General features: G+C 55.9%; 51 protein-coding genes and 3 tRNA genes (1 of these 54 cut by a window edge). 18 read left to right on the top strand and 36 right to left on the bottom strand.

What is annotated here, in order from left to right; translation table 11 throughout:
* Nucleotides 1–109 (top strand): IS3 family transposase (locus C3451_RS06890; RefSeq protein WP_131023897.1); only part of this gene is annotated, 109 nt, incomplete at its 5' end.
* 202 nt (nt 110–311) lie between these two features.
* Here the strand turns inward: C3451_RS06890 and C3451_RS06880 are convergent.
* The 4 genes from C3451_RS06880 to C3451_RS06865 all read right to left on the bottom strand — a co-directional run bounded on the left by C3451_RS06880 (nt 312) and on the right by C3451_RS06865 (nt 4,706).
* The gene (locus C3451_RS06880; protein WP_045621209.1) at nt 312–1,934 is read right to left on the bottom strand and encodes a class I SAM-dependent DNA methyltransferase; all 1,623 of its coding nucleotides are present in this window, start codon (nt 1,932–1,934) and stop codon (nt 312–314) included.
* A 49-nt stretch (nt 1,935–1,983) separates the two neighbouring features.
* Nucleotides 1,984–3,165 carry a restriction endonuclease gene (locus tag C3451_RS06875; RefSeq protein ID WP_045621211.1) on the bottom strand — a complete coding sequence of 394 codons (1,182 nt, stop codon included), beginning with the start codon at nt 3,163–3,165 and terminating at the stop codon, nt 1,984–1,986.
* A 101-nt stretch (nt 3,166–3,266) separates the two neighbouring features.
* Nucleotides 3,267–3,914 carry a LysE family translocator gene (locus C3451_RS06870; RefSeq protein WP_045621212.1) on the bottom strand — a complete coding sequence of 216 codons (648 nt, stop codon included), beginning with the start codon at nt 3,912–3,914 and terminating at the stop codon, nt 3,267–3,269.
* Between the two features lie 48 nt (nt 3,915–3,962).
* A complete protein-coding gene (locus C3451_RS06865) occupies nt 3,963–4,706 on the bottom strand; it encodes an AraC family transcriptional regulator (protein ID WP_045621214.1) in 744 nt (247 codons plus the stop codon).
* Between the two features lie 150 nt (nt 4,707–4,856).
* On the opposite strand from C3451_RS06865, the gene C3451_RS06860 reads away from it, so the two are divergent.
* Nucleotides 4,857–6,227, top strand: coding sequence for an NAD-dependent succinate-semialdehyde dehydrogenase (locus C3451_RS06860; protein WP_045621216.1), 1,371 nt, complete (start codon nt 4,857–4,859; stop codon nt 6,225–6,227).
* Between the two features lie 178 nt (nt 6,228–6,405).
* Here C3451_RS06860 and C3451_RS06855 read toward each other — a convergent pair whose 3' ends face one another.
* Nucleotides 6,406–6,951 (bottom strand): YfaZ family outer membrane protein, encoded by a 546-nt coding sequence (locus tag C3451_RS06855; RefSeq protein ID WP_023299248.1) that lies wholly within the window; start codon nt 6,949–6,951, stop codon nt 6,406–6,408.
* 409 nt (nt 6,952–7,360) lie between these two features.
* Between C3451_RS06855 and C3451_RS06850 the strand changes: the two genes are divergently transcribed.
* Nucleotides 7,361–8,719, top strand: coding sequence for an esterase-like activity of phytase family protein (locus C3451_RS06850; protein WP_045621218.1), 1,359 nt, complete (start codon nt 7,361–7,363; stop codon nt 8,717–8,719).
* 60 nt (nt 8,720–8,779) lie between these two features.
* Here C3451_RS06850 and yjiA read toward each other — a convergent pair whose 3' ends face one another.
* From yjiA to hpaG, 14 genes are all read right to left on the bottom strand, one after another.
* Nucleotides 8,780–9,733: a GTPase gene (yjiA, locus tag C3451_RS06845; RefSeq protein ID WP_045621219.1), complete on the bottom strand. Its 954-nt coding sequence runs from the start codon at nt 9,731–9,733 to the stop codon at nt 8,780–8,782.
* Between the two features lie 10 nt (nt 9,734–9,743).
* On the bottom strand, nt 9,744–9,947 hold the full coding sequence (locus C3451_RS06840) for a YbdD/YjiX family protein (protein WP_003856610.1): 204 nt from the start codon (nt 9,945–9,947) through the stop codon (nt 9,744–9,746).
* A gap of 96 nt (nt 9,948–10,043) precedes the next feature.
* Nucleotides 10,044–12,197, bottom strand: coding sequence for a carbon starvation CstA family protein (locus C3451_RS06835; RefSeq protein WP_022646950.1), 2,154 nt, complete (start codon nt 12,195–12,197; stop codon nt 10,044–10,046).
* 219 nt (nt 12,198–12,416) lie between these two features.
* Nucleotides 12,417–12,674 (bottom strand): HTH domain-containing protein, encoded by a 258-nt coding sequence (locus C3451_RS06830; RefSeq protein ID WP_022646951.1) that lies wholly within the window; start codon nt 12,672–12,674, stop codon nt 12,417–12,419.
* Between the two features lie 120 nt (nt 12,675–12,794).
* Nucleotides 12,795–13,304 carry a 4-hydroxyphenylacetate 3-monooxygenase reductase subunit gene (locus C3451_RS06825; protein WP_003856606.1) on the bottom strand — a complete coding sequence of 170 codons (510 nt, stop codon included), beginning with the start codon at nt 13,302–13,304 and terminating at the stop codon, nt 12,795–12,797.
* A gap of 17 nt (nt 13,305–13,321) precedes the next feature.
* On the bottom strand, nt 13,322–14,884 hold the full coding sequence (gene hpaB, locus C3451_RS06820) for a 4-hydroxyphenylacetate 3-monooxygenase, oxygenase component (protein ID WP_045621221.1): 1,563 nt from the start codon (nt 14,882–14,884) through the stop codon (nt 13,322–13,324).
* A 195-nt stretch (nt 14,885–15,079) separates the two neighbouring features.
* A complete protein-coding gene (gene hpaA, locus C3451_RS06815; RefSeq protein ID WP_045621222.1) occupies nt 15,080–15,970 on the bottom strand; it encodes a 4-hydroxyphenylacetate catabolism regulatory protein HpaA in 891 nt (296 codons plus the stop codon).
* Complete coding sequence (gene hpaX, locus C3451_RS06810) at nt 15,942–17,288, bottom strand: 4-hydroxyphenylacetate permease (protein WP_032625355.1); 1,347 nt, start codon at nt 17,286–17,288, stop codon at nt 15,942–15,944. Before hpaX ends, hpaA begins: the two co-directional genes overlap by 29 nt.
* 21 nt (nt 17,289–17,309) lie before the next feature.
* Nucleotides 17,310–18,107, bottom strand: coding sequence for a 4-hydroxy-2-oxoheptanedioate aldolase (hpaI, locus tag C3451_RS06805; RefSeq protein WP_045621223.1), 798 nt, complete (start codon nt 18,105–18,107; stop codon nt 17,310–17,312).
* 10 nt (nt 18,108–18,117) lie between these two features.
* The gene (gene hpaH, locus C3451_RS06800) at nt 18,118–18,921 is read right to left on the bottom strand and encodes a 2-oxo-hept-4-ene-1,7-dioate hydratase (RefSeq protein ID WP_015572593.1); all 804 of its coding nucleotides are present in this window, start codon (nt 18,919–18,921) and stop codon (nt 18,118–18,120) included.
* 106 nt (nt 18,922–19,027) lie between these two features.
* Nucleotides 19,028–19,408: a 5-carboxymethyl-2-hydroxymuconate Delta-isomerase gene (locus C3451_RS06795; protein ID WP_045621225.1), complete on the bottom strand. Its 381-nt coding sequence runs from the start codon at nt 19,406–19,408 to the stop codon at nt 19,028–19,030.
* A 9-nt stretch (nt 19,409–19,417) separates the two neighbouring features.
* Entirely contained in the window at nt 19,418–20,269 is an 852-nt protein-coding gene (gene hpaD, locus C3451_RS06790) for a 3,4-dihydroxyphenylacetate 2,3-dioxygenase (RefSeq protein ID WP_023299259.1), read from the bottom strand.
* 2 nt (nt 20,270–20,271) lie between these two features.
* Nucleotides 20,272–21,738, bottom strand: a complete 1,467-nt coding sequence (hpaE, locus tag C3451_RS06785; protein WP_063139114.1) for a 5-carboxymethyl-2-hydroxymuconate semialdehyde dehydrogenase — start codon at nt 21,736–21,738, stop codon at nt 20,272–20,274.
* Entirely contained in the window at nt 21,735–23,012 is a 1,278-nt protein-coding gene (gene hpaG / locus C3451_RS06780) for a 4-hydroxyphenylacetate degradation bifunctional isomerase/decarboxylase (RefSeq protein WP_045621228.1), read from the bottom strand. Before hpaG ends, hpaE begins: the two co-directional genes overlap by 4 nt.
* Before the next feature lie 268 nt (nt 23,013–23,280).
* Here hpaG and hpaR point away from each other — a divergent pair, with 268 nt between their 5' ends.
* From hpaR to C3451_RS06765, 3 genes are all read left to right on the top strand, one after another.
* Complete coding sequence (hpaR, locus tag C3451_RS06775; RefSeq protein WP_045621229.1) at nt 23,281–23,721, top strand: homoprotocatechuate degradation operon regulator HpaR; 441 nt, start codon at nt 23,281–23,283, stop codon at nt 23,719–23,721.
* 83 nt (nt 23,722–23,804) lie between these two features.
* A complete protein-coding gene (gene tsr / locus C3451_RS06770; protein ID WP_022646961.1) occupies nt 23,805–25,469 on the top strand; it encodes a methyl-accepting chemotaxis protein in 1,665 nt (554 codons plus the stop codon).
* Entirely contained in the window at nt 25,441–25,779 is a 339-nt protein-coding gene (locus tag C3451_RS06765; protein WP_124304262.1) for a hypothetical protein, read from the top strand. Before tsr ends, C3451_RS06765 begins: the two co-directional genes overlap by 29 nt.
* Before the next feature lie 57 nt (nt 25,780–25,836).
* Here the strand turns inward: C3451_RS06765 and C3451_RS06760 are convergent, their stop codons facing one another.
* The 9 genes from C3451_RS06760 to C3451_RS06720 all read right to left on the bottom strand — a co-directional run bounded on the left by C3451_RS06760 (nt 25,837) and on the right by C3451_RS06720 (nt 33,130).
* Nucleotides 25,837–26,346: a GNAT family N-acetyltransferase gene (locus tag C3451_RS06760; RefSeq protein WP_023299262.1), complete on the bottom strand. Its 510-nt coding sequence runs from the start codon at nt 26,344–26,346 to the stop codon at nt 25,837–25,839.
* The gene (gene opgB / locus C3451_RS06755) at nt 26,346–28,637 is read right to left on the bottom strand and encodes a phosphatidylglycerol--membrane-oligosaccharide glycerophosphotransferase (RefSeq protein ID WP_063139112.1); all 2,292 of its coding nucleotides are present in this window, start codon (nt 28,635–28,637) and stop codon (nt 26,346–26,348) included. The genes C3451_RS06760 and opgB overlap by 1 nt, the downstream gene beginning before the upstream one ends.
* 271 nt (nt 28,638–28,908) lie before the next feature.
* On the bottom strand, nt 28,909–29,391 hold the full coding sequence (locus C3451_RS06750) for a DUF2501 domain-containing protein (protein WP_022646964.1): 483 nt from the start codon (nt 29,389–29,391) through the stop codon (nt 28,909–28,911).
* A gap of 84 nt (nt 29,392–29,475) precedes the next feature.
* Nucleotides 29,476–30,213: a DNA replication protein DnaC gene (gene dnaC / locus C3451_RS06745; RefSeq protein ID WP_003856580.1), complete on the bottom strand. Its 738-nt coding sequence runs from the start codon at nt 30,211–30,213 to the stop codon at nt 29,476–29,478.
* On the bottom strand, nt 30,210–30,755 hold the full coding sequence (gene dnaT, locus C3451_RS06740; RefSeq protein WP_023299265.1) for a primosomal protein DnaT: 546 nt from the start codon (nt 30,753–30,755) through the stop codon (nt 30,210–30,212). The genes dnaC and dnaT overlap by 4 nt, the downstream gene beginning before the upstream one ends.
* A 124-nt stretch (nt 30,756–30,879) precedes the next feature.
* Nucleotides 30,880–31,308 (bottom strand): organic hydroperoxide resistance protein, encoded by a 429-nt coding sequence (locus tag C3451_RS06735; RefSeq protein ID WP_003856578.1) that lies wholly within the window; start codon nt 31,306–31,308, stop codon nt 30,880–30,882.
* Between the two features lie 84 nt (nt 31,309–31,392).
* Nucleotides 31,393–31,845 (bottom strand): MarR family transcriptional regulator, encoded by a 453-nt coding sequence (locus C3451_RS06730; protein WP_022646966.1) that lies wholly within the window; start codon nt 31,843–31,845, stop codon nt 31,393–31,395.
* A 44-nt stretch (nt 31,846–31,889) separates the two neighbouring features.
* Nucleotides 31,890–32,363: a threonine/serine exporter gene (locus C3451_RS06725; RefSeq protein WP_032621429.1), complete on the bottom strand. Its 474-nt coding sequence runs from the start codon at nt 32,361–32,363 to the stop codon at nt 31,890–31,892.
* Nucleotides 32,354–33,130 carry a threonine/serine exporter family protein gene (locus tag C3451_RS06720; protein WP_017383842.1) on the bottom strand — a complete coding sequence of 259 codons (777 nt, stop codon included), beginning with the start codon at nt 33,128–33,130 and terminating at the stop codon, nt 32,354–32,356. The genes C3451_RS06725 and C3451_RS06720 overlap by 10 nt, the downstream gene beginning before the upstream one ends.
* A 389-nt stretch (nt 33,131–33,519) precedes the next feature.
* Between C3451_RS06720 and C3451_RS06715 the strand changes: the two genes are divergently transcribed.
* Both C3451_RS06715 and bglJ read left to right on the top strand, forming a co-directional pair.
* Nucleotides 33,520–34,257: a response regulator transcription factor gene (locus C3451_RS06715; protein ID WP_022646969.1), complete on the top strand. Its 738-nt coding sequence runs from the start codon at nt 33,520–33,522 to the stop codon at nt 34,255–34,257.
* Nucleotides 34,254–34,889 (top strand): DNA-binding transcriptional activator BglJ, encoded by a 636-nt coding sequence (gene bglJ / locus C3451_RS06710; RefSeq protein ID WP_032625381.1) that lies wholly within the window; start codon nt 34,254–34,256, stop codon nt 34,887–34,889. The genes C3451_RS06715 and bglJ overlap by 4 nt, the downstream gene beginning before the upstream one ends.
* 37 nt (nt 34,890–34,926) lie before the next feature.
* On the opposite strand, the gene C3451_RS06705 is transcribed toward bglJ, so the two are convergent.
* Nucleotides 34,927–35,385 (bottom strand): YbaK/EbsC family protein, encoded by a 459-nt coding sequence (locus C3451_RS06705; protein ID WP_022646971.1) that lies wholly within the window; start codon nt 35,383–35,385, stop codon nt 34,927–34,929.
* Nucleotides 35,386–35,713: 328 nt separating this feature from the next.
* Between C3451_RS06705 and C3451_RS06700 the strand changes: the two genes are divergently transcribed.
* Nucleotides 35,714–37,060 (top strand): PTS cellobiose transporter subunit IIC, encoded by a 1,347-nt coding sequence (locus C3451_RS06700; protein ID WP_006810218.1) that lies wholly within the window; start codon nt 35,714–35,716, stop codon nt 37,058–37,060.
* A 77-nt stretch (nt 37,061–37,137) separates the two neighbouring features.
* Here C3451_RS06700 and fhuF read toward each other — a convergent pair whose 3' ends face one another.
* Entirely contained in the window at nt 37,138–37,926 is a 789-nt protein-coding gene (fhuF, locus tag C3451_RS06695; protein ID WP_045621233.1) for a siderophore-iron reductase FhuF, read from the bottom strand.
* A gap of 95 nt (nt 37,927–38,021) precedes the next feature.
* Complete coding sequence (locus C3451_RS06690; RefSeq protein ID WP_023305406.1) at nt 38,022–39,086, bottom strand: GGDEF domain-containing protein; 1,065 nt, start codon at nt 39,084–39,086, stop codon at nt 38,022–38,024.
* Nucleotides 39,087–39,302: 216 nt separating this feature from the next.
* Between C3451_RS06690 and C3451_RS06685 the strand changes: the two genes are divergently transcribed.
* Complete coding sequence (locus C3451_RS06685; RefSeq protein WP_026080652.1) at nt 39,303–39,572, top strand: DUF1435 domain-containing protein; 270 nt, start codon at nt 39,303–39,305, stop codon at nt 39,570–39,572.
* Between the two features lie 42 nt (nt 39,573–39,614).
* Here C3451_RS06685 and C3451_RS06680 read toward each other — a convergent pair.
* From C3451_RS06680 to rsmC, 4 genes are all read right to left on the bottom strand, one after another.
* Nucleotides 39,615–39,701, bottom strand: a tRNA-Leu gene (locus tag C3451_RS06680).
* A gap of 32 nt (nt 39,702–39,733) precedes the next feature.
* Nucleotides 39,734–39,819, bottom strand: a tRNA-Leu gene (locus C3451_RS06675).
* A gap of 28 nt (nt 39,820–39,847) precedes the next feature.
* A tRNA-Leu gene (locus C3451_RS06670) sits at nt 39,848–39,934 on the bottom strand.
* 144 nt (nt 39,935–40,078) lie between these two features.
* Complete coding sequence (rsmC, locus tag C3451_RS06665; RefSeq protein ID WP_032625390.1) at nt 40,079–41,107, bottom strand: 16S rRNA (guanine(1207)-N(2))-methyltransferase RsmC; 1,029 nt, start codon at nt 41,105–41,107, stop codon at nt 40,079–40,081.
* A gap of 102 nt (nt 41,108–41,209) precedes the next feature.
* Between rsmC and C3451_RS06660 the strand changes: the two genes are divergently transcribed.
* The 8 genes from C3451_RS06660 to C3451_RS06625 all read left to right on the top strand — a co-directional run bounded on the left by C3451_RS06660 (nt 41,210) and on the right by C3451_RS06625 (nt 47,577).
* Entirely contained in the window at nt 41,210–41,623 is a 414-nt protein-coding gene (locus C3451_RS06660; protein ID WP_022646978.1) for a DNA polymerase III subunit psi, read from the top strand.
* Nucleotides 41,592–42,035, top strand: a complete 444-nt coding sequence (gene rimI / locus C3451_RS06655; RefSeq protein WP_022646979.1) for a ribosomal protein S18-alanine N-acetyltransferase — start codon at nt 41,592–41,594, stop codon at nt 42,033–42,035. The genes C3451_RS06660 and rimI overlap by 32 nt, the downstream gene beginning before the upstream one ends.
* A 19-nt stretch (nt 42,036–42,054) precedes the next feature.
* Nucleotides 42,055–42,732, top strand: a complete 678-nt coding sequence (gene yjjG / locus C3451_RS06650) for a pyrimidine 5'-nucleotidase (RefSeq protein WP_022646980.1) — start codon at nt 42,055–42,057, stop codon at nt 42,730–42,732.
* A 92-nt stretch (nt 42,733–42,824) separates the two neighbouring features.
* Nucleotides 42,825–44,414: a peptide chain release factor 3 gene (gene prfC, locus C3451_RS06645; protein ID WP_022646981.1), complete on the top strand. Its 1,590-nt coding sequence runs from the start codon at nt 42,825–42,827 to the stop codon at nt 44,412–44,414.
* A 304-nt stretch (nt 44,415–44,718) separates the two neighbouring features.
* Entirely contained in the window at nt 44,719–45,336 is a 618-nt protein-coding gene (gene osmY, locus C3451_RS06640) for a molecular chaperone OsmY (RefSeq protein ID WP_022646982.1), read from the top strand.
* A gap of 125 nt (nt 45,337–45,461) precedes the next feature.
* On the top strand, nt 45,462–45,623 hold the full coding sequence (locus C3451_RS06635; protein WP_003856556.1) for a DUF1328 domain-containing protein: 162 nt from the start codon (nt 45,462–45,464) through the stop codon (nt 45,621–45,623).
* 122 nt (nt 45,624–45,745) lie between these two features.
* A complete protein-coding gene (locus C3451_RS06630; protein WP_023299272.1) occupies nt 45,746–46,798 on the top strand; it encodes a patatin family protein in 1,053 nt (350 codons plus the stop codon).
* Nucleotides 46,795–47,577 (top strand): TatD family hydrolase, encoded by a 783-nt coding sequence (locus tag C3451_RS06625; RefSeq protein WP_022646984.1) that lies wholly within the window; start codon nt 46,795–46,797, stop codon nt 47,575–47,577. The genes C3451_RS06630 and C3451_RS06625 overlap by 4 nt, the downstream gene beginning before the upstream one ends.
* Here C3451_RS06625 and C3451_RS06620 read toward each other — a convergent pair.
* A protein-coding gene (locus tag C3451_RS06620; RefSeq protein WP_032625395.1) for a YjjW family glycine radical enzyme activase crosses the window boundary here: on the bottom strand, nt 47,572–48,384 show its 3' portion. The gene runs 48 nt beyond the window's last position; 813 of the gene's 861 nt are visible here — the last part of the coding sequence; its start codon lies off the right edge, out of view; its stop codon occupies nt 47,572–47,574. The genes C3451_RS06625 and C3451_RS06620 overlap by 6 nt on opposite strands.

Genomic DNA, 48,384 nt, shown 5'->3' with positions numbered 1-48,384 from the left:
TGATTACATCGAAATGTTTTATAACAGTAAGCGTCGGCATGGTTCCAGCGATCAGATGTCACCGACAGAATATGAAAACCAGTATTATCAACGGCTAGGAAGTGTCTAGATTATCCGTGGCGATTCAAACCTCACCGATTGTTCCGTATCGACCTGTTACTACCCCTGGCCCCTTAACCATTGGTTTGTCATTGTAATCAGTAAAACCCGATGAGGAAATTATTGGGATGCTGCCTTCGTTTCGAGCGCTTTTAGGAAGATCGTAACCACGTTTAAGCTCAATAAAAACGCCTAATTCACATTCTGTCCACTTATTCCCCATAACCCAACACCTCCAGGTTCTGACGAATCGCTCTATCCAGCTCTTCCGCCTGCTTCATCTGCTCAAACAACGTCTGCGACAACTCGCGCATTTTGGTTTCAAACGCCACGCCGTCATCTTTCTGCTCGGCGGCACCGACGTAGCGGCCCGGTGTCAGCACATAGTCATTAGCCTTGATCTCTTCAATGTTGGCAACCTTGCAGAACCCGGCCTGGTCTTCGTACTGCTCCAGCTTGCTGTCACCACGCTTAACACGCTCGGCCAGCTCTTCCGGCGTGCTGCGCCACGCATGGTAAGTATCTGCGATGGTGGCGATATCATCCGCCGTGAGTTCTTTGGTGGTGCGGTTCATCATGGTGCCGAGATTACGCGCATCAATAAACAGCGTTTCACCCTGACGGTTGCGGTAGCCTTTGGCGGGGTCGTCCGCCTTCGATTTGGTCATAAACCACAGGCAGACCGGGATCTGGGTGGTGTAGAACAGCTGGCCGGGCAGGGCGATCATGCAGTCGATCAGATCGTTTTCGATCATCTGCGCGCGGATCTCGCCTTCGCCGCTGGTGTTGGAGCTCATCGAACCGTTCGCCAGCACAAAACCGGCGGTGCCGTTGGCCGACAGCTTGGAGAGCATATGCAAAATCCAGCCGTAGTTGGCGTTACCGGTTGGTGGCGTGCGGTAGCCTGCAAAGCGCGGATCGTTGGTCAGCTCGGCGTCGTTACGCCAGTCTTTCAGGTTAAACGGCGGGTTTGCCAGAATGTAGTCGGCTTTTAAATCCGGGTGCTGATCGCTGAAGAAGGTATCCGCAGGACGTTCGCCAAGGTTGGCGGACAGGCCGCGAATCGCGAGGTTCATCTTCGCCAGCTTAAAGGTAGTGGCTGTCAGTTCCTGACCGTACAGGGCGATATCGCGGCTTTTCCCCTGGTGGCTTTCAACGAACTTCACCGACTGGACAAACATCCCCGCCGAGCCGCAGCACGGGTCATAGATTTTGCCCTGGAACGGTTCGAGCATTTCGGTCAGCAGCGTCACCACGCATTTTGGCGTATAGAACTCACCGCCGCCTTTGCCTTCGGTGGCGGCAAACTTGCCAAGGAAGTATTCGTACACGCGGCCGACCAGGTCTTCTTTCGACAGCGCTTCAACGTCGGTTTCGTGCGCCAGCGTTTCGATGTTGTCGATGGTGTCGATCAGCGATGCCAGCTTCTTGGTCTCCAGATCCTGACGGCTGAAGTAGTTATCTGGCAGCGCGCCTTTCAGCGTCGGGTTGTTCTTCTCAATGGTGGAGAGGGCGGTATCAATCAGAACGGCGATGTTGCCTTGCTTGGCATTATTTTTGATAAATGACCAGCGGGCCTCTTCCGGCAAATAAAAGATGTTGTCCTGCTGATAGAACACTTCCATATCAACAAACATTTTTTGCTCTTCATCGGCGAGCATTTTCTTACGATGAGACTCAAATTTATCGCTAATAAATTTCAGGAACACGAGGCTCAGTACCACGTGCTTGTACTCGGAGGATTCAACGCTACCGCGAAGCTGGTTCGCGGTATCCCATAATGTGTCTTCAAAGCCTTTCTTTGCTTTGGCTTTTTTTGTTGGTGCTTTGGCCATGATGAACTCATTCAGGAAAAATTTGGCGTCTATTGTAGCGATTAAGACGTTAAATTTCGCCTTTTAATCCCTCTTCCAGCTCATCAAAAAGCTGTAAATCCACATCCAGCAGCTCGACCGCGTTGCTACGTCGGATGCCGACATTATTCTCAATCAGCAGTTCTAGCAGTCGGTCACCATCTATCAGGGTAATAGGAGCCGCACCGGGATGCAGAGCCGCTTTTTCACAGTTCCCGGCAAAACGACCCGTGGTGATGAGCGTGCCCCGAATCGCGCTGTGATAAGGCAACGCCCCACGTAACTGATCGATAACAGGGCGGGTAATATTGCTCTGCATACGCTTAACCTGCACCACTTCCGTGATGGTGGTAATGCCCACCTGTACTCTGCCGACAACGTCGACGCCCTTATCGCCCGACGCTTTGGTCACTTCCACCTGTTCATAACCCATTGCCTCCAGAAGTTGACCAATCAAATGCTCAAACTTATAGGGATTCATGGTGCTGATTTGTTCGCGAAGCTGCTCTTTTTGCTGCTGGTTATAGCGCTTAACCGCGTCCAGAAGTTCTTTTCGTGGGTCGGCTTTTCGGGCCGGTAACGCATTCGCTAGCCATGCCCGGCCTTTATCGGTGATGTAGTAACTCATCCCTTCACGGGCGACCATATCGCGATCGATCAGGTTGTAGAGGCGCGAGTAGAGCGTGCTTTTGATAGAACTAGTAGAAGCGAATTTTGAATGCTGGTGTAAAAAAGCCTGCCATTCCGGGAGTAAGTCAGCACGACGGGACATTTCACGTCCTGCAAGCAGTTCAAGGAGTTGCAGTAACCCTTCTTTATCGTCGAGCGCGCGTAACGTGGCATCGTCATTATTCAGGAATTGCTGCCCGCGCTGGGTAGGGACCCAGGTATCTTTCGGCGTCGTTTCCATCAGCTCGAAGACAGAAGAGTTAAGAAACAAATAGCTACCGTAGCTATGGCGCGGATTGAGGATGTGGCTATCCTGATTCCATATTCGCAGCGCGATCTCAGCGTCTTCGCCTTTCAGGCGTTCGTTGATCCACATATCTGGTTCGGACCAGTCGACCGGGTTTTGCGGCGTGCCGGTTTGTTCCTGAATCGCACTGATCATGTTACGTACCGAATTCACTGAATAGCCGGAGACGGCTTTCATCATTGCCTGAACCTGCGCATAGGTTGGAAAAAGTGGCGTAATGACTTTGTAATTTTTCACGTTGTTCCCTTAACGATTGCTGTGGCGTTAGCTTGCCACGTCAGGGAAGAAATACTAATAGCTAAGTCACTTATTTTGTAAGGTAATAAAGGCGTTGCTTTCTATAGGGGCAACACACTATTTACCAGCAGCCGCCACAGCACCCACCCACCAAACCCCATCAGCACCACGCCCGCCGTGCGCTCAATCCACCACAGCGAACGGCTAAGCTTCTGTTGCGCCGCCGATAGCCCCATCATCGACACCAGTGCCAGATCCCACACCAGCACCACCGTCACCATCCAGACGCCGCACGTTGTTTGCTGGAGCAGCGTGACGTCCGGCCCGAGTAACGCCGTCATCAGCGCCAGGTAGAACAGCGCATTTTTCGGATTTAACAGCGCCGACCCCAGCCCCAGCAGGATCTGCTTCATCAGAGAAGGACACCGCTGTCGGGTTTCAGCAAGCGCCAGCGCCTGCGGTTGGCTGCGCACCAGATGCGAGCCGATCCACAGCAGATACAGTGCCCCGCAAAGCTCTATCAGCGTAAACAGCCAGGCAAACTGGCGCAGTGCGCTCCAGCCGATAATCACCAGTAAGATATACAGCCCGTTACCCGCGGCGATACCGAAGCACAATCCGGCGCTGCCGCGCAGTCGGTAGCGGGCGGCGTAGCCCATCAGCAGGAAAAAATCCGGGCCCGGGCTTAACAGGGCAACAAAATGCGCCAGCGCCAGGGCGAGAAAAGCGGAAGGGAAGAACAGTTCCATAGCGACCTCTGAAAGCAAAACTGGGGCCAGACTACGAAAACACAGAACCTATTTATTGTCTGATATTGATCGGCCCGTAGCGTACTGGCGCGGTGTGGCGGCGGTGTAGCGCACAAAGGTCTTATGAAAATGGCTCTGGTCGGCAAACCCGCTCTGGTAGCCGACATCGGCGATATCATCCCCGGCACGCAGCCGCGCTTTGGCGTACTCTACGCGGGAGATATTGAGGAAGCTGCCAGGCGTCAGGCCCGTGTCCTTCTTGAAGGTACGGATCAGCGTCTCCTTTCGCAGCGAGAATCGTTGCGCAAGTGCGTCGAGGGAAGGCGGGCTGGAAAGACTGGAAAGAAATGCCTGCTGAACCTGCTGGCTGGTTGATCCAGGCTTTTCTGCCTCATCCATGCAATGGGGAAGGGCAGCAAGCAGCCTGTCCACGGACGCAGGGGACATCCTCTCAACAACTTCCCGGTAATACATAAACAGCGTAGCGTTGCGAATCACCTGAACCGCAAGGGGAAGGTCCGTATCGATATAAAGCATATGATAACTACGCGGCTGCCCGGCAACAGGGTTGCAGCTGTGTGGGACATAAGCCGGGATCACAATCAGGTCCCCGGGCTGGAGGATGTATTCTCTGCCATTACACACGCAGCATGTCTGGCCTTCCACAATTGCGCCGATGGAGAGCTGAGGGTGGCAATGGCGTTTGTACGCCTGCATGCTCTGCCACGTGCTGCGTAGTTCAAGGCCCGAGGCGCGGTGAAAGGTCTGACGGATGTGGCGGGTATCGGTCATAGCAACTCCTTCTGAAAGTTTTTTATACCACGCCAGCCACGGTATGGCATCGCTTTACTCAGAACCTTCCGGATATACCCAACTTTACGTCCATAGCCAGTCATGTTGACTACCCTTAATACCCTAAGCGGTAAAACATGGAGATTCGATATGGCTTATCAGACAGTAAATCCTGCCACTAACCAGCTCATCAAAGAATATCCCTCCCACACTGACGCAGATGTTGAAGCGGCGCTGAAGGCAGCCGATGCGCTCTATCACTCCGACTGGGCGAAAGGCGACATAAGCCAGCGCCTGCCGGTGCTGCATAAGCTGGCGGACCTGATCGACGAACGCGTGGAGGAGCTGGCGAAAATCGCCAGCCAGGAGATGGGTAAGCTCATCGAACAGAGCCGCGGCGAGGTGAAGCTGTGCGCGCAAATCGCCCGCTACTATGCGGACAACGCGAAGCAGTTCCTGGCCCCGGTGAAGTATGACTCTGAACTCGGGGAAGCATGGGTTGAACATCACCCCATCGGCGTGCTGATGGCCGTCGAACCATGGAACTTCCCATACTATCAGCTGATGCGCGTTCTGGCGCCAAACCTGGCGGCGGGTAACCCTGTCATCGCTAAACACGCCAGCATTGTGCCGCACTGTGCGGAAACCTTCGCCCATCTGGTGCGTGAGGCGGGCGCGCCGGAAGGGGCGTGGACCAACCTGTTTATCTCGTCCGATCAGGTGGCGAACATCATCGCTGACGATCGCGTACAGGGCGCGGCGCTAACCGGTTCAGAAAAAGCGGGCAGCGTGGTAGCGGCCCAGGCGGCGAAGCACATTAAGAAATCCACGCTGGAGCTTGGCGGTAACGACGTATTCGTGGTGCTCGACGATGCGGACCTGGATAAGGCGGTGAAGATCGGCGTTAACGCGCGGCTCAACAACGCCGGGCAGGTCTGTACCGCGGCGAAGCGCTTTATCCTGCATGAAAAGATTGCCGATGCCTTCCTGAGCAAATTCACCGAGGCATTTAAGCAGGTGAAGATTGGCGATCCGCTGGACGAAAGCACCACGCTGGGGCCGCTGTCCTCTAAAGACGCGCTCGACACGTTGACCAAACAGGTTAACGAGGCGGTGAAAAACGGCGCTACGCTGCACTATGGCGGCAAACCTGTGCAGCGAGACGGGAGCTTCTTTGAGCCGACCATCCTGACCAACATCTCACGCGACAACCCGGCGTACTTCGAAGAGTTCTTTGGCCCGGTAGCGCAGATTTACGTGGTGAAAAACGACGACGAGGCGGTCGCGGTGGCGAACGACTCCCACTACGGCCTGGGCGGAGCGGTGTTCAGCCAGGATATTGAGCGCGCGAAGAAGATGGCATCGCGTATTGAGACCGGGATGGTGTACATCAACTGGCTCACCGATACGGCGGCAGAACTGCCGTTCGGCGGCGTAAAACGTTCGGGTTACGGACGCGAGCTGTCGGACCTGGGGATCAAAGAGTTTGTGAACCAGAAGCTGGTGGTCGTTCGCAAGTAATGTCGGACATAAAAAAACCTGCCATCCGGCAGGTTTTTTTATTAACAGTCTCATCGCCTTTTTTGCCTGGTGGCGCTGCGCTTACCCGGCCTACAAGGTGCAATAATATTCATAAATTGCACCCTTCATTGTAGGCCCGTGCAAGCGTAGCGCCGCCGGGCGAAACGGGCAAACAGGCTTAGAAGGACACGCCACCGCCAACATATGCGCCGTCAATCAGCGTGTGGTTAGGACGACCGTCTTTACCATCAACGCTCACGTGACGATAACCCACCTTCAGCGTCACCGGCTTCACTGGCGTCCAGCTTACGCCACCATTCGCTTCAACGTAGTTTTTCACGCTGTTGTTCAGGCCGTCTGGCGCAACGTAGCCTTCACCGAATACCCTGATGCTGTCGGTCAGGGCAACGTTCACACCGCCGCCGACCGGGAACGCCACGCCGTTATCGCCTTTTTTCGGGCCAACGTAGAGGGCCTTAGCGCCTGCGTTCAGCATCACCGGGCCGACTTCAAAGTTGTAGCCTGCTCCTACGCCACCGGTTGTGGTGCCGTCATCGGTGTTTTTCAGCCAGCTACCTTCGGTGTACAGACCGGAGGTTGATTTCCCCATTTCCACATTCAGGTTGGTAAAGTTTTTACCCTGCTCAATGCTGCCGCCCATGGCCAGTGCGGAGCCCGATACGGCAGTCAGAGCGGAAAGAAGGAGAACGTTGAGCTTTTTCATGAGTTTTTCCTCGTCATCAAATTAATCTGAGGGCACCTTAACAAGAGCTGTTTATCTCTGCAAATGCGATGCTTGTCACGTTTTTATGCTGATTTTGTTTGGTTTTTGAATTTTAAATGTTGTTCGAATGTTGACCCGGCAAGGAGTCAATACGTAATGCATTCGCGTTTAGCAAGGGTTCAGGATTCTCATTAAACGTACGCTGAACGGGTCGGAAAAATTAGTTCAGGATGAATTAATTGAGTTTCTAATAATTTCCAAAAGTGTTTCAGTTGTCACAGATAAAGACACAGGTTTACATTTCTGGAGGTGGCTATACGCCCCGTCGTGCCGAACCGCTTTCACCATGTCATTTTTCTGACACGTTTCTTCATTACGTTGTTGGCTTCACTTACTGGGTGCTAACACTATGAAAAGAAAAATCATTCCTGTGCTAATTGGTTGTGCGCTCTCTTTCTCTGGCCTGGCGGCACAGCCAACCGCGGAGCGTTACGTCGTCAGTTTTCCCGAAGGCGCGCATGTCAAATACAGCGGTGCGTTTGCCAGCGCGTTTCCGAACGGGCTGCCTGTGGGGATTGGCTCTGGCCTGCTGTTTACGGGCAAGCAGGGCGATGCCTTGACGTTTACGACCGTGACCGATCGCGGTCCTAACGCGGATTCGCCAAAAATGGGGAAAAATGACGCTAAAATCTTTGTTACCCCGGATTTCGCCCCGCTGCTAATGACGATCCGCGTGCAAAACGGTAAAGCGGAGGCCGTGGACGCGCGTCCTTTGCATGACGATAAAGGCGAAATCAACGGTCTGCCGCTGCAAAGTGGCGTGATTGGTTCCACCAATGAAATCGCGCTAAGCGACACCTTAAAAGTGCTGAAAGGCGATAACCGCGGGCTGGATACGGAAGGCATCACGCCGGACGGGAAGGGCGGCTACTGGCTGTGCGATGAGTATGGTCCGTTCCTGATTAATATTGACAGTAAAGGGAAAATCCTCGCGATCCACGGCCCACAGGCGGCGGAAGGGGAGAAATCCATCGCGGGCGGTCTGCCAAATGTTATCAAATGGCGCCAGGCAAACCGGGGATTTGAAGGCCTGACCCGCATGCCGGACGGACGTATTATCGCCGCTGTCCAGAGTACGTTGGATATCGACGGGAAGAGCAAAAAGCAGGCGCTGTTTACGCGACTGGTCAGCTTCGATCCTGCGACCGGAAAAACCGCGATGCACGGCTACCCTATCGACAGCGCGGCCTACAGCAAAAACAGCGACGCCAAAATCGGCGATATCGTGGCGCTGGATAACCACACTATCCTGCTGATTGAACAGGGCGAAGATAAAAACGACGCAATGCGTAACCTCATCTACAGGGTGGATCTGAGCAAGGCGAGCGATCTGGCCGCCTTCGACAAGCCGGGCGAATACCCGGAATTTGACGATGAGAAAACGCTGGCGCAGCGCGGCATTACACTTGCTGAAAAAACGCAGGTGGTCGATCTGCGTGCGCTGGGCTGGCAGCAGGAAAAGGCCGAAGGGCTGGCGCTGATTGACGACAAAACGCTGGCGGTGGCGAACGATAATGACTTTGGCGTGAAGGTGGCGATGCACAACCCGGCCGAGGGCAAGAAGCTCAAGGATTATCGGGTGAACGCGGAAGGCAAGCTGACGCTGGATGACAAAGCGGTTGAAACTACCCTCAGCGTCAAGCCGCTGAAGAAGCCGGATTCCGACAGCGAGCTGTGGATTGTGACGCTGCCGGAGGCGTTGAAATAATATTGGGCTTTACCCCTCACCCTGGCCCTCTCCCCACAGGGGAGAGGGGAAGCAAGGCGGTTATTTCTGTAGCCCCGCAAACGCTGCCCGAATTTCCTCTTCCGGCAGCTGTATTCCAATAAACACCATCACGCTGTGCGGCGGTTCATCGCCCCACGGACGATCCCAGTCGGCGCTGTACAGGCGCTGCACGCCCTGGAACAGCAGGCGGTTCGGCTCGCCGTCGATCCACAGCATTCCTTTATAGCGCAGCAGCTTGTCGGCAAACGACAGCAGCAGGTTCTCCATCACGCGCGAGACCTCGCTGATGTCCACCGGGTAGTCCAGCTCCACCACAATCGACGCTACGTCGTTTTGCTTGTCTGCCATAAAGTGGAAGCGCGGTTTCGCGGTGACGTTCTCCTCCAGCATAAAGCCGTTGGTGTTGAACAGCTGAGACAGGTCGATATCGCCGTGCGTCACGGTATAAATGGGTGCGCGCGAGTTGATGCGCGTCAGGCGCTCACGCAGTTTTTCGCTTTCACCCGCCACGTCGGTTTTGGTCAGCAGAATGCGGTCGGCGTAGCCAATCTGAGACTGGGCGATGGTGAACTGGTTCATCTGCTCGTCGGCATGGACCGCGTCGACCAGGGCGACGACGCCGTCCAGCAGGTAGCGCTGGCACAGAATGTCGTGGGAGAAAAAGGTCTGAATAATCGGGCCGGGGTCGGCCATGCCCGTGCACTCGATCACCAGACGGTCGAAGACGATGTCACCGCGATCGCGGCTGTCGAGCAGGTCCAGCAGGGCGTCTTCTAATTCACTGGAGCGGGTGCAGCAGATGCAGCCGTTGGTCAGGGTTTTGATCTGCGTGGCGCGGTCGCCAATCAGCTGATCGTCAACGGAGACTTCGCCAAATTCGTTTTCAATGACGGCGATTTTGAAGCCGTGCTGTTCATTCAGGATGTGGCGCAGCAGGGTGGTTTTACCGGCGCCGAGAAAACCGGTCAGCAGGGTAACGGCAATCGGGGTCATGGTTTCTCCTTTAGCAGCAGCGGACGCCGCCTTCTCCACTTCCGCCGTAGCGCGCTTCCTGACGCTCGCGGAAGAATTCAGTGTAGGTCATGTACGGCTTATCCGGATGGTTGGTCTTCATATGCTCAACGTAGTTGTCATAGTCCGGAATGCCAATCAGCATTTTCGCCGCCTGACCGAGGTATTTTTTTGCTTCGCCTAAGTTACCAAACATAACGTGTCCTGATAAGAAAAAGCCCGGTGGCGCTACGCTTACCGGGCCTACAGTAACGTTGTAGGGCGGGTCAGCGCAGCGCCACCCGCCATTTTATTAATGGTGTGAAGACGTCTTCACGCCGCCTTCCGGCACCGGCACGTACGGGGTTTCTTTGTCCGTACGGCCATCGGCATTACGCACTTTCATCCAGGTTTTAATGCCGTAGAAGATAATGCTGTACACCACCACCAGGAACAGAATGCTCAGACCCGCGTTGGTGTAGTTGTTCACCACGATATGGTTCATGTTGGCAATCTGCTGCGCGGTCAGATCCGCGCCGCCTGCGGCAATCTTCTCTTTGTACTGGTTAGCCATGAAGAAGAAGCCTTCCAGCTGCGGGTTGGTGCTGAACAGTTTCAGACCCAGCGCCCAGGTAGTGCAGAGCAGCAGCCACAGCGCAGGCACCACGGTTACCCAGATGTATTTGGTGCGTTTCATCTTCACCAGGACAACGGTGCCCAGCACCAGGGCCACAGCCGCCAGCATCTGGTTAGAGATGCCGAACAGCGGCCACAGGCTCTTCACACCGCCCAGCGGGTCTACAACGCCCTGATACAGCAGATAACCCCACAGACCTACGCAGCCCGCAGTACCCAGAACACCTGCTACCAGAGAGTCGGTTTTCTTCAGGAACGGCACGAAGTTACCCAGCAGATCCTGCAACATGAAGCGGCCTGCACGCGTACCGGCATCCAGCGCGGTGAGGATGAACAGCGCTTCAAACAGGATACCGAAGTGGTACCAGAAGCCCATGTCCGCCCACGGCAGCACTTTGTGGAACACGTGTGCGATACCCACCGCCAGCGTCGGTGCGCCACCTGCGCGGTTCAGCACGGATGGTTCGCCGATGTCTTTCGCGGTCTGCATAATCTGCTCAGGCGAAATCACGAAGCCCCAGGAGCTGACGGTCGCCGCCGCGTGTGCGCTGGCGTCTTTCAGCTGCGCCATGATCAGCGCGGTATTTTCGCCGCCCATCTCATGCAGGTTTGGCATGGTGATGCCGAGACCCGCTGGTGGGGTGTTCATCGCGAAGTACAGCCCAGGCTCGATAATCGACGCCGCAACCAGCGCCATGATCGCCACGAAGGATTCCATCAGCATCGCGCCGTAACCGATGAAGCGTGCGTCGGTTTCGTTGGCCATCAGCTTCGGCGTGGTGCCGGAGGCGATCAGTGCGTGGAAGCCAGACACGGCACCGCAGGCAATGGTGATAAACAGGAACGGGAACAGGGCGCCTTTCCACAGCGGACCGGTACCGTCAATGTACTGCGTCACCGCCGGCATTTTCAGCTCCGGGTTGATGATCACAATCCCGATTGCCAGCCCGACGATCACGCCGATTTTCAGGAAGGTCGCCAGGTAGTCACGCGGAGCCAGAATCAGCCACACCGGCAGCAGCGCTGAGATGAACGCGTAACCGATCAGCGCGAAGGTGATGGTGGTGTCTTTAAAGGTCAGCGCCGGGCCCCAGTACGGGTCGTGCGCAATCACACCGCCGAAGTAGATGGAGGCGACCAGCAGCACGATACCGATGACCGACACCTCGCCAACGCGGCCAGGGCGCAAGAAACGCATGTAGATGCCCATGAACAGCGCAATCGGCACGGTAGAGCAGACGGTGAAGACGCCCCACGGACTTTCGGCCAGCGCTTTCACCACGATCAGGGCCAGCACTGCCAGGATGATGATCATGATCAGGAAGCAGCCGAAGAGGGCGATCGTGCCCGGCACGCGGCCCATCTCCTCTTTGATCATCTCGCCCAGCGACGAACCATTACGGCGCGAGGAGATAAACAGCACCATAAAGTCCTGCACCGCTCCCGCCAGCACTACGCCCGCCAGCAGCCAGAGCGTACCCGGCAGGTAGCCCATCTGCGCAGCCAGCACCGGACCGACCAGCGGACCCGCGCCTGCAATGGCGGCGAAGTGGTGACCAAACAGCACGTAACGGTTGGTTGGCACATAGTTCAGGCCGTCATTGTTAATGACCGCCGGGGTGGCGCGCGTCGGGTCGAGCTTCATGACCTTCTGCGCGATGTACAAGCTGTAGTAGCGATAAGCCACAAGATAGACGGAAACCGACGCGACCACGATCCACAGGGCGCTGACGTGCTCGCCCCGGCGTAATGCGACAACCGCCAGACAGAAAGCGCCGATGATCCCGAGGATGGCCCAGGGCACGTGCTTAAGTAGTTTTTTAGTATCCATAGTAAGACCTGGTTTTTTATGTAAAGAAAAAAGGGTCAGGGTTCGTTGTGAGGAGGTATTGATTAATGCTGGAGCGATCGTGCCAGATCCTCGCGCGTGTAAAGCACGGTAAATGGGTGAGTGGTTGAAAGCGATGCGTGAGCGGTCAAAAGCGAGGGTGAGTGGTTAAGGCTCACCCCCGGCGGGAGAAAATATGTGATTGAGATCACTGAGAATAATCTAGCCCTGCGGGGTTTCGTCGTTCGCATCAGGGCATTGCGTGCAGCGGCAGGGCTGATATGCGGGCAGCAGCTGATAGCGTCCTTTGCCGTCGTGTTCGATAATCGGGGAAAGGGCCTGTAGATCGCGGTACACCGTACGTTCGGTAATGCCAAATTTTTGCATCAGATCGCGGCGATTAACGCTTCCGTTGCGGTGCAGAGCAATAATGATGTCAACCAGACGCTCAGCCGAGCGGCTTCGGGGTGAAGGGGCCATAAGACTTTCCAGCGTTAAGGGGGCGGCTGACGACGTCGTCAGCCGCCCCGAAAAATTTATCTTATGGATAGTTAACGGCGCACCTTTGCGGAAACCTTAGCGTTTTTTTGTGCAACGGGATCAAACCGCGGCTTCCATCTCCATCATCACCGGGTGGAAACGGCGTTTGAAGTAGATCAGGCCGTGCCCCTCGCTGCTGAGGATGATGTTCTTAATCTCCACCAGGTAGACCAGATGGGTGCCGATGGTTTGCACCTGGGTTATCTCACCTTCCAGGCTTGCCAGGGCGCCTTTCAGCACCGGCTGCGCCAGCGGTCCTTTCTGCCAGCAGGAGAGAGCAAAGCGCTCCTCCATGGCCATGCCGGTCATCCCGGCAAAGTGGCGGGCCATGATCTCCTGCTCGTGGTTCAGCACGTTGACGCACAGTTTGCCGTTGCCCTGGAAGACCGGGTTCATGGCGCTGTTGGCGTTGATGCAGACCATGACCGAGGGCGGGGTATCCGTGACCGAACAGACGGCGGTGGCGGTAATGCCGCAGCGGCCCGCATCGCCCTCGGTGGTGACCACATTCACCGCCGCCGACAGGCTGGCCATCGCGTCGCGAAAACGCAGGCGTTCTTCAGATTGCATTGAAACCTCCCGCTGCGTTATTTCAGCAGCTTATCCAGCATGTTGATATCAGTGTTGTTGTGCAGGTGCGGTACAGTCCAGCCGTGCTGGTCGTACTCGGACATGCAGCGGTCAACCATCGCCATCATCTTGTCCATGTTGCCGGAGCTTTGCGCCTGACGCAGGCATTGCAGGCGGATCTCATCCTGGCTACCGGAGTAGTTGATTTCGTACAGCTCGTGACGTCCGCCAAACTCGCTACCGATGGCATCCCACATCAGTTTCAGAATCTTGATGCGTTCGACGTGATCCATCCCGTTGGAGCCGCGCACATACTTCGCCAGATACTGGTCGATCTGCGGGTTGTTCAGGTCCCGCGCGCTGGACGGCAGGTAGATCAGCCCGGAGGTCACGTTGCGTTCGATGATGTTCTTGATTTTCGCGTAGGCCATCGGCGCCATCACGCGGTAGGTCTGTAACGCCGCGTGGTCAGGCAGGTACGCGCCGTTTATCCACGGCGTGGCTTCGGAGCACATGGAGTCGCTCAGCGCCCAGAACATGTTGCGCCACGCCACCACTTCGCCGAGATCCGCCTGCACGCCGCGGAACTCGAGGGTGCCAGTGCACTCCAGCGATTTCTTCAGCAGAGCGGTGATGAAGTCGAGCTTCACTGCCAGACGCACGCAGGCCTGAAGCGGGTACATGCGGGCGAAGCCACCTTCCATCGTCCAGCGACGACAGCGGTCGAAATCGCGGTAGATCAGCACGTTTTCCCACGGGATCAGCACATGATCCATCACCAGAATGGCGTCGTTCTCGTCAAAGCGGCTGGAGAGCGGGTAGTCGTACGGGGAACCGGTCGCCCCTGCCACCATCTCGTAAGAGGCGCGGGAGATCAGCTTCACCCCTTCGGCATCCATCGGCGCGACGAACATTAGCGCGAAGTCCGGGTTTTCGCCCATCACCTGCGCAGAGCCAAAACCAATCATGTTGTAGTGGGTCAGCGCCGAGTTGGTGGCCACCACTTTCGCGCCGCTGACGATGATCCCGGCGTCGGTCTCTTTCTCCAGCTTGATGTAAACGTCTTTCACCTCGTCCGCCGGTTTATGGCGGTCGATAGGCGGGTTGACGATGGCGTGGTTAAAGTACAGGCCGGTTTCCTGAATACGGGTGTACCAGTTGCGGGCGTTCTGCTCGAACTGACCGTAGAAGGCAGGGTTAGCCCCCAGCGCGCAGCCGAACGCGGCTTTGTAGTCTGGCGTGCGGCCCATCCAGCCGTAGCTCAGGCGCGACCACTCGGCGATGGCGTCGCGCTGCTGGCGCAGATCGTCGGCGCTTTTCGCCACGCGGAAGAATTTATGGGTGTAGCCGCCGCTGCCGGTGTCGGTGCCCCAGCAGAGTGTATCCTGCATGTCTGGCTTGTGCAGGGCATCGTACATCTGGGCGATGGACGCCGCCGCATTGCGAAATGCCGGGTGGGTAGTAACGTCCTTAACGCGCTCGCCGTAGATATAAATCTCACGGCCATCTTGCAGGCTTTTTAAATACTCTTCACCGGTTAACGGACGTTTGGCATCAGCGCGGAAATCTTCAGGCTTCATAGGGACCTCGTATCGGAAGATGGTTGTTAAATTTATGTTTTGTTTTTGTTGTTTAATTGAAGCGTGAGAGGGGCGGAACGTGAAGGGACGATTGGGACAACGGCAGGTACTTTTCGGGTGGGATGTTGTTTTGTGATCTGTGCGGCTTTTCGGCGGGTGGCACTGCGCTTACCCGCCCTACGAACCGTGATGCGTTCAGGAAACCGGTACTTTCTGCGCCCGGTATGCGCTGGGTGAGCACCCCGTCAGTCGGTTGAAAAAACGGGCGAAATAGGCCGGATCTTTAAACCCCAGTTGCCAGGCAATTTCGCTCACTGTGCTGTCGGAAAACAGCAGCAAGCGCCTGGCTTCCCGCAGCTGGCGGTCGAAGATCAGCCGTTTCGGCGAGCGGTTGGCAAAGCGGCGGCAGATATCGGTCAGGCGGGATTCGGTAAGATGCAGTTCGCTGGCGTATTCCGGCACCGTCCAGTGCTCGTGGTAATGCGCATCTGTCAGCTGGTTAAAGCGCTGAAACAGCTTCAGCTCGCCGCGCATGCCGCCTGAAGCGTGGTCGTCGAGCTTCGCGTTGCGCAGCAGCAGGGTAAATACGGCCTGCGCCAGCAGGACCAGCGTATGCTCACGGCCCGGCAGCTGTTCCGTGGATTCCCGGGCAATGAGCTGCCAGTAATGCTTCAGCGCCGCCAGCTCGTCAGGCCTGTCGGCAAGCGACAGGCAGATCCCCGGCAGGCCGAACGCCTCCCGCGTGCCGGGGTAGAGCACTTCTAACAACGGCCAGATAAGCTCCTCGCGCACCGTCAGCACGTGGCCGTCGCTGTCGGATTCAGTGATAAACGCGTGCGGCACCGACGGCGGCGTCAGAACGAACAGCGGCGCCTGCACCGAGTAGCGGTGGTCGTCGAGCTGCAGCTCAATCTGCCCGGTGTCGAGAAAATGCATCTGAAAATACTGGTCGTGGCGGTGCGCCTGCATGTCGCGGCCAAAAAAGGCCGCCATGCGGGCGAACGACTGGTAGTGCACATCGTCGGTGCCCAGACTTTCGTCGTACTCCTTGCTGATATCAATGTTGGCGATAGGGCTCTGGCACATGATCGTTCCTCTTTTGAACCCGCTGCGTCATCGGAATGCGCGTCAGCACCAGCGCGCCCACTACCAGCAGACCCGCCACGAACCACAGCCCCGAGCTGAAGCTGCCGGTCGCGTCGCGCAGAATACCAATCAGCAATGGGCTGACGGCAGACCCGACGTTGCCGATGGCGTTGATCACCGCCAGCGCCACCGCGCGTGATTGCAGGCTAATCACCTGGTCCGGCGTGGTCCAGAATATCGCCATGGCGGTAAACGATCCGGTTGAGGCCATGATGATGCCAAGCAGCTGGATCAGGCTGTGATCGGTCGCCGAGGCCAGCATCCATCCCGCCGCCGCAAACAGATACGGCAGGATGGTGTGCTTTTTTCGCTCTTTCAGCCTGTCGGAGCGGCGGCTCCACCAGATCATCCCGAGGATGGTGCAAAACTGCGGGATCGCCGCCAGCAGGCCAATCACGATATTGCTGCTGCCGGTGTTGAAGCTTTGCAGGATCTGCGGCGTCCAGATGTTGATCGCGCTCAGCGTATTCGTCAGGCAAAAGTAGGCCAGCGTGTAGAGCAGTACGGCGGGCGTCAGCACCTCGCGCAGCGTCGATCGCGGCGTGGCGACGTGCGCAATGGCCAGTTCCTGCTCGCGGGCGATCATCGTTTTGAGTGCCTGCTTTTCATCATCATCCAGCCAGGTGGCCTGATCCGGGGTGTCGTTAAGGTAGAACCAGGTCACCACGCCGAGCACCACCGACGGCAGCCCCTCCAGCAGGAACAGCCACTGCCAGCCCTTCAGGTTCCACAGCCCGTCCATCGCCAGAATGTACCCGGAGAGGATCGAGCCGAGCATCATGGTCACCGGCATGGCGATCATAAACAACGCGTTGGCGCGGGCGCGGTGATACGCCGGGAACCACCAGGTGAGATAGACCAGGATCCCCGGCAGGAAACCGGCTTCGGCAATGCCCACCAGCATGCGCAGGACGTAGAGCGTTTCGGGGCTGGTGGCGAACATGGTGCAGGTAGAGGCGATGCCCCACACCACCATGATCCCGGCGATCCAGCGCCGCGCGCCGATTTTCGCCAGCATGATGTTGCTGGGGATCCCGCACAGCACGTAGGTGACGTAAAACAAGGTCGCGGCCAGGCCAAACATGGTCGACGTGAGGCCCAGATCTTTGCCCATCGTTAGCCCGGCAAAGCCGATGTTGATGCGATCGAGAAACGAAAAGACAAACAGGATAAAGAGAAACACGATCAAACGACGGAACAGCTTGTTGATAACGCGATGTTCTATAGCTTTCTTATCTTGCAGGGTAGAGGTCGTCATGCTGCGCTCCAGATCTTACGTTTAGTAGACGGATTTATTGTTATTAACTGACGTAACCGGTTGTTCGATAAAACGTGCCGCCAGCGCTTCCGCGCCGCGGGCGAGCAGGGTGGTGTCGACGCCGACGGCGACAAACAGCGCGCCGAGGTCGAGATAGCGTTTTGCCAGCGCCTCGTTGGCCATCAGGATGCCGGGGGCTTTACCGGCAGCGCGTATCTGCGCGATCGCCTGCTCAATGGCGGCCTGCACCTCCGGGTGCTGCGGATTACCGGCAAAGCCCATGTCGGCGCTCAGATCCGCCGGGCCGATAAACACGCCGTCGACGCCGTCCACGTCCAGGATCTGCGGCAGGTTTTTCAGCGCTCTTAGGGTTTCGATCTGCACCAGCACGCACATGGCGTCGTTAGCCTGATGCAGGTAGTCCGGGATACGGTTCCAGCGCGACGCCCGCGCCAGCGCGCTGCCGACGCCGCGAATGCCGGCAGGCGGATAGCGGGTGGCGCTGACCGCCAGCCGCGCTTCGTCGGCGTTTTGCACCATCGGCACCAGCAGGGTTTGCACCCCCACGTCCAGCAGCTGCTTGATCTGCACCGGATCGTTCCACGACGGGCGCACCACCGGCTGGCTGGGATAAGGGGCGATGGCCTGTAGCTGAGTGAGAACGGTCTGCACGCTGTTCGGCGCGTGCTCCCCGTCGATCAGCAGCCAGTCAAAACCGGCCCCGGCCAATAGCTCAGCGCTGTAGCTGCTGGTTAGCCCCAGCCATAACCCGATTTGCGGTCGGCCCGCTTTCAGCGCCGCTTTGAATGCGTTTTGCATGGTCATCTCCTTACACAAAGCGGCAGCTGATGGAGCCCATGTTGCCGTAGTCGACGTGGAAGGTGTCGCCTCTGCTGGCGGCAACCGGGCGGGTAAACGAGCCGCCGAGAATGATCTGGCCTGGCTCAAGCTGCACGTCGTATGGCGCGAGTTTGTTCGCCAGCCACGCCACGCCGTTCGCCGGATGATTAAGGACGCCTGCGGCCACGCCGGTCTCTTCGATCACGCCGTTGCGGTAGAGCAGGGCGGAGATCCAGCGCAGATCCAGCTCGTCGGGTTTAATCGGGCGGCCGCCGAGGATCACGCCCGCGTTGGCGGCGTTATCGGAGATAGTGTCGAACACCTTGCGCGGGCGCTGGGTTTCCGGGTCAACGTTGTGGCAGCGGGCGTCGATCAGCTCCAGGGCAGGGATGACGTAATCCGTGGCGTTGTAAACGTCGAAGATCGTGCAGTTCGGGCCGCGCAGCGGTTTTGCCAGCACGAAGGCCAGCTCCACTTCGATGCGCGGGACGATAAAGCGATCCACGGGAATGTCGCTGCCGTCGTGGAAGAACATATCGTCCAGCAGCGCGCCGTAGTCTGGCTCGCTGATCTGCGAGCTGGCCTGCATCGCTTTGGAGGTGAGGCCGATCTTGTGGCCTTTCAGCACGCGGCCTTCGGCAATTTTCAGGCTCACCCATTCGCGCTGGACGGCGTAGGCGTCTTCAATGGTGATCTCCGGATACTCAAGCGAGATCGCGCGGATCTGCTCCCGGGATTGTTCCGCCTGATGCAGGCGGTGGGCGATCAGGGTATGGGTGTGTTTGTCGAGCATGGCGTATCCTTTGTGCGGCTGTTGCCGGGTGGCGCTTCGCTTACCCGGCCTACGTTCGAGCCGTTGTAGGCCCGGTAAGCGAAGCGCCACCGGGCGAAAAAGATGTCTACTTAAACAACGCGTGCACGTTGTTTTGTTTGTAGTTCAGCGTCGGATCGAGTTCTTCCATGGCGAAAGAGAGCGCCAGATAACGGCCCGCCATTAGCTCTGCAAAATGCGTTGTGATCAGCGCAAACAGCATTTCACCGACCTCTTCCCGGCTCTGCAGACTGCGCCCGGCGCCGATTTTGAGCGTCATATGCACAAAGGCGTAATCGTGCTTGCCGTCGGCCATCTGCCAGGTGTCCAGCCAGTGGGCGCGGCTGCGGATACCGCCGAGCGGGAAAATACCCGTGGCGGCGAGCGCCTCGTTCACTTTGGCAAACAGCCCCGGCAGGTCGGCCTGCTCGCGGATGTTGTCGGTACATTCAGCAATAAAGTGCGGCATGGTGGCTCCTTACGCGGGCAGCGGGAAAACGGCGTTGACCTGGCCGGTGCCGGAGCTGGCGAACAGCTCGGTGAGAAACTCCACCTTACCGTCGTAGTTGTCCCAGCCGAGCATCCCCAGCAGCATCACCGTGTCGTGCATGTTGCCCTCGCCGTAGCAGTAGTCGGCGTACTCCGGCAGCATGCTGCAAAACTCTTTGAACTGCCCCTCGCGCCACAGCTTCACTACTCGCTCATCCATCTGGCGGTCAAACTCGCGGGTGTAGCTGTTCATCCCTTCCTCCGCGCGCTGGTCGTCGATAAAGCGGTGCGACAGCGAGCCGCTGGCGAGCACCGCCACGGTGCCGTCGTATTTTTCGATGGCGCTGACGATGGCCTCGCCCAGCCTGCGGCTGTCGGCGAAGTCGTGTACCGTGCAGAACGCCGAGATGGAGATCACTTTGAAGTGCTTATCCGCGTTCATGTAGCGCATCGGCACCAGCGTGCCGTACTCCAGCTTGAGGCTCGGGATGTTGTGCGCCTTGGCGCGCACGCCAAGCTTCACCGCTTCGTCGGCGATCAGCTGGCCGAGTTCCGGGTTGCCGTCGTAGTCGTAGGTCATGTCGCGAATAAAATGCGGCAGCTCGTTGCTGGTGTAGACGCCTGAAAAATGGTCCGCACAGTTGATGTGATACGCGCTGTTCACCAGCCAGTGGGTGTCGAAGACGATAATGGTATCGACGCCCAGCTCGCGGCAGCGCTTGCTGATCTCTTTATGCCCGTCGATGGCTGACTGGCGGCAGCCGTGGTTTTTGCCCGGCAGTTCAGAGAGATACATTGACGGCACGTGGGTGATTTTTGCCGCTAACGCTAATTTTCCCATGATCAGATCCCCCATTTTGGAATCGGATGGTCGCCCATGGAGATACAGACGTTTTTCATCTCCGCGAAGACCTCAAAGCTGTACTCGCCGCCCTCACGCCCGGTGCCGGAGGCCTTCACGCCGCCAAACGGCTGGCGCAGGTCGCGCACGTTCTGGGTGTTGACGAACACCATGCCCGCTTCGATGTTGCGCGCCAGACGCAGCACTTTGCTGACGTCCTGCGTCCAGATGTACGACGCCAGGCCATACTCCACGTCGTTTGCCAGGCGCAGGCCTTCCGCTTCGTCCTTAAACGGCAGCAGGCAGGCCACCGGCCCGAAGATCTCTTCCTGCGCCACGCGCATGCGGTTATCGACATCCGCCAGCACGGTCGGGCGCAGGAAATTGCCGCCTTTCAGGTGCGCAGGCAGATTGGTCGGTTTGTCCGGGCCGCCCGCCAGCAGGGTTGCCCCCTCTTCAATGCCGAGGCGGATGTAGCCGGAGACCTTCTCCCAGTGCTGCTTGCTGATCAGCGCGCCAATCTGGGTGTTCTGATCGGTCGGGTCGCCCACGCGCAGGCGGCTGGCGCGCTCGGCAAAGCGTTTGACGAACTCCGGGTAGATGCTCTGCTGGATGAAGATGCGCGAGCCGGCGGTGCAGCGTTCGCCGTTGATGGAGAAGATGGTGAACAGGGCGGCGTCCAGCGCGCGCTCGATGTCGGCGTCTTCAAATATCAGCACCGGAGATTTGCCGCCCAGCTCCATGGAATACTTCTTCAGCCCGGCGTTTTTCATAATGTTACGCCCGGTGGCGGTGCCGCCGGTGAAGGAGACGGCGCGCACGTCATGATGACGCACCAGCGCGTCGCCCGCCGTGGCGCCATAGCCCTGCACTACGTTCAGCACGCCCGCCGGAATGCCCGCCTCCAGCGCCAGCTCGCCCAGACGGTCGGCGGTCAGCGGGGAGAGCTCGGACATCTTCAGCACCGCGGTGTTACCCAGCGCCAGGCACGGCGCGACCTTCCAGGTGGCGGTCATAAACGGCACGTTCCACGGCGACACCAGCGCACAAACGCCTACCGGCTGCACGAGGGTGTAGTTGAGCATCTTGTCATCGACCGGGTAGGTTTTGCCGTTCATCTGCTGGCACACCTCGGCGAAGAACTCAAAGTTGTGCGAGGCGCGTGGAATGAGCACGTTTTTGGTCTGGTGGATCGGCAGGCCGGTGTCGGCGGTCTCCATCGCGGCAATGTCCGGCACGTTCTGGTCAATCAGATCCCCCAGGCGATGCATCAGGCGCGCACGCTCCTTCATCGGCAGGTTGGCCCATTTCGGGAACGCCTCTTTGGCGGCGGCAACGGCCTGATGGATTTCGGCTTCGCCGCCAGAGGCCACTTCTGCCAGCACCTCGCCGGAGGCCGGATTAGTGGTTTGGAAGTACTCACTTCCGGCGACGTTTTTCCCGTTGATCCAGTGGTTAATCTTTTTCATTTTGCAGTCTCCTCACTGACAATTCGGTTTACCAGGCGGCCTACGCCTTCCACTTCCACTACCACCTCATCGCCCGGCACCACGTCGGACAGCCCCTTCGGCGTGCCGGTGGCAATCATGTCGCCCGGTTGCAGGGTCATGAAATCGCTCAGATACGCAATCAGGAATGGGATGCTGAAAATGAGATCGGCGGTGGTGCCTTCCTGACGCAGTTCACCGTTGACGTAGGTGCGAAGACGAAGGTTGTGCGGGTCAGGGATGGCTTCTTTTGGCACTACGTTCGGGCTGATGGGGGTCAGCCCGTCGCGGCTTTTCACCCGCAGGTTCGGGCGATAGTAGTTTTCGAGATAATCGCGGATGGCGTAGTCGTTGCACACCGTGTAGCCCGCAACATAGTCCATCGCCTCGGCTTCGCTGACCTTACGCGCGGTTTTACCGATGACCACCACCAGCTCGGCTTCGTAATGCATGTATTCAATGTTGTTTGGGCGCACCGAGGTCTGGTTGTCGCCGTTAAAGGTGTTCGGCGCTTTGATAAACACCAGCGGCTCGGTGGGCGGTTTGAAGTCCAGCTCGCTGGCGTGATCGGCGTAGTTCAGGCCGAGGGCGAACAGCGTGGCGTGCGGCGGCGTGCGCGAAGCGATGGTAACGTCGCGTTCCTCCACCACCGGGTTTTCCAGCGGCGGAAATCCCTCTGCCAGAATGCGTACCCGATCGCCCGGGCGAATTTCGACGCGGCTTTGCGGGGTACCGAGCAATATCGCATCGCCGGGGTTCAGGGTGGCAAATTCGCTCAGGGCGCTCAGCAGTTCGGCGGCGTTGCAGTGCAGATCGGCCGTGTTCCAGTGGTCCGCTTCGCGACCGTTGATCTCGGTGATGATGGTCAGGTTGTCCACGTTATCAACGGCGACAGGTTCGCCGAGCGGGCAAAATCCATCCCGGCATTTGGCTTTAATAGCCGGGCGGTAGAAGCTCTCTTCAGGCAGGCTGATTTCGTTGGCCAGCGCGTAGCCAGCGATGTACGCCGCCGCCTCTTCAACGCGTACTTTGCTGGCGGTTTTGCCCACCACCAGCGCCACCGTTGCGCCGCTTAACACGGTTTCTCCCTGCGGGAAGGGAATCGGCTCGCCTGCGCGAATAACGGTGTTATGTGGCTTGATAAACCACACCGCCGTTTTTGGCGGCGCGTTATAGGGGGCTTTTTCAAACGCCTCAGCCCAGGCCGCACGCTGGCTTTGGTGGTTTAGCGCTACGGCAAAAACAGTACCTTTCATTCCCATACTCCTCAAACCGGCTGTCCGGTTTTGATTTCGTTAATATATTAATGATCTGGTTTTATGCTTTTGCTGTTCGTTTCGCAATCAGAAGTGAATAATTTGTGATATGAATAACAATAAATTTACACCAATGGGTTAATTATAATTAAAATCAATGCATTAAAAAAATGACGTTGTTTCTGTTAGACTTTTTGGGTTACAACGTATTGTCTATAAAAGCATCTGTTTTAAATTGTTTACTTGTTAATGATGTAAGGGGAAGGTGATGCATGATTCATTAACCATCGCGCTGTTGCAGGCGCGTGAAGCGGCGATGGGCTACTTCCGCCCGATAGTGAAACGGCATAATCTGACCGAGCAGCAGTGGCGTATCGTCCGCGTGCTGGCCGAGCATCCCTCCATGGATTTTCACGATCTGGCGTTCCGCACCTGCATTTTGCGCCCAAGCCTGACCGGCATTCTGACGCGGATGGAGCGCGACGGTCTGGTGCTGCGCTTAAAGCCGGTGAATGACCAGCGCAAGCTGTACGTATCGCTGACGAAAGAAGGCAACGCGCTGTACCAGCGTGCTCAGGCTCAGGTGGAAGAGGCGTACCAGCAGATTGAGGCGGAATATACCCCGGAGAAGATGAAGCAGCTCACGGCGCTGCTGGAAGAGTTTATTGAACTCGGAAACCGACATATTGCCGCGCGGGACGAAGCGTAAAAACCCTAAATTCCAGGATGATTTTCGTAAAGTTTTCTCATGCCAGGCCGAATATTCTGTATCTGCCTGAGGAAAGAGAAAACATGTTAAATCGTATCAAGATTGTCACCAGCTTACTGCTGGTTTTAGCGATATTTGGCCTTTTACAACTCACATCCGGTGGTCTTTTCTTCAATGCCCTGAAGCATGACAAAGAGAATTTCACCATTCTGCAAACCATTCGCCAGCAACAATCCACCCTGAACGGTAGCTGGGTGGCGCTGCTGCAAACCCGTAACACCCTGAACCGCGCGGGTATCCGCTACATGATGGATCAGAACAATATCGGCAGCGGCTCAACCGTCGCCGAGCTGATGCAGATTGCCTCTGCGTCTCTGAAACAGGCGGAAAAAAACTGGGCGGATTACGAAGCACTTCCGCGTGACCCGCGTCAGAGCGACGCTGCGGCACTGGAAATCAAACGTAATTACGATATCTACCACGGCGCGCTGGCCGAGCTGATCCAGCTGCTGGGGGCGGGCAAGATCAACGAGTTCTTCGACCAGCCGACCCAGAGCTATCAGGATGGCTTTGAGAAGCAGTACGTCAGCTACCTGCAACAAAACGACGCGCTCTATCAGACCGCGGTTGAAGACAGCAACAGCTCTTACCGCCAGGCTATCTGGGTGCTGATTAGCGTGCTGGCTGCGGTGCTGGTGGTGATTGTTGCCGTCTGGCTGGGTATTCGTCAGGCACTGATTTCGCCGCTGAACCGTCTGATTGACAGCATTCGTCATATCGCCAGCGGCGACCTGGTGAAGCGCATCGACGTGGAAGGCTCCAACGAGATGGGTGAACTGGCTGACTCCCTGCGCCATATGCAGGGCGAGCTGGTGCGTACCGTGGGTGACGTGCGTAACGGCGCAAACGCCATTTACAGCGGTGCGAGCGAAATCTCGATGGGCAATAACGATCTCTCATCCCGTACCGAGCAGCAGGCTGCCTCTCTGGAAGAGACCGCCGCCAGCATGGAACAGCTGACCGCCACAGTGAAACAAAACGCCGAGAATGCCCGTCAGGCGAGCAACCTGGCCCTGAGCGCGTCTGAAACCGCGCAGAAAGGCGGGAAAGTGGTGGATAACGTGGTGCAGACCATGCGCGACATCGCCGGCAGTTCGCAGAAAATCGCCGATATTATCAGCGTGATCGACGGGATTGCTTTCCAGACTAATATTCTGGCGCTGAACGCGGCGGTAGAAGCGGCACGTGCGGGCGAGCAGGGCCGCGGCTTTGCGGTGGTTGCAGGTGAAGTACGAAACCTGGCGCAGCGCAGCGCCCAGGCGGCTCGCGAGATCAAGAGCCTGATTGAAGACTCCGTGGGGCGCGTGGAATTGGGATCAACGCTGGTAGAAAGCGCCGGTGAAACCATGGGTGAGATCGTGAATGCGGTAACGCGCGTGACGGACATCATGGGCGAAATCGCGTCTGCGTCTGATGAGCAGAGCCGCGGTATCGACCAGGTGGGGCTGGCGGTGGCGGAGATGGATCGCGTGACCCAGCAGAACGCCTCGCTGGTGGAAGAGTCTGCGGCGGCCGCGGCGGCACTGGAAGAGCAGGCGAGCCGTCTGACGCAGGCCGTTGCGGTGTTCCGTATTCAGCAGGAACAGATGAAGGCGCGCGAGTTCGCCTCCGCGAAAAGCGTTGTCGCACCGGTAGTGGCGCGTAAACCGGCGACCGCAGATGCGGGCGATAACTGGGAAACGTTCTGACGTTGTGCGTTTCGCCGGGTGGCGGCTGCGCCTTACCCGGCCTACGGGATGTGCGTTTTGCCGGGTGGCGGCTGCGCCTTACCCGGCCTACGGGATGTGCGTTTTGCCGGGTGGCGGCTACGCCTTACCCGGCCTACGGATTGTGGGTTTTGCCGGGTGGCGGCTGCGCCTTACCCGGCCTACGGATTGTGGGTTTCGCCGGGTGGCGGCTACGCCTTACCCGGCCTACGGATTGTGGGTTTTGCCGGGTGGCGGCTGCGCCTTACCCGGCCTACTGATTGGGGGTTTTGTCGGGGGCGGCTGCGTCTGACCTGGCCTGCGGAATTGGGTTTTGTAGGCCCGGTAAGCGCAGCGCCACCGGGCGATTTTACAGAGGCAGGCACATGGCGCAGCGGGAACCATACGCTAAACCGTGCGCCGTCTCTTCTTCACGTTTCTGGCGCATTTCCGGCGTCAGCGTCGTCATCATTTCAAACCCTAATCGTCTGTAGTAGGGCGCATTCCACGGGACATCACGAAACGTCGTTAACGTCAGCGAGGTTAGCCCCAGCGTGCGGGCATGCTCTGCGACACGGTTAATCAACCGACGTCCGAGACCTCGTCCCTGCCAGTCCAGATGAACCGAAAGTTCCACAATAAACAGCGAAGATGGCTGGGCTTCGGCGAGAATAAAGCCCACGGGCCTGTCGTCAGCCAGCGCCAGCCAGCTTAATCCGCGTCCGGCGTAACCGAGGTGATCTTCAACGGAAATAACCTCGCTGTCTGCCAGCCAGGCCAGCTCAGGAACGTCGCGAAATCGCTGCCCCGCCGCGCGTTCAATGGCGGGCAGGGCAGCGACGTCGTCGATGCGCGTCGGGCGGAGGGTGAACGCCGTCATCAGCCAGCGCTGCTCACAATTTTAATCTCCACCATGCCGATTCCCAGCTTGCGCGGAGCGTGACCGAGAATATTCCCTTCGTTAGTGGACTGCGGCTCGGGCGGTACAATGACCAGCGTATTGCTGCGCGTGGGGTTATCGAAATGCAGCGTGCTGGTGGTGACATCATTGCTCAGCGTCAGCATCTGTTCTTTATCGCCGACGCGCACCGGCACAGGACGGTTTGCGTTGGGACCAAATGCCCTGGCGGTGATCACCAGATCGAATTTCTCCGGCAGCGGATGGGTATACTCAATTTTCACCTCATCACCTAACTGCGCGTTAGACCAGCGCCCCCACGATTCGGGACGTGAAATACCGCTGAACTGCTTCACCTCTTCAGGCGCGCCGGCAACGTTAAAAATAAAGCTGTCAGCTTTATAACGAATGTCGTTGTCGACGATTTTCAGCAGGTCTACGTTGCGCTGATAGCGTGCGGTATCAATAACCGTATCTTTAAACGCGGTTTTTCCCTGCCACTGCGGTTTGTCAACGTGTTGCACGGTCTGCTCGCCGCCGAGTTGCCCCTGAGAGACGCACCAGTCGGTGGACAGCGACAGCTGTTGCGACCAGAGCTGGCCCATTTTGTAGCATTTGTCGACCCAGACGAAATTATCGCGCGGGGCAAATTCCGCCAGCTGGAAGCGCAGTGGCGCGGAGTATTCGCTTTCCGGCAGCGGCTCGACGCGGTTATCCGACACGCGCAGCAGCAGTGGCAGGCGGAAATGGCTGCCGGAGAACGCGATCATTTTTTTATCCTGATCGATGGTGAAATCTTTTATCTCTTTCGGGAAGTTCCACAGACGAATGATATCCGGCTTCCAGGCGAGGATTTTTTCCTTCATGTTGAGGAAGATTTCCGACAGGGACTGGCCCGACAACGTACTGCGGCCCAGGCCAATGAAGTTATCGCCACCCAGAATATCCAGCACGGTAGCGCCGTTATCCATCGAGTTACGTTTAGCGGCAATGATCTCCTGCTGCGGTTTATCGCCGCGCAGCACAAAGAACAGGTTGCTGCGATCCAGCTTATTCAGCTCATCCCAGGCGCTGTTTTTCATCGCCAGATGGTCAGATGAAACGACGATGACCGTATTTTTGAAATACGGCGACGCTTTGATTTTCTCGATTAACGCCGCGATATGTTCCTGGCTACAGGTCACAGCGCTGAACGACTTGTTGTTTTTACCGTCAATGTCGTAGCCCTGACGTTTACAGGTGCGTGAGACGAAACCATCCGGATGATGCGTGTCGACGGTCAACGCAAACAGCGAGAAGCGTTTACCGGCGCGGGAAAGCTTCTCGAATTTCTTCCAGGTTTCATCCAGAACGGTATCGTCGTAAAAGCCCCAGTCGTTGCGGTAGGCCGGATCGGCGACCGTGGTTTTCAGCTCTTCGGAACCATATAAGTGATCGAAACCGTGGGATCTCAGGAACACATCTTTCCCGGCAAAGCGCAGGTTAGCGCCCTGCATAAAGTAGTTTTCATAGCCCGAGTTTTTCAGGATATCGCCGAGGCAAATGTTCTGCGGGAAGAAGCTCGACATCGAGGCGGAGGCGTTGCCTTCAAACGGGGCGAACAGGGGAATGCCGCACTGGGAAGCCACCATCCCGGCGATGGTGTAATCCGTGCCAGGCAACTGCATGGTGTGGCTGAAGTCGAGGCCCTGGTTTTTCAGCGCGCCAAGCTCTGGCGTCAGGTTCTGGAAAGCATCGTTGTCAAACCAGGTGCGTTCCAGACTTTCGCCGTAGATATAGACCAGGTTGAGTTTGGGGTTATCGATTTTCTTCGAGGGTTCTTTGTAATAGGCCGCAAAGTCCGGATCGCCATCGCGCGACTGGGATTTTACCAGCTCGGTAATTTGATGGAATGCCGGGCTGGCATCCACGGAGGCCAGCGCCAGGCACAGCGCCAGCAGGCTGTAGCCATGATGATGCGGACGGTGACGGCGACGGCGCAGAACCCAGGCTAGCGCGGCGAAGATGCCCACCAGGGCGACCACCAGCCCCAGACCCGGAAGGATGTACTTACCCACACCTGCGCCGGTCAGACTGTTGGTCAATGTGTAGAGCACCGCGTCGTTAATACCGTCGCCGGTAAAGTAATCGCTGGCATATAACGTAATGTTTAAAACAATAAAAATACCGAGCACCACCAGGGTGGCCACAAACCACCAGGTGTGACGACCGGCTTTCCAGGCATAAACGCCGATGGAAGCCAGGAAAAGGACAAGGGACATTAACTCTGACAACAGCAGATCCTCATCATGCCGGACGCTTAGCCGGCTAATTGCTTATTTTTTGGGTAATACAATGTAATTGCGATGTCGCTTAGCTGCAATTTTAGTGTCACGAAAGTGTGCTGTTGTTAGGATTTGGTTTATAAAATCGGATTTTTGAATACAGTCGCATCGTGGCATACGGAGGCTGAGGTGGTGGCAGGGGGTAAAAAAACGCACTTCACGCCGCGGTATAAGACTAATGTAATAAACGCGGCGTGTTGTGGCAGAAAAAGGGGGACAATCAGGAGAGGAAATTAACGCCTTGTTTCAGCACCAGATCGCAGGCTTTCGTTTTCACCTGTTTCGCCAGAGATGAATTTCCAAGGGTGCTGAGGTTCAGCTGCTGACCATTTTGCGCGTTCAGCAGGCCCTGTATACCGTCCATATAGTTGGTGTCCGCTTTCTGCTCCTGGGTGTCCAGTCCCAGTTTACCCAACACCTGGTTTTTGATGTTTTCGGTATCGGTGACGGAAGCCAGTTTCTGCTTCGCGCAGTATTCCAGAATACCCGCGGCGTTGTTCATCGTTCCGGCACTCAGGCTTTGGGAGCTGTTGCCCAGCAGGCCGGTGAGGGACGAGGCTGACAGTCCGCCCTGGGACGTGCCGCTCTCTTTGGTTAACTCACTTGCTGCGCTGGAGAGCGACTCCTGCCATGATGCGGCCTGCGCTGCGCCAGTCACCAGCAGGGCGCCAGTAAGGATGCTGATAAGAAATTGTTTTTTCATAATGATTTACTCAACAAGGTCCGTTTTGGGCCAGAAGTGGGTTCAGTATATACCTCTGCTCTTCTGGCGCTCCCTGGAAATATCTTAATACTCTTTGCCGGTGACGCGGCTGCGGTAGCTGTCCCAGTCGAAGATGACGTACAGGCTGTTACCCAGCTTCATGCGATCCATCACCCGCTCGCCAAGAAGTCGGGTCATCTCGTCGATATTGTGGTTCGTCAACATACCGGTTGGGCGTTTTGACGACGAACGGCGATCGACAATCTGGTTGATGATCACTTTTTCGTAGCGGGACTCCGTCTGGACACCGATCTCGTCGATGACCAGCAAATCCACGTTACTTAAATCATTCAGCAACTGTTCTTCGCTGGTTTCGCGATTACTGAAGGTGTCTTTCATGGCGGACATAATATCGGCCACGGTGATAATCAGCACTGACTTCCCGCGCAGCAGCAGCTCGTTGCAGATAGCGGCGGCGAGGTGATTTTTCCCGGTGCCGGGTTTTCCGCTAAAGATGAAGCTGGCGATGTTGCCGTCAAATTCATCCACGTACTGGCGCGCCTGGTTAAGGGCGTTCATCTGCCCCTGAGACTCGACCTTATAATTCTCGAAGGAGCAGTTCTGGTGCAGAGGGCGAATGCCCGAGCGGTTAAAGGTGCGCTGCATTTTCATCGCGCGGTTTTCGCGGGCGAGGGCAGCCGCGCGAATTTTACCCTGCTCTTTTTGCCATGCCAGCAGCTCTTCACCGGTGGTGAAGGCGGGCTTCACGTTGGCAGGCATCATCTTCTGCAAACGTTTCATCAGGTCGCCGACGTTTTTCATTTCGCACCTCGGAATCCATCAGGGATTTTTTTGTCCGGTTCTGAAAAAGCATTGATATCACGTTTTGGCTGGCCGTTGTTGCTGGCGCGGTTGATTTGCAGACTGCGCGCGAATTTTTGCTGCCACTGAACATGGTGGAAGACTTTTCCTTCAGCTTGCCAGTATGCGGTAAAGGCTGCCAGCTCTTCCGGTGTCGCGGGCTGCGAGAGGGCTATTCCCCATAAGGCCGCCTGCCGCTGAAAATCGGCGTCCGGCTGCCAACCGGCGTACATGGGAAATTTCCCCATTGGAACGGCCACCGGGGCGCTGGCGGGTTCGTCAAAAAACTGATTATCCAGCATGACATCGCTCGCCGGGCGCGACAGCTTCTCTTCAATTTCCAGAAGCTGCGCCAGACGTTCCGGCGTGACCGCATAAAACGCCGGGGCGTTGTCGGCAAATACCGCGAGCGTGCCGCCTTCGGCGTGCGTCAACACACCGCGAGGATCGCGCATAAAGGCATCAATGCCAGCAATGCTGGTGGTCAGAATTCTGGAGGACATAACACTTTCTCAACTGATTACTACGGGCGTGATTGAGGGTTATGGTAGCACAGAGAGAGGGGAGGAAAGGAGAGGATTTCCCCGGTGGCGTTACGCTTACCGGGGCTAAAATCACAGGGGCTGGTTACGCGATGATGTTCAGCGTCACGTCGATATTGCCGCGCGTCGCGTTAGAGTACGGACAGACGATGTGCGCCGCATCCACCAGTTTTTTGGCTTCCGCTGCGTCCATCCCTTCAACGTGGATGTTCAGCTTCGCTTCGATACCAAAACCGGTTGGCAGCGGGCCGATCCCTACTTCGCCTTCAATAAAGGCGTCTTTTGGCAGAGCGAATTTATCGCGTGCCGCAACGAACTTCATTGCGCCCAGGAAGCAGGCGGAGTAGCCCGCAGCGAACAGCTGTTCAGGGTTGGTTACTTCACCCCCCATGCCGCCCATCTCTTTTGGCACACCCAGTTTGACATCCAGAACGCCATCGGAAGACGTGGCGCGGCCATCACGGCCTCCGGTTGCTTTGGCTTTGGCAGTGTAGACAACTTTTTCTAAAGACATGGCAGGTTCCTCATCTTACGTTTATGTGCGCTATTAAATAGCGCGCGATGTTTTAGGTTAAAATTAGACGCGTAAAGTACAGCCTTACGCGCGATGCAGCTGTTGGCGCAAACTTTCGAGCTGTTGCTTGAGCGCCAGCATGGTGTCGGTATCACACTGCGCTGCACAGCCCACGGCGTGGGGTATCGTCACAGCCTGCTGTTGCAGCGCCCGACCCGCGTCGCTCAGGGTGACGGCGACCTGACGCTCATCCTGACGGGAACGCTGGCGGAGGATCAATCCTGCGCTTTCCAGGCGTTTCAGCAGGGGAGTCAGCGTGGCGGAATCCAGGAATAGCCGCTCGCCAATGTCTGACACCGTAATATCATCCTGTTCCCAGAGCACCAGCATCACCAGGTATTGCGGGTAGGTCAGGTTAAGCGGCGCCAGCAGTTGCCGGTACAGCTTGTTAAGCGCCAGATTTGCCGAATAGAGGGCAAAACAGAGCTGGTTATCCAGCAGAAGCGCGTTGGTGGTGTCGTTCGTTTTTGCGTCCATGAAATGAATATAGATAGTGCACGATACAATTGCAAGCGATTTTATTATACGCGTGGACGTTTGCGGTAAAGCCATAAGCCGGGGATCGACAGGCCGATGGAGAGCGCACCCACGATCGACGAGGCTTTAAGGAAGTTGCTCAGGAGCAGGATCATCTGGGGTTCGCTGTAGCCAAAATGGCTGATTTTGACGGCGGAGATCATCGCCGTATAGGCTGAAATGCCCGGGAACATAGGAATCACTGCCGCCACGGTGAATACCTTCGGGTGCGCCAGATACCAGCGGGACCACTGAATACCGATGCTGCCAACCAGCATGGAGGCGATAAACGTCGACCATTCAATATTAAAGCCCGCTGTCATCATGATCATACGAGAGCCGTGGCCAATGGCACCCAGCAGCGCACACCAGGGTAATGCACGCTGTGGGACGTTAAACACCATCGCAAAACCAACGGCGGGAAGGGCAGACAAGAGCATGTCCTGTGCCAGTGCGAGCATAAAATCCATCACGCCCATCCGCGTAACCCCCAGAGTGTCATGGCCATTACCACCCCGATACAGGTCGCCAGCGTCAGCAGGCTGGCTATCGCCCAGCGTGCCAGACCGGTGTTGATATGGCCTTTGAACATATCAGCGACGGCATTAATTAAGGGAAAACCCGGCACCAGCAGCAATACGCTGGCGGCCATCGCAACAGTAGGCGTGCTGGCGAAGTAGGGCTGGCGCAAAAGCAGGCCGGATACGGTTGTCGCCACAAATGCCGTGATGCAGAAGTTAATTTGCGGATGTAGCTGTCTGTGCGTCAACAGCTGGCGGACATACATTGCGATGCTGCTGGCAAAGAAGGTCACGACAGCGCCGTCCCAGCCGCCCGCGTTGAGCTTGCAGAAGCAGGCGCAGGACAGTCCCACCATCAGCACAACCAGCCAGCGCGGATACCGGAGGGGTTTGATTTGATTGAAACGTTTTTCTATCTCCCGGAGATCGAGCAGCTTGTGTTCAGCAAGGATCACGATGTGCTGCACTTCCGTCACGACGTGCATGTTAATGCCGCGGTCATGATTTTTACGGGTGGAGGTCAGGCACTGTCCGTCTTTAATGGTGGTCAGCACAATGGCATTTGACGAGATGGAACTCTCAACACTGTCCATCCCCAGCGCCAGCCCAAGGCGTGTGGAGAGCTCTTCGACGAGGGCGCTTTCTGCCCCGTGCTGTAAGAGAAAAAGCCCGCACTGAATACATAGCCGCGTGGTGGCACGTTGCGTAGACCGATCTGCCTGCATGAAACGCCCTGAAGAGAAGAGAGATTGCTTACTTTTAACACAAAGTGCAGGGCCCTTTGCGCTGGGCCAGATCAACATTTGTGCGATCAGTGGCGCGATGGGGGCGGAGGAAAGACAGCATTGTTATTTATTTAATGAATGTGAAATTAGGATTTATAAAAACAATATATTAAGTATTTCTAATTTCATATTTTCGATCTTTTCACGCAATTTGAATTAAATTTAAATGGTCTTTATGCGATATTAGGCCTGTATTGGGCGTTTCTTAACCCATGTGATATTTGTTCTATTTTGCGAGTATTAACCCGTTTGTACTTCGGAATGCAAACGGGTTTAACCTTGCAGGGTTAGTTCGTTCTTAAATAAAGAATTCATGACAGGGAGGGTCTATGTTGCCATTGAATGGTAAACACGGAGTGGTGATCAGCAGAGTACCGGTTATGCAAAATGGGTTAGGTGGCGTCATGTCGCGTCATTTTCCCGATTTTGAGATAACGTACTGCCGTTCGATGCAGGAGTTGACGTTATTACAATTGCGTCGCGCTGGGGTCGTTATTGCCGATATTTCGGGTGAGTATCGTAATCCACGCGGCACGCTTGAGCAATATTATGGGTTAATGAATCAGTACCGGGATATTCACTGGATATTCCTCGTTTCGCGCCCCCTTTATCCACTTGCAGTAGAGCTTCTTATGCGTCCGGAAAGCACGCTGCTTTCGGATATGGAACCCATTGAAGGCGTAATTAACGCTATTCGCGCGGGGAGTGAACGTGCCGAGCGAATAAGCCAGACGTTATTGATACCGGAAAATCCTGATATTGAAGAGGAGAGTGAGCAAATGATTGCGCTTACCCACTCTGAACGCAAGGTGTTGCGTTTGTTAGGTAAAGGTTGGGGAATCAACCAAATAGCCACGCTACTTAATAAAAGTAATAAAACGATCAGTGCACAGAAAAACAGTGCAATGCGTCGCTTATCACTTCGCAGTAATGCCGATATGTACGCGTGGATAAGCAGTACCCAGGGAATGCGAGAACTCAGTTTAATGTCGGCTTATGGAGAGTTTGAGGAATGGAAAAGACCACTGCAACAAAACATATCGCCGTCATCGAAAGCTGCTCAATGAGCGCTATGGGGCTGAAGCATCTTTTTGCGATGCCCGCCCTGAGCCATTACCAGGTGCACCTGTTTGCCAGATTTGACAACTTCAAAGCGGCGCTCTCGGAAATCTCATTCTTTGCCGTAATTTATTCATTGTCCGATGAGCGTGAGGAGCGGCGAAACTGTCTGGCCTGTTTGCGGGATCTCACCTTCACCCACAGCGACGTCAAGCGTATCGTGCTGGCCTCTGATGAAATGGAGGCGAGACTGGTCAGCCATCTTTCGCCTTCTCGCTTACATGGAATTATCAGTAAATCGGTTCCGCTGAAGCAGTTAATGGAGGGGCTGGAGACATTACTCAGCGAAACGCATCACGTGAACGACAACGTGTACAATCACTGGTGTGTGAGCCAGCATCGTATGCTAAGCCCAACTGAAAGGGCGATTCTGCGATATATGTCATCGGGTTTTTCGATCCCTGAAATTGCGGCACAGCTTGAACGCAATATCAAAACCATCCGTGCGCATAAGTTTAACGCAATGGTAAAGCTGGGCGTCAATTCTGATGTGGGATTACTGGATGCGGCAGATATCCTGGCGCATCTCCCGGTCAGGGAAATACGCCGTTCCGCTCTCACCGTTCCTTCTTTCTCGTAGTGTTAAGTGATGCGCCAGAATTTTTCTGGCGCAACGTTCAAATACAGACATCAACCCATTTTGCTGCGGTCAGTTCCGCCATTCTGTCGGGCGATATACGCACCGCACTGTGGATGGCGCCCGCTGCGGGTAACACTTCGGCGTACTGTTTTAATGTGATGTCACAGTAAACAGAGAGCGGATTTTCCAGTCCAAAAGGGCAGACGCCGCCAACAGGATGACCCGTCAGGGTTACTACCTCATCGCAGCTGAGCATGCGGGCTTTTGCGCCGAATGTCTCTTTGAGCTTTTTGTTATCCAGACGCGCATCGCCTTTTGCAACCACCAGAATCACATCATTTTTAATTTTCAGTGACAGCGTTTTGGCAATTTGGCCGGGTTCAACGTTGTGCGCGGCAGCAGCAAGGGCAACAGTCGCTGTGCTTTGGTTAAGCTCGATGATTTCTATATCCGGAGCGTGTTCGGCGAAAAACTGCTGTACAGACTGCAAACTCATTGATTCCTCCTGACAAATATCTTCCGTAATCTGTCATAAGAATTTAGTCGCTGTAAATATCCCTTAAGTAACAAATATCCGTCAGGGGCGATTTCTGGATCGCCTTCACATTCACAGAAACCGGTTACAGTAACCGGTTGCAGAGCGTGATGCAGAGATTAATACTGAGTGTGTAACTTCCCCTGTATCTAATAATAAGAGCTAATTATGAAACCATTCCGTTTGAGCAGTACCGCAGGTACACGATCCGGCAAGGTTGTGACGCTGATGTATGGAACAACGTGTGACGTGAGAACGTCCGAAACGAACGTCTGACAGGAGATCTGCTATGTCTGCCAACCATGCTGCATTTAATCTGATTTTCCGCTTCGTTGAAAATTATGTCAGCCCTATTGCCGGGCGCATCTCTTCCCAGCGTCACGTTATGGCGATTCGTGACGGGTTCATATCGGCAATGCCGTTTATGATTGTCGGGTCGTTTTTATTAGTGTTCGCTTACCCACCTTTTTCGCCAGATACCACCTGGGGCTTTGCTCGCGCCTGGCTGGATATGGCGAAGCAGTTTGAAGGTCAAATTCTGACGCCGTTTGATATGACGATGGGGGTGATGTCCCTCTATATCTGTGCGGCTATCGCCTACAACCTGGGCAAACATTACGTTAAAACCCATCAGTTGGATCCGTTCATGTGCGCGATGCTGTCGCTGATGGCGTTCCTGCTGGTCGCCGCCCCTAAAACCAAAGGCGCCTTACCGGTTGATAGCCTTGGAGGCACCGGGATTTTCACCGCGATCCTGGTGGCGATTTACTGCGTTGAGATGATGCGTTTCCTGAAAGCACACAATATCGGGATCCGCCTGCCAGACCAGGTTCCGCCGATGATCAAAAACTCATTTGACCTGCTGATCCCGGTGCTGGTGGTGGTGCTGACGCTTTATCCGCTGAGTCTGTTGATCCAGTCGCAGTTCGGTATGCTGATCCCACAGGCCATCATGTCGATATTCAAACCGCTGGTCTCTGCGGCGGACTCGCTACCAGCGATCCTGCTGGCGGTGCTGATTGGCCACCTGCTGTGGTTTGCCGGGATCCACGGCGCAGCGATTGTCTCGGGTATGCTGCAAATGTTCTGGCTGACGAACCTGGGGGCGAACCAGACCGCGCTGGCGGCGAGCCTGCCTTTACCACACATCTTTATGGAAGCCTTCTGGACGTTCTTTATTGTGATCGGTGGGTCAGGAGCGACGATGGGGCTGGTGTTCTGTTACCTGCGTAGCCGCTCCGCGCACCTGCGCTCCATTGGACGTCTGAGCGTGGTGCCAAGCATTTTCAATATCAATGAACCGGTGATTTTTGGTACGCCGATTGTGATGAACCCGGTGTTCTTTATTCCTTTCCTGCTGGCGCCGATGGTCAATGCCGTGCTGGCATGGGCAGCGATGAAGTTTGATCTGATTGGCCGCGTGATTTCCGTTGTGCCGTGGACGGCACCGGCTCCGGTTGGTGCCGCCTGGGCACTGGGCTGGGATTTCCGTGCAGCCATTCTGGTGCTGGTTTTGGCCTGCGTTTCCGCCATTATCTATTTCCCGTTCTTCAAGGTGTACGAGAAACAGTTGCTTCAGCAGGAAGCGGAAGAAGCACAGCGTAATGGGGAAGAGGAAAATCAGCAGGTAGCCTAGATAAAAGCAAAACGGCAACGCAGGTTGCCGTTTTTAGTGTTTGTTCCCTCTCTCTGCGGGTTTCAGGCAGGGCCAGACTACTTAAGCGTGCAATCGCCGCACTGCTGAACATCCGGCAGACGGTAGCGCTGACAGCAGGTACGACGCACCAGAAGTCCCTCACGCGGAACCACGGTGCGGTAAAGAGGGTTATCCCGCCCATCCGACAGCTGTCTGGCAAAGAAACAGCTCTGACGCAGCGCATCCACTTTCTCGTCGCCGAGCAGCGGCTTCATCTCCGTTAAATACCAGTGGATAAGATACCCGGTATTACTCCAGATCAGTTTGCCGTTGATCTCCCCCGTCGCTTCCAGCGCATCAATGACCGGAACCAGCGCTCTTGTAATCAACCGTTCCATACGCGCCTGCGCTGACAGGTGACTCGCGCTCGAATCTTCGTGTACATCAATCCAGAAACAGGCGGCGCGTCCGGTCTCATGGAATTCGACGTGGAAATGTTCCGACGAGAGATCGAGCATCGTTTCCTGGGTCAACAGGGCCAGCAAGACAGGCGGCACCATCAGCCCGATATACCATTGTGCCCAGAGGGAAAGCAGCGGTTTATTTTCCCGCGCCAGCGTCGGTTGGTTACGATAAATATGGTCGGAATAGGTTGCCAGCAGTGACCGCAGCTCGGCAGGTCGTTGCCACTGAGTCAGCGTCAGAGCATGATGCGGCGGTGCTTCATCCAGTTTGATGAAATCCAGCAGATGGGCGCGTGTTACGGCGATTTTTTCCCGAATGGCATCCGCAAGCGTCGTTTCTCCGGCGGAGAGTGGAGCTCGCCAGAGTAGTGGCTCAACGATGTGTGCGGTACGAGTCGCCATAGTGTGGATTACAAATCTAAATGATAATGATTGCCAATCCTAACTATAGATAAAACCGAGCGCAAGCGTTTTATCCTGGCGCTGTGAAGGCGGTTTCAGGCGATATGAAGCTCGTCGCTCAGCAGAATGCTGTTGCGTCCCATATGCTTGGCTTCATAGAGGGCTTTATCGGCTTTCGCCAGTGCGCCATCAACGTCTTCACCTTCGAACATGGCTATGCCAATGCTGATGGTCACGTTAGTGGCGACGCTTTCGTTAAACATGTGGGGGATTTTGAGATCGTAAACCTTCTGACGTATGCGTTCAGCTGTCTGGCGCGCTTGCTCCAGTGGGATGTTACTTAACAGCACCATAAATTCTTCCCCGCCAAACCGGGCGACAACATCGCGTGAGCGCACGGCGTCGCGGATCGCAGCCGAGACCCTGATCAAGGCCTGATCGCCCATCATATGGCCGTAATGATCGTTGTAGGCTTTGAAATGGTCGATATCCATCAGCAGCACAAAGTGCTCGCCAGCGTCAGGCCTGGGGAGGTTCTCAAGCCGGCTTTGCAGCCCGCGACGGTTATATAGGCCGGTGAGCGGGTCCATCATGCTGAGATCGGTCAGGGTTTCACGCTCTTCGAGCAGTTCGGAAAGCAGCTCCTGGGCGAAACGGTCATTACGCCGCTGAAGAACATGATGGATACCAATGGCGACCACCGGCAGCGCGAAAAAATAGGCCATTCTCAGCCAGTTTTCGGACGGGCTAAGCCACAGGCAGGATATAAAAGCGGGAAATGAATGTAACGTAAAGGCTTTAATATTACTGGCGAAAGCCAGAGACCCTATAAAAAGCACTGTTAATAGCGCCATCATTAAATAGGTTGCGTGATCGTGCGTTATTAACAGAAATTTTGAGACGATCTGCCATGCCCATAAAAACCCAAAAATAGCTGAAACAGCAGGGATATTTATTTTTCGCGTGCTATTTTTCCAGTGCCAGATAAGTAAGCCAGTGCTGGCAGTCAATACGGCAAACAGGGGGACTGATAACACACGAACGGAATAGAGAGGGTTTGTTACCGAGAACAATGCTGATGCAGCGTTCAGAAATAAAAATAAACGTAAAGAAAGCTGATATTTCTTGTTGACTAAGGACAGCCAGGATTGTGATGTCATATGCGTGCGTTTTTATTAAAACTCAATTAAAACAATGAGCAAGGTGTTGTTATGTATTATTGGTCGCTACAAAATTGAATTTTTATTATCAGAAAAACGTTATCGGAAGTTAACAGGTGGGCAATTTATCACCTTACACATTCTCTGTCATTATGGGAAAGCAATTGCTGGCGCAATTTCTTACGTCGCATGCTGACAAGTGATAATTACTATCATATGATACTGGTTATCATTATCAGTGCGAGAGGTGAAACCATGTTGAGCAAAGCGCTGGGAAGTGGGTGGGGAATATTGCTGCCTGGTTCCATTATCGGTGGGCTGATGTTTGCCGATCTTCCCATTGATGTCTGGAAAGCAATGATTGTTTCGGGCTTGCTGGTGACATCCGCGATGATCTGGCACAAACAGTTACGGCATTACGTGCTGTTGCCATCATGCGTTGCGCTAATCAGTGGACTGCTGGTGATTCTGATGAGTTTGAAATAAAAGGGAAAAACAAGAGGTACTGCTGAAGGGATGTAAGATAATTGGTGCGAGGGGGGGGACTTGAACCCCCACGTCCGTAAGGACACTAACACCTGAAGCTAGCGCGTCTACCAATTCCGCCACCTTCGCACAGTCATCTTACTGGTTTGATATCGCCTCGTTGGTGCGAGGGGGGGGACTCGAACCCCCACATCCTAAGGACACTAACACCTGAAGCTAGCGCGTCTACCAATTCCGCCACCTTCGCCCAGTGCGAGCAATATCAACGTGATTTATGGTGCGAGGGGGGGGACTTGAACCCCCACGTCCGTAAGGACACTAACACCTGAAGCTAGCGCGTCTACCAATTCCGCCACCTTCGCATACCATCGACACTGTAAAAGTATCGTAACCACGGAGGCGCATTCTAGATGTTTTCAGCTTTACGTCAACAGAAAATTGCGCACGTTGTTTTGATTGCTGCAAAAATGGGCGATGGCAGCGTCAGCCATCGCCGGGCAGGGGAATTACTTTTTCGCCTGGCGCGTCATCACGGTGCGATACACCTTAAAGCGGCCTGTCTGGGCGATCACTTCGTGGAAGCCGAAGGTTTCATCCAGCACTTTCGGATACGCCAGGAAGGCATTCGCCACAATACGTAGCTCACCGCCGCTGTTAAGGTGACGGGTTGCGCCACGGATCAGCGTTTGCGCCGCTTCAAGGCTGGTCTCCATCCCGTCGTGGAACGGCGGGTTAGAGATGATCATGTCAAAGCGACCGGTCACGTCGGAGAAAACGTTGCTGGCAATCACTTCGCCTTCAATGCCATTCGCAGCAAGCGTGGCGCGGCTGGCTTCTACCGCCGGGGCGCTCACGTCACACAGGGTTAAACGCACTTTTGGTGAGTGGCTGGCGAGAACCGTTGACAGCACGCCCGCGCCACAGCCGACGTCCAGCACCTTGCCCTTGGTGTGCGGCGTCAGGGTGGAAAGCAGCAGCTTGCTGCCCGTATCGAGCGCGTCACGGCTAAACACACCCGGCAGGGTTTTAATGGTCAGTCCGTCAAGCTGGTACTCGTCCCAGAAGGTGTTGGCATCAAAAGTGGTCTGTTTTTCCAGACGGCCATGATACAGGCCGCAGCGTCGGGCGCTGTCGATTTTCGTCAACGGCGCGTAGCCTTCGAGCATCTGCTCTGCGCTTCGCACCCCGCTGCGGTTCTCACCGACGACAAAAATATCGCAGCCGACCGGCAGCAGAGAAAGCAGGTTCATCAGCTGGAACTGGGCTTCCGGTTTGTTCTTCGGCCAGTAGTAAATGAGCGTATCGCAGTCAGCAATATCGCTCTGCTCCGCCACCAGGCTAAAGCGTGCGCGCTCGCCCATCTGGCGGCTCAGCACCTGCCAGTGGTGGTAGTATTGGGTGTGGGCACGGCTTTCAGCACAGTCGAAACGTGCGGGCAGGTCATCCTGCATATCTCCGGCAAACAGAATACGGCTTTCTTCGAAATCATCACTGTGACGCAGCAAGACTTCACTTGCCGGGGTAAATGCAGACATGAATTGTTCCTCAATAAACTCAGGCGGGGATTATAGTAGGTAGATGGCGCAGTTTCGACACATTTGCTATATTTGCGCGCCTGAGAGACAGGAGTTTTCGCTATGACATCCCGACGAGACTGGCAGTTGCAGCAGCTGGGCATCACCCAGTGGGCTTTGCGTCGCCCGACGGCGTTGCGGGGCGAAATAGCCATCTCCATCCCTGCGCATGTCCGCCTGGTGATGGTGGCAGAAGCGCCGCCTGCCCTGAACGAACCCCTGATTGAGGATGTCCTTCGCACCCTGAAGGTGACAAACGATCAGGTATTACAGCTGGCGCCCGAAAGCGTCGCGATGCTTCCCCCTGACAGCCGCTGTAACAGCTGGCGAATCGGGGCGGTGGATGAGCTACCTCTTGAAGGAAGCCAGATCAGCTCGCCAGCACTGGACGAACTGAAAGCCAACCCAAAAGCGCGTAGCGCGCTATGGCAACAAATTTGCGAATATGAACACGATTTCTTCCCTCACGACGGCTGACCTGGCCACCGCGTTCGCGATTGAAACACGCGCCCATGCCTTTCCGTGGAGCGAAAAGACGTTTGCCAGCAATCAGGGCGAACGCTATTTAAATCTCCGCCTGGACGTTGACGGTGCGATGGCCGCGTTCGCCATCACGCAGGTCGTTCTGGACGAGGCGACGCTGTTTAATATCGCGGTCGATCCCGCTTACCAGCGCCGCGGGCTGGGCAGGGATCTGCTTGAGCACCTCATTCGTGAGCTGGAAACCCGTGACGTTTTCACCCTGTGGCTGGAGGTGCGCGCGTCCAATGTCGCCGCCATCGCGCTCTATGAAAGCTTAGGCTTCAACGAGGCGACTATCCGCCGTAACTACTACCCCACCGCAGAGGGACGTGAAGACGCCATTATCATGGCTCTGCCGATTGGATAACGAAAATAAGGTTGTAACGATGAAATGGGACTGGATTTTCTTTGATGCCGACGAAACGCTGTTTACGTTTGACTCGTTCGGCGGCCTACAGCGGATGTTTCTCGACTATAGCGTGACGTTCACCGCGGAAGATTTTCAGGACTATCAGGCGGTGAACAAGCCGCTGTGGGTGGATTACCAGAACGGAGCCATCACCGCGTTACAGCTTCAGCATCAGCGTTTTGACGTCTGGGCTGAACGGTTAAACATCAGTCCTGGGGTGCTGAACGAGGCCTTCCTGAATGCGATGGCGGATATCTGCGCGCCGTTGCCCGGCGCCGTTTCTCTGCTGGATTCGCTGAAAGGGAAGGTGAAGCTTGGGATCATCACCAACGGCTTTACCGCGCTTCAGCAGATCCGCCTTGAACGCACTGGCTTGCGCGATCATTTCGACGCGCTGGTGATCTCCGAAGAGGTAGGCGTGCCGAAGCCGGATCCGCGTATTTTCGATTATGCGCTGGCGCAAGCGGGCAATCCTGACCGCGATCGCGTGCTGATGGTGGGGGATACGGCAGAATCTGATATTCTGGGAGGTATGAGATCGGGCCTGTCGACCGTCTGGCTGAATGCGCATGGCCGCACGCTGCCGGAAGGCATCGAGCCGACCTGGACCGTAACGTCATTGAACGAACTGGAGCAGCTCCTGTGTAAACAATGATTGCCTGCCCCCTGTTGATGGGTAAAATAGCCGCATTTTTCGTATTCCATGATGCGCGGCCTGCTGCCGCGCTTACCTAAGAAGAATTGATTATGACGTTGTCTCCTTATCTGCAAGAGGTGGCCAAACGCCGCACTTTTGCCATTATCTCGCACCCGGATGCCGGTAAAACGACCATCACCGAGAAGGTGCTGCTGTTCGGACAGGCGATCCAGACCGCGGGTACCGTTAAAGGCCGTGGCTCCAGCCAGCATGCTAAATCCGACTGGATGGAGATGGAAAAGCAGCGTGGTATTTCGATTACCACCTCCGTGATGCAGTTCCCGTATCATGACTGCCTGGTGAACCTGCTGGACACCCCGGGGCACGAAGACTTCTCCGAAGATACCTACCGTACCCTGACGGCGGTGGACTGCTGCCTGATGGTGATCGACGCCGCGAAAGGTGTTGAAGATCGTACCCGCAAGCTGATGGAAGTCACTCGTCTGCGCGATACGCCGATCCTCACCTTTATGAACAAACTCGACCGTGACATCCGTGATCCGATGGAGCTGATGGATGAAGTGGAAAACGAGCTGAAAATCGCCTGCGCGCCAATCACCTGGCCGATTGGCTGCGGCAAGCTGTTCAAAGGGGTTTACCACCTCTATAAAGACGAAACCTACCTGTATCAGACCGGTAAGGGCCACACTATTCAGGAAGTCCGCATCGTGAAAGGGCTGGACAACCCGGAGCTGGACGCCGCTGTCGGTGAAGAGCTGGCCGCGCAACTGCGCGATGAGCTTGAGCTGGTCAAAGGCGCCTCTCACGAGTTCGACAGAGAGCTGTTCCTGAGCGGTGACATTACCCCGGTCTTCTTCGGTACCGCACTCGGCAACTTCGGCGTTGACCATATGCTCGACGGTCTGGTTGAGTGGGCCCCGCAGCCGATGCCGCGTAAAACCGACACCCGCGAAGTAGAAGCGAAGGAAGAGAAGTTCTCCGGCTTCGTCTTTAAAATTCAGGCCAACATGGACCCGAAACACCGCGACCGCGTCGCCTTTATGCGCGTGGTTTCCGGTAAGTACGAAAAGGGCATGAAGCTGCGTCAGGTGCGTATTGGTAAAGACGTAGTGATCTCCGACGCGCTGACCTTCATGGCGGGCGACCGTTCGCACGTGGAAGAAGCCTATCCGGGTGACATCATTGGTTTACACAACCACGGTACCATTCAGATCGGCGATACCTTCACGCAGGGCGAAATGATGAAGTTCACCGGTATCCCGAACTTCGCGCCGGAACTGTTCCGCCGCATTCGCCTGCGCGATCCGCTTAAGCAGAAGCAGCTGCTGAAAGGCCTGGTCCAGCTTTCCGAAGAGGGGGCTGTACAGGTGTTCCGCCCTATCGCCAACAACGATCTGATCGTGGGCGCGGTGGGTGTGCTCCAGTTTGACGTGGTAGTTGCCCGTCTTAAGAGCGAGTACAACGTGGAAGCGATTTACGAATCGGTGAACGTGGCGACCGCGCGCTGGGTTGAATGTTCAGACGTGAAGAAATTCGAAGAGTTTAAGCGTAAGAACGAAGTTCAGCTGGCGCTGGACGGTGGCGATAATCTGACCTATATCGCCCCGACTATGGTTAACCTGAACCTGACGCAGGAACGTTATCCCGACGTTCAGTTCCGCAAAACGCGCGAGCATTAATTCCTTCTCAGAGCACGGCAGCCGCCGTGCTCTTCTTTAATTCCAGTGTTATTAAACCCTTGCGGAATGTTCTTAATTCAACGTAATTTTTCGCTATTCGTTCGTTTTTTCCCCAATTCTGAATGCACCCCTCTGATTGTGATCTATATTTAACTCAGTGTTTAGCACCGGGCGTGGATGAATTAACTGTTCAATGCATGTCCATTGGTTCTCCATTTCGCCCGTGTGTTAATTCGCAATATATAAAACCAAGATTTAGGGAAGTATGTCGCCCAAATAACGGGCAAAACACAGGAATAAATCGATGAATATGACAAGACTGAAGATTTCTAAAACTCTGCTGGCTGTAACGTTGGGTAGTGTCCTGGTAAGCGGTTCTGCTCTGGCGGAATCCAGCACCATGGATAAAGCGCAAAATACCGCTAATACCGCAGGGGAAAAAATCGATAGCTCTATGAATAAAGTCGGTAATTTCATGGATGACAGCTCTATCACAGCAAAAGTGAAAGCCGCACTGGTGGATCATGAATCCATTAAGAGCACCGATATTTCTGTTAAAACCGACAACAAGGTTGTCACTCTGAGCGGTTTCGTTGAAAGCCAGACCCAGGCTGAAGAGGCCGTTAAAGTAGCGAAAGGCGTTGAGGGCGTAAGCTCTGTAAGCGACAAACTGCACGTACGTGACAGCAAAGAATCGTCGGTGAAGGGCTATGCCGGAGATGCAGCAACTACCAGCGAAATCAAAGCTAAACTGTTAGCTGACGACATCGTGCCATCCCGTATGGTGAAAGTTGAAACCACCGATGGCGTGGTCCAGCTGTCCGGTACGGTTGAGAACCAGGCACAAAGCGATCGTGCCGAGTCAATTGCGAAAGCTATTGATGGTGTGAAAAGCGTCAAAAACGATCTGAAAACGAAGTAAAGCAGTACCACTCGCCCGTCTGGCTGAAAACCGCGGGCGAAATAAAAACGACTCTGGAAAAGCCGGTGAGTGACCTGAGCGCTCACGTTTAGCGGCCGACATTAACTATGGTAAAGGAGAGGCTTATGTTTCGTTGGGGCATTATATTTCTGGTTATCGCGTTAATTGCCGCCGCATTGGGCTTTGGTGGACTGGCGGGTACCGCGGCATGGGCAGCGAAAATTGTTTTCGTCGTCGGTATTATTCTGTTCCTGGTCAGCCTGTTTACGGGTCGACGTCGCCCGTAGCAAACGCAATAGTTATTAAACAAACTCAAGCCAGTCCTCGTGACTGGCTTTTTCTCGTTTGAGAACCATCGGGAATGTGCGTTACTGTGTCTCATCAAAATAATGAAAACAGGAAGGCAGAGGTGGGGCAACGAATTCCCGTGACGCTCGGCAATATTGCGCCGCTGACGTTAAAACCGTTTCATGCAGGCCAGCTTGCGCTGGTCTGTGAAGGGGGTGGGCAGCGCGGTATTTTCACCGCCGGCGTACTCGACGAATTTATGCGCGCGCAATTCAACCCGTTCGATCTCTATTTCGGTACCTCTGCCGGGGCGCAGAACCTCTCCGCCTATGTCTGCAACCAGCCCGGCTATGCGCGCAAAGTGATTATGCGCTACACCACCTCCAAAGAATTCTTCAATCCGGTACGCTTCGTACGCGGCGGGAACCTGATCGATCTCGACTGGTTACTGGATGCCACCTCCAGCCAGATGCCGCTGGCCATGGATACCGCGTCACGACTGTTCGATACCGGCAAAGCGTTCTGGATGTGCGCCAGCCGTGGCGATGACTATTCACCGGGTTACTTTTCGCCGCAGAAAGAGAACTGGCTGGATATCATTCGCGCTTCCAGCGCGATCCCGGGTTTCTACCGTACCGGCGCGCTGCTGGAGGGGATAAACTATCTTGACGGCGGTATCAGCGACGCGGTGCCGGTACAGGAGGCCGCACGTCGCGGGGCGAAAACCATTGTGGTGATCCGCACGGTGCCTTCTCAGATGTATTACACCCCACAGTGGTTTAAGCGGATGGAACGCTGGCTGGGCGACAGCAGCCTGCAACCGCTGGTGAATATCGCGAAGCAGCATGAAACCACCTACGGCGCGATGCAGCGTTTTATTGAAAAACCACCGGGCAAGCTGCGCATCTTTGAAATTTACCCGCCGAAGCCGCTGCTGAGCATGGCGCTGGGCAGTCGGCTGCCTGCGTTGCGTATGGATTACAAAACGGGGCGGCTATGCGGGCGATACTTCCTGGCGACCGTCGGGAAAATGCTGGCCGAGCAACCGCCTCTTCATCGGCATAAAAGCATCATATTGCCACCCGCTAGTGTGGCCAATGACGCGGTGGCGATGCCGCTGGTGGACGCGCCGCAGGCCAACGACGGCATACTCGATAACGAGGACCTGGCGTGACGCACTCTTTTATCGATACCCATTGCCACTTTGATTTCCCGCCGTTTAGCGGGGAGGAAACATCAAGTATTGCGCGTGCGGCTGAGGCCGGTGTGAGAGCCATTATTGTGCCCGCTATTGAAGCGGCGAGATTCGAGAAAGTCCTGGCGCTTGCCCAGGGTCACGATGCGCTGTATGCCGCGCTGGGTCTGCATCCGATCGTGATTGAGCACCATCTTGATGACCATCTCGACAGGCTGGATGCCACGCTGCAAAACGCGGATACGAAGCTGGTTGCCATCGGTGAGATCGGCCTCGATCTCTATCGTGAAGATCCGCAGTTTGAGCGCCAGCAGACGATCCTGGATGCGCAGCTCCGGCTGGCAAAGCGCCACGATCTGCCGGTGATCCTCCACTCCAGGCGTACCCATGACAAACTGGCGATGCACCTGAAGCGCATCGACGTGCCGCGCAGGGGCGTGGTCCATGGTTTCGCTGGAAGCCTTCAGCAGGCGCAGCGTTTTATCGAGCTGGGCTATAAAATTGGTGTCGGCGGCACTATCACCTATCCGCGTGCCAGCAAAACCCGGGATGTGATGGCGCAGCTCCCCCTGTCTTCGCTCCTGCTGGAAACGGATGCCCCTGACATGCCGCTGAATGGTTTTCAGGGCCAGCCCAACCGCCCGGAGCAGGCGGCGCGCGTTTTTGATGTGTTGTGCGAGCTGCGTCAGGAGCCTGAAGATGTGATTGCCAGCGCGCTGCTGGAAAATACCCGCGCGGTCTTCGGCATCACGCTATAGATAAAGGGTCGGGCGGATCACCGTGATCTGCTGCCTTTCCAGGGCCTGCGCCAGCGGCTCGATGTCCTCCGGCGCGGCGCTCCGCCATCGCGCCGCCTCCCCGTAAACCCCATGGGCATGAAACGCGTTGATCCGCACCGGAACGTTCCCCAACGCGTGGATAAAAGCGGTCAGCGATGACAGATGTTGCAGATAATCACACCGATCGGGGATCACCAGCAGGCGCAGCTCCGTCAGGCGATGACGATCGGCCAGCCAGCGGATGCTCTGCTTGATCAGCGTGTTTTCGCGCCCGGTCAGAAAACGGTGATGTTCATTGCCCCAGGCTTTCAGATCCACCATCGCGCCGTCAAACACCGGTAACAGCTTTTGCCAGCCGGTTTCGCTTAACAGGCCGTTGCTGTCCACCAGGCACGTCAGATGGCGCAGGGACGGATCGGCTTTGATCGCGGTGAACAGCGCAACCACAAACGGCAGCTGCGTGGTGGCCTCACCCCCGCTGACGGTCACGCCCTCAATAAACGGCGCGGACGTGCGGATCCGTGAGAGGATCTCCTCGACGCTGTATCGCTGCGCCATCGGCGTCGCCTGCTGCTGACACAGGTGCAGGCAGGTATCGCACTGCTGACAGTGACTCTCCTGCCACCAGACGCGCCCGGCCTGAATCGTCAGCGCATCATGAGGACAGTGGGGAACACAGTCGCCGCAGTCGTTGCAGCGCCCGATGGTCCACGGGTTGTGGCAGGTTTTGCAGCGCAGGTTACAGCCCTGGAGGAACAGCGCCAGGCGGCTGCCCGGCCCGTCCAC

The sequence above is a fragment of the Enterobacter sp. 301B genome (assembly GCF_003850715.1).
In the GTDB taxonomy this organism is placed as follows: domain Bacteria; phylum Pseudomonadota; class Gammaproteobacteria; order Enterobacterales; family Enterobacteriaceae; genus Enterobacter; species Enterobacter intestinihominis.
Note: the sequence above shows the minus strand (reverse complement) of the source record. Positions and strands in the feature narration are given on the sequence as shown.

Bases quoted from the DNA above. Each gene is read 5' to 3' on its own strand.
- C3451_RS06880 (WP_045621209.1), bottom strand. From the start codon at position 1,934: ATGGCCAAAGCACCAACAAAAAAAGCCAAAGCAAAGAAAGGCTTTGAA.
- C3451_RS06870 (WP_045621212.1), bottom strand. From the start codon at position 3,914: ATGGAACTGTTCTTCCCTTCCGCTTTTCTCGCCCTGGCGCTGGCGCAT.
- C3451_RS06865 (WP_045621214.1), bottom strand. From the start codon at position 4,706: ATGACCGATACCCGCCACATCCGTCAGACCTTTCACCGCGCCTCGGGC.
- C3451_RS06860 (WP_045621216.1), top strand. From the start codon at position 4,857: ATGGCTTATCAGACAGTAAATCCTGCCACTAACCAGCTCATCAAAGAA.
- C3451_RS06855 (WP_023299248.1), bottom strand. From the start codon at position 6,951: ATGAAAAAGCTCAACGTTCTCCTTCTTTCCGCTCTGACTGCCGTATCG.
- C3451_RS06850 (WP_045621218.1), top strand. From the start codon at position 7,361: ATGAAAAGAAAAATCATTCCTGTGCTAATTGGTTGTGCGCTCTCTTTC.
- yjiA (WP_045621219.1), bottom strand. From the start codon at position 9,733: ATGACCCCGATTGCCGTTACCCTGCTGACCGGTTTTCTCGGCGCCGGT.
- C3451_RS06840 (WP_003856610.1), bottom strand. From the start codon at position 9,947: ATGTTTGGTAACTTAGGCGAAGCAAAAAAATACCTCGGTCAGGCGGCG.
- C3451_RS06835 (WP_022646950.1), bottom strand. From the start codon at position 12,197: ATGGATACTAAAAAACTACTTAAGCACGTGCCCTGGGCCATCCTCGGG.
- C3451_RS06830 (WP_022646951.1), bottom strand. From the start codon at position 12,674: ATGGCCCCTTCACCCCGAAGCCGCTCGGCTGAGCGTCTGGTTGACATC.
- C3451_RS06825 (WP_003856606.1), bottom strand. From the start codon at position 13,304: ATGCAATCTGAAGAACGCCTGCGTTTTCGCGACGCGATGGCCAGCCTG.
- hpaB (WP_045621221.1), bottom strand. From the start codon at position 14,884: ATGAAGCCTGAAGATTTCCGCGCTGATGCCAAACGTCCGTTAACCGGT.
- hpaA (WP_045621222.1), bottom strand. From the start codon at position 15,970: ATGTGCCAGAGCCCTATCGCCAACATTGATATCAGCAAGGAGTACGAC.
- hpaX (WP_032625355.1), bottom strand. From the start codon at position 17,288: ATGACGACCTCTACCCTGCAAGATAAGAAAGCTATAGAACATCGCGTT.
- hpaI (WP_045621223.1), bottom strand. From the start codon at position 18,107: ATGCAAAACGCATTCAAAGCGGCGCTGAAAGCGGGCCGACCGCAAATC.
- hpaH (WP_015572593.1), bottom strand. From the start codon at position 18,921: ATGCTCGACAAACACACCCATACCCTGATCGCCCACCGCCTGCATCAG.
- C3451_RS06795 (WP_045621225.1), bottom strand. From the start codon at position 19,408: ATGCCGCACTTTATTGCTGAATGTACCGACAACATCCGCGAGCAGGCC.
- hpaD (WP_023299259.1), bottom strand. From the start codon at position 20,269: ATGGGAAAATTAGCGTTAGCGGCAAAAATCACCCACGTGCCGTCAATG.
- hpaE (WP_063139114.1), bottom strand. From the start codon at position 21,738: ATGAAAAAGATTAACCACTGGATCAACGGGAAAAACGTCGCCGGAAGT.
- hpaG (WP_045621228.1), bottom strand. From the start codon at position 23,012: ATGAAAGGTACTGTTTTTGCCGTAGCGCTAAACCACCAAAGCCAGCGT.
- hpaR (WP_045621229.1), top strand. From the start codon at position 23,281: ATGCATGATTCATTAACCATCGCGCTGTTGCAGGCGCGTGAAGCGGCG.
- tsr (WP_022646961.1), top strand. From the start codon at position 23,805: ATGTTAAATCGTATCAAGATTGTCACCAGCTTACTGCTGGTTTTAGCG.
- C3451_RS06765 (WP_124304262.1), top strand. From the start codon at position 25,441: ATGCGGGCGATAACTGGGAAACGTTCTGACGTTGTGCGTTTCGCCGGG.
- C3451_RS06760 (WP_023299262.1), bottom strand. From the start codon at position 26,346: ATGACGGCGTTCACCCTCCGCCCGACGCGCATCGACGACGTCGCTGCC.
- C3451_RS06750 (WP_022646964.1), bottom strand. From the start codon at position 29,391: ATGAAAAAACAATTTCTTATCAGCATCCTTACTGGCGCCCTGCTGGTG.
- dnaC (WP_003856580.1), bottom strand. From the start codon at position 30,213: ATGAAAAACGTCGGCGACCTGATGAAACGTTTGCAGAAGATGATGCCT.
- dnaT (WP_023299265.1), bottom strand. From the start codon at position 30,755: ATGTCCTCCAGAATTCTGACCACCAGCATTGCTGGCATTGATGCCTTT.
- C3451_RS06735 (WP_003856578.1), bottom strand. From the start codon at position 31,308: ATGTCTTTAGAAAAAGTTGTCTACACTGCCAAAGCCAAAGCAACCGGA.
- C3451_RS06730 (WP_022646966.1), bottom strand. From the start codon at position 31,845: ATGGACGCAAAAACGAACGACACCACCAACGCGCTTCTGCTGGATAAC.
- C3451_RS06725 (WP_032621429.1), bottom strand. From the start codon at position 32,363: ATGGGCGTGATGGATTTTATGCTCGCACTGGCACAGGACATGCTCTTG.
- C3451_RS06720 (WP_017383842.1), bottom strand. From the start codon at position 33,130: ATGCAGGCAGATCGGTCTACGCAACGTGCCACCACGCGGCTATGTATT.
- C3451_RS06715 (WP_022646969.1), top strand. From the start codon at position 33,520: ATGTTGCCATTGAATGGTAAACACGGAGTGGTGATCAGCAGAGTACCG.
- bglJ (WP_032625381.1), top strand. From the start codon at position 34,254: ATGAGCGCTATGGGGCTGAAGCATCTTTTTGCGATGCCCGCCCTGAGC.
- C3451_RS06705 (WP_022646971.1), bottom strand. From the start codon at position 35,385: ATGAGTTTGCAGTCTGTACAGCAGTTTTTCGCCGAACACGCTCCGGAT.
- C3451_RS06700 (WP_006810218.1), top strand. From the start codon at position 35,714: ATGTCTGCCAACCATGCTGCATTTAATCTGATTTTCCGCTTCGTTGAA.
- fhuF (WP_045621233.1), bottom strand. From the start codon at position 37,926: ATGGCGACTCGTACCGCACACATCGTTGAGCCACTACTCTGGCGAGCT.
- C3451_RS06690 (WP_023305406.1), bottom strand. From the start codon at position 39,086: ATGACATCACAATCCTGGCTGTCCTTAGTCAACAAGAAATATCAGCTT.
- C3451_RS06685 (WP_026080652.1), top strand. From the start codon at position 39,303: ATGATACTGGTTATCATTATCAGTGCGAGAGGTGAAACCATGTTGAGC.
- rsmC (WP_032625390.1), bottom strand. From the start codon at position 41,107: ATGTCTGCATTTACCCCGGCAAGTGAAGTCTTGCTGCGTCACAGTGAT.
- C3451_RS06660 (WP_022646978.1), top strand. From the start codon at position 41,210: ATGACATCCCGACGAGACTGGCAGTTGCAGCAGCTGGGCATCACCCAG.
- rimI (WP_022646979.1), top strand. From the start codon at position 41,592: ATGAACACGATTTCTTCCCTCACGACGGCTGACCTGGCCACCGCGTTC.
- yjjG (WP_022646980.1), top strand. From the start codon at position 42,055: ATGAAATGGGACTGGATTTTCTTTGATGCCGACGAAACGCTGTTTACG.
- prfC (WP_022646981.1), top strand. From the start codon at position 42,825: ATGACGTTGTCTCCTTATCTGCAAGAGGTGGCCAAACGCCGCACTTTT.
- osmY (WP_022646982.1), top strand. From the start codon at position 44,719: ATGAATATGACAAGACTGAAGATTTCTAAAACTCTGCTGGCTGTAACG.
- C3451_RS06635 (WP_003856556.1), top strand. From the start codon at position 45,462: ATGTTTCGTTGGGGCATTATATTTCTGGTTATCGCGTTAATTGCCGCC.